Source organism: Thiospirillum jenense (genome assembly GCF_014145225.1).
GTDB lineage: Bacteria > Pseudomonadota > Gammaproteobacteria > Chromatiales > Chromatiaceae > Thiospirillum > Thiospirillum jenense.
This window is the reverse complement of the sequence record NZ_JABVCQ010000010.1, coordinates 57672-107836: the sequence shown is the minus strand read 5'-3', so window position 1 is coordinate 107836 and position 50165 is coordinate 57672. Positions and strand designations below refer to the sequence as shown.

Sequence of the window (50165 nt, the reverse complement as noted above, 5' to 3'; positions counted from 1 at the left end):
ATGACTTGGCATAATGGATTCTCAGATTAAATCTTGATCGTTCTCACGCTGGCGAATAGAAACGATTAATAAAGACTGCGTTGCGATCAAATCACACACCCGCGCTCTGCAATAATAATTCCAATTGCGTGGCAATATCTTCCCAGTGGTCATTGTCATTATCAACTGCCGCATAATCATACCGCCCAATTTGTAATGCACGGCGCGTCGCCATGACCCACGCAGTTAAATCATCAGGCGGCACGAGGCAATGCGGATGATGGCGCAACATCCATGCTGTTCCGCGCACTGCGGTAGCAATCACGGGAATATGACAACGCATTGCTTCGCACAATTTCACTGGATAAGCGTAATGACCAAATGCCGTTGGACGGTTAATCACAAACACCGCATCTAAACTATTTAATAGCAGTGGCACCTGTTCCGGCGGTAAATAGCCTAAATGAATAGTATTCGCGGGCAATTGAATTTGCGGCGCCAATCGTCCCGACATTACCAATTGCAAAGTTGGATAATGCGGTAATAACGCTTGATAAGTGGTAAATAACTGCGCCACATTGCGCCGCGCATCCAATGCACCGGTATAACCCAATAGCGGTGATGTGAGCGGCAACCCCAAATATTGCCGACAACGGCGGCGATCTTGCGGGTAAAATTCCGGATCTGCGACCATCGGCAACACAGCGGCCGTGCGTCCGCCGGCTGAATGACTCAATAAATCAGCTAATTGCGGCCCCGCAGCGGTCATTGCCGTTGCGTGTCGCAGCGCCCGTCGCCATCGCCATCGTATCCCTGGAATGGGTGGATAATACGACTCAAAATTATCATACGCATCAATTAAAACGCGGGTATTGAATTGACGAGCGAGATGCACTGCCAATATGCCGAACCATAAATCAGAACAGCCAATGATCCAATCCGGCCGCTGTTGATGACAATACGCGACAAGGGTGCGGTAATAACTATTCAATTGCCAGGGGAATGATAGCGCCGGGTGCGTAGTAATATGCAGATTTATTTCCACGTCACGCTGCGCTATCGGTGAACGGTCATACGATAGCAAATGAAGATGCACGTCATGACCGCGCCGCGCTAATTCCAAAGGCAAGTAATAAAACCGCCCGTAAGGTTGAATAAACAAATCACGGCCTTGCGGCCGGCGCTTGCTTAAAAAAATGAGTTTCATGCGTTTTTAATTATGAACACGCGGCTGTTATTGATTAATGCAGTGCCGGTGCAATTGACGGTATTGTTTTAACGTCGCGGCAGCGCAACAGTCCCAACTGAACTCAGCCACACGCGCAAATCCAGCCGTGCGTAACTGAGTACGCACCGCCTCAGACTGCGCCACCGTCTCCAGCGCCGCCGTCCACGCCTCGGTATCATGCGGCGAAATCAGCCACGCCGCCGCCCCCGCCACCTCGGGCAAAGCCGCCGCATTGCTGGCAATCACTGGACAACCGTGCTGCATCGCCTCCAGCAACGGCAGCCCAAAACCCTCGTACCACGACGGATATATCAGTGCGGTAGCGTGTGCGTATAACATATGCAAAAGCGCGTCATCACCATTGAATTGCTTCACAAATTTAGCAACGCCGAGTTGCTGCAACTGCCGCTGCTCGTCGGGCGAGAACGCCCCGCCGCCGCCGCAAATAATTTGCAAATCGTGTTTTAACGGATGAGATGCCGCAAAAGCGCGAATAAACTCGGCAAAGTTTTTATAACCGCCGCGCTCACCAACAAATAAAAAAAAGGGACGGCTAATGTGTTTTAATAATTGCGGTGGTAATTGAGAGAATGGAATAGATCGCGGTGGCGCTGGATCAACGCCAAGGTGAATAACGGTCACGTCATCTGGATTGCGCGGGTAATAAGTCAGCAAATCACGGCGCGTCACATCTGAAATACAAATGATGTGCGTGGCGCGAGCGATAGCATGACGTTTCGCAATTAACACGCGGTCATACCAGGGAAATAAATGCGGGTAGCGTTCGTGAATTAAATCAAATACAGTTAATACAATTGGCACACCCGGCGGGGCGCTTGATTGGTGTGAATAATAGGTTTCATGCACCACATCCGGCCGCCACTGGGCAATTGCACGGCGGGCAAGTTGACCGCTGATATGACGAATGAAAGGGCGCATGAGACGAGGATGTCGGCGGTACCAATGCGCCGTGATGCTTTTATTGACAGGCAAATCATCATCCATCGCAGCCAATAGCGCGTTGACATGTAGCGGCGCAAATAATTGGGCATGATCGTCGCCAGTCAATGGCAATTGTGCAAATAAACGGGTGTAATACCGTGAAATACCCGTGTATGGACGACGGCAAAATGCTTGATGATCGTAAGCAATACGCATAATTGAAAATTGAATTAACGCGAATACCGTTGCATCAATTGCGTGAATAATTGAGAGAATTGCGCGGCACTGGCCGAACGCGAATAGCGTGCCGTCACGCGGGCGCAGCCAGCAAGACTGAATCGCGCTGCCAAATCGGGATTAGCGTGTAATTGCACAATAGCGGCGGCGAGCGCAGTAGGATCGGATTCTGGAATTAACAATCCCGTCTGACCGTCAATCACGCTATCGATTAACCCGCCGTGCGCTGTTGCAATGACTGGCGTCCCCACCGCCATTGCTTCTAATACACTTAATCCCTGCGCTTCCATCCAACCATTCGCAGCAGTGCGTGATGGTGCAGTGACAATATCGGCAGCACGGAAATATGCGGGCAATTGATCGTGGTCAATCCAACCACTAAAAGTCACGCAATTATTTAATTGCAACTGCTCGGCCAAATGAATAAAAAACGCCTGCTCTTGACCCGTACCAAGTATGAGAGCGCGAATATCAGGTAATTCACGGCGCACCTCTGCTAGTGCATGAAGTAAATCACCAACGCCTTTTTCTGTGATTAATCGCCCGGCAAATACAATTAACGGACCCCGTCCAATGCGATGTTGATTACGCAATTCAGCCGCGTGTTGATTCATTGCCGCTGTAAATGGCGTGATATTAACCCCCATTGGAATGCGTAGAATTGACTGCTGACGCGGAGCTAATTGACGTACCGCCCGTTCAGTGATAGAACTATTCACTGTCACCGCATTAGCTGAATGCAGCGCAATGCGTTTAGTGGCAGTGAATAGCCCGCTCCGCAATCCAAACACATCGCCACCGTGCGCAGTGATAATATGCGGAATTGAATGAAGCGTCGCATAATGCGCCAACATTCCAATGAAACCTTGTGGTAATATCCAATGAGAATGCAAAATGTCGTAGCGATACATGAGCAATTGGCGCAGCACCGCCCACCATTCAGTGGCAATAAAAGTTGGCAGTGCTAACCAATTGAGTGGCTGCTGGCGTAGGTTAATGAGCGCTCCGCCTTGATAACACAATTGTTGCCATGTATCTGGCCAAGCGTAATGAAATCGTGTGACCGCTACCCCGTCGAGTAATTCAAAATCCGCCGCTGCCGGCGCATGAGGTGCAATCACCGTGATGTCCCAGCCAAGCATTTGTAAATCTTGTGCTAAATGCAATACAAAGGGCGTGGTATTATCACCTGTCCAACGTGGCAAATTTGATGTGACGCATAAAATGCGCCCTAACCTTATTTGAGATTGGCATTCAGTGGAATACATGACGTCTGTGCGAGTTAATTCGTTGTTATTCATCTGTTGTTTATTCAAAAATCACACTTTCGCCTAATACGCTAACACGATTGGCATTCTAGGAGAATGCTGTTATGACTACTCCCCCGCTATTTGCTGAAGATCAGTTCCAGCAATATTTTGAGATTTTTTATGCCAAAACACCCGAATTAAAAGAACGCATTTTCCGGCTACGGTATGATGTGTATTGTCGAGAATTTCATTATGAACAAGAAGAAAACTGTCCTGGCGGACTAGAACAAGATGATTATGATGTTGATGCACAACAAGTCTTAACGGTGCATCGTAGTAGTGAAACCGCCGCTGGCTGTTTGCGTATGATTACACCGCCGCCCGCTGATCTATCATTATTACTACCATTGGAGCGGCATTGTGGTCATACCTTGAATCATCCCGAGCGTCACCCGCAATTGGTGCCGCGTCATTTAATTGCCGAAATCTCACGCCTTGCAGTACATACTTCATTCCGCCGGCGTTTAGGTGAAGGTGAATCACCATTAGGTGTACTTGAACATGTTGAGGAACAAGAGCGCCGCACTTTTCCATTGATTAGTTTGGCACTTCTGGCCGGAACAACTGCATTATTAGCATTATCAGGACGTCAACACATGTTTGTCATGGTTGAACCACGCTTTGCGCGGCGAATGCACAGTTTAGGGTTTCCTTTTGTTCAAATTGGAACAGTCATGGACTATCACGGCAAGCGGGCAGCCTATCACATGACTGTTGAAGAATGCTTAAATTCATGGAATGACACTATGCTGCGCATGTATGATTTTATTCTCACTTCATTACAGAAAACACCGTGATTTTGGCACTGATTTACTGAATACAACCTAGCAACTAAATTAAAAGTTGATCAAGGGTATCTGTTAATAATTGCAAGCGCGTTTCGGTTGCTACTGCTCGTGCATCTGCATCATTCAGCGCATCCTCGGCAGCCAATCGTTGCGCCCGCAATGTCCGTCCTTCAGCATGTAATTGTTCTATTTGCGCCGCATCAATGGCTGCCGTTTTTTCTAATTCTTTTAATTCCCGCCGCGCCAATTTCACTGCGGCACTATCGGTAGTTTTATCGGAGCGTCCCCAAATACTGACTAACCCGGTGGTGGGTTCCGCTAATGAATCATTCGCAATTAATTGCCGCAAAGTTTCTATGCGCTGATAACGTGCATCTTGTTGGCTTTCTAATTTCTTGACCTGATCGGTCATTGCTGTAATATCTTGCACTAAACGGTGGAGTATTTCACGATTCATATCACGTTCTTTACGTTCTATTGCCACCTGTTCATATAACCGCGTGTGCTCCTGATGCAAGCGATCTAATCGCTGTTGTAAGCGTTTTTCAGTTAATTTTTCTTGCTGTTCAGCCAATTCATGTTCATGCCGCCGTTGATTCTCGATTTCAGCCTGCCGCAATTCTGCCAGGCGCAGATCCTTTTGTTGTTCTAATTCGTGCGTCCGCAACCGCTGTTTTTCTAAATCACGTTGAAAACGCTGTTCACGTTCACGCAATGACACATCTTCGCGCAATTTTTCTAATGCCCACGCCTCCCGCGCTCGCTGCAATTCATCCGCCAATGCTTGCTGCCGCCGTTCACGTTCTATTTCCAATTCATCATCTAATTTGGTGCGCAATTGTGCGGTGCGCAATTCCAATTCGCTTTTATACGCAGCTAATTCTAATTCACGTCTTTGATTAAGAACTTGGGCTTCACGCGCTAAATGTGCTTGACGTTGCGTTTGTAATGTCTGTTCAAAAGCCTGATCGGAACGCTTAGTTAACACCGGTTCACGCAGCCGTTGTAATGAACCATAATCAGCATAAAACATTTCAGGCGCCGCTTCATAACGCTGCCATAATTGCGCAAACTCAATTGGATTTAACCAACGTGCCGGTGCTTGTGGTGGTTCAAATCCAGGAATATCCGCTAATCCCCCCTGGCGATATTTGCGATATTGAAATTGTAATGCTTCACTGAAATACGCCCGCACCGCCGCCGGTTCAAATAGTTTTAATGCAATTAATGCAAAAAATAAAATCCCTAGTGCCGCCTGTGCAAACCCCTCCACTGTTTCAAAATGCGGCACCCCACTTTCATCAGGACTATTTCGCAATGCCTGTAATGCTTTAGAGCGAGCAGCAAAAGTTAATCGCGGCGGTAGTGCCTCCGGTTGCTGTGCAGTGATTTCAGCAATCACCGCATCAATGCGTTTTTGTTTATTATGTCGCAATTCAGATAATTCAGTTGTTAATTGCTGCAACTGCTGTTCTTGATTGGCAACTGCCGTGGTACCAACCGTATTTAATCGCCCATTTATTTCTTTTTGTTTTGCAGCTAATTGCGCTGTCAACGCATTCACCCGCGTCTCCCAACGCTGCGCCTCAGGTCCGTAGCCTTCAAGCCGTTCATTCCGCCCAAGTAATTCATCACCTAATCGCTGCTGTGCGGCAGCTAATTCAGAACGCAGTACTGATAATTCAGGTGCATATTCATTATTCAATGATGCCCGTTGAGTACGCACTGCCGTTAAATCAGCAGTTAATTGTGCAATCCGGCTTTCTAAAATTGCAGCACGTTCTTGAAAGAGCTGTTCAATTGATGCAGTGCGTTGGTGAATCTGTACTTGTAATTCAGCATCACGGCGAGTGTAATACTGCTCTACTTGGCGTTGATGATAACTAGCAATATCATCTGCACGAATGAGTTTCGCTAAAAACGGCGCCGTGACATATAATGAAATTGACACAATTGCCACACGCATGATTAAACCAAATCCCCAACGGAATTGTGCACCTGCGCTTTTACGGCTGTTAATATAACCATGATCAGCACGGGTCGTGGGGCGCTCTGACATAACTAATGAAGCATCCACAATCCAAATCACGGCAAACATCAGTGCAAACATGAATAAGCCAGCAAATGGGCGCAATAAAGCGGCGTTTTGCGGCACAATAGATGCGCCGACAAATCCCCATACAATCCCTTCAATTCCTGCCATTAAAGTAATAATCACCCATGCAAAGGCTAACCAAACAATCACCGCAGGCGTGGCTAAACTGCTGCCATAAGGGCGCAGGCGAATATAATCAGCAATAGGAATACGAAATAAAAGCGGGTCTAATGCAGTGAATGTTGCCGCTGACGTGGCGGATGCGCGTGTGGCAGCATTATGAAGAAAACGTTGCACCTGCCGTGGCCACTGCCGCCAAGTGCGCCACCAAGAATGATGATTTGGCGCGGGTGGCGGGGTGATCGAGACTGGTGCTGTGGGTGATTTTAATTCCGACATCGTGATTACAACTGATTAAACATGGATGAAAGTAAGTGACATACATCATCATAAAGATGTGTTGAAATGAAACGGCGTTTCTTATTGTACTTTTTAACGATCACAATGTTGTTTTGCTCGCGCTAACCCGTGGGTTAATTGTGATTTCTCCCGCCGGGGACGAATTGTACGCACCAACTGCTGCAATGCAATACGTTGACCTGAATCAGTAATGGGTTTACCAAAACGCAATGGCAAATAAAGCGCTTGGATTCTCATTAACGCTGGTGCGAGGTGTGGCTGTACCATTGCAATACGAGCCAAGTAATCTCGCGGTCCCTCATTAGGAAAACGCGGATAACCCGCTCGTGCTAATTTTTGACATAATTGGAGATAACACTGTGCAATTGGATCAGGGTTTAAGCGGCGGCGTGTTAATAACCCATGCACCAATAACATGATAATTGCACCACCTGTCATCATTATAATAACTAACCCTGCTTCACGCCACGCACTCAAGCCCAGCATACTAAGAAGATGCTGTTGTCGTTTAGTAGAAAAGCCGACAATCCAGTTTTTCCAACCCGCATCAATGGCATCTGTGAATAGGCGTAATTGATGAGCGAGTCGCAACATTCCAGTATGCGTGATATTAAACCGGGCGGGGGCATCTGCGCCTAATTGCGCCAAACTTGAATCAACGTTAATTCGCTCTGGAGCAATGGCGGCGGTGGGATCAATACGCACCCAACCGCGTGTGTCTATCCACACTTCCGCCCACGCATGGGCATCAGATTGACGAATCAAATAATGCCCACCAAGTGGATTGTATTCAGCGCCTAAATACCCTAAAACAATACGCGCTGGAATATCGGCGAGCCGCATCAATAAAACAAAACTGCTGGCATAGTGTTCACAAAAACCTGCCCGTGTAGAAAATAAAAACGTGTCAACGGGATTGTCGCCCAGCGGTGGGGGCTGCAAGGTATAATAAAAAGGTTCTTGATTAAAGTGGCGCAGGGCGCGTGTCACAACTGCATTATCAATCGTTGTTTTATTAGCAGTCGGATGTTCAACAAGTGATTCAGTACGCCATTGCATCGCTAATGCTTGCATTCGTGGAGTAATTGTAGGCGGCAATTGTAATGCGAGGGTGCGTTCCGCTAGGCTTAAACCATCAATGCGATAGTTTAATGCGGAACGTAATTGATAAACACGCACATCGTTAATTGGTTTATCGGCTAACAAACGAAAATCACCGGGTAATAAGCGTGTATGCGGCGGCGCCGTGAATGGCATGTCTAATGCAAATAACCATTGTTGCGCGGTGGGTTCTAAAATGACACTATAATTCAATAGGTTCGCAGTCTCCACTAATTTTGCTGTTGAACTGCGCAATTGTGATTCGGTTGCAGGTTGCCAGCGACGTCCATCTGTTTTCCATAATACTGGCCCACGCCAATATAATTGTGCTGGGGAAATTGATAGGGGTTGTTCAAATCGCGCATGAAATGCAATTTCGCCAGATAATACCAGCTCGCTAATGTGTCCCAATTCTAATGTATCGGACATACCAGTGCGAGCGCGGGTGTCGGATAAACCAAAGCTCCAGAGCGGTGTTTCTAATCGTGGAAATAGAAAAAACAATAAAATTGTAAGCGGAACGGCTTGGGCAATCAATGTAGTAGTTATACGTCCGGCATATTGCAAACGCGGTTTAATGAGCGCCAATCTTAATGAGTAATGGCTATTCATATCGGCTAATAAAACGATGTTTGCGATCAATATTATTACAAGATAGGCAGTGAATAGTGGTGTACTGTCAAATAAAAACGCAATTACCAGTAAAAAAGTCAATAATGCAGACAAGACATACAGGTCACGGTGAGTACGAATTTCTAAAGATTTAAGCGCCATCATAGTGAGTAAAAATGCAGTGCCGGCATCTTGCCCAGCTAATGCAAGATAACTTGCGCCGACGGTCAATACACCAGCAATTGCAAACAACCCTAATAACCATTTATTAGGTTGGAGTTGCGACCAACGCAGTGTCACGGTGCGTAATAATAATGCCGTTAAAATAAAGACAATAACTGCCATGTGCAAATATGGCAAGAGCGGTATAGTTGCCAATAGCAACAGACCACTCATAGCAGTGGTTTGCCACACATCAGGAATAGAAAAACGGGGTGTTTTCATTGGTACAGATGAGAATATCATTCTAATGATACTTGTCGCATGGCAGCTAAATGTCCAACTGATTAATGCGTGTGAGCGCGCTGTCAAAATCATATTTGTTGAGTGCAATCAACACTTCTTTCAACGAACTTTCTAAAGTTGTTCCCCGCACTAGAGACATGATTTTTTCTGACAGAATCATCGCATCGGCATCATTATCCGCTAATAACGTTTTGAGTTGGTCTATTTTTATTTTAGCCTGTTCAGATATAATCGAAGAGCCTGTTGATGATGGCAAACTAGACGCGATATTAGGTGATATTAAATGAGTTTGAATTGCACTGAGCACCGTCTTTAGTTCTTCAATCGTGGTTGCTAACAATACAGATGTATTCCCGCTTGAATACGTTTCAACACAGGCTTTTTCTAGCGCCGCCGCCGCCGCCTGTAATTGCTGGGCACCGATATTGCCGGCAGTTCCTTTTAATGTATGCGCATGACGAGTTGCAGTGATTAAATCATGATTATGATAGGCTTCATTAAACCTTTCAATAAAATCTGTTTGCCCATGATAGAATTTAATGAGCATTTTTTTAAATAAATTGACCTTACCCATGCAGGTTGCAAGCCCCATTTGATTATTAATTCCAGTCAACTCAGGTAAGTTTACTGTGGTTGATAATGGCGAATAATTTACTGCCGTTGTCAACGAAGTTTTTGGCTTTATCCAATGACTAATCGTGGTGAACATATGAGGAATATTGAGCGGTTTAGCAATATGATCGCACATGCCAGCGGCAATGGCTTTTTCACGATCACCGGCCATCGCATTCGCCGTGATCGCAATAATGGGTAGGAGACTTAATTCAGGGCGAGCGCGAATAGCCCGCGTTGCGGTATAGCCATCCATAACGGGCATTTGACAATCCATTAACACTCCATCAAAACGGCTATCCGTTGCTAATATGTCGAGTGCTTCCTGACCATTTTCTGCTAATACGACTTCAATACCAGCCTGCGTGAGTAATTCTTGTAATAATTCTTGATTCATATCGTTGTCCTCAACTAATAAAACTCGCGCACCGCGCAGTTGCATCACAGAATTATCATAGTATTCTTCGCGCACAAGGTTGCGTGTTTCAATCACCATCCCTTTGTGCATTGCTTCGGCAATTGCTTCAAGTAATGTGGATGGCGTGATGGGTTTAGTTAATACAACTTTAATATGGGCGCCAACCTGTTCAGCAGAGGTAATTGCATCTTCACGCCCATAAGCAGTAACCATCACAACTGCAGGCGTATGACTACCATAAATTGTTTGTAAATTTTTGACAGTTGTCACGCCATCTATGATTGGCATTTTCCAATCCACTAATACTAAATCATACGGTAATTCGTGTTGTTGAGCGGCGGCAACCATCTCTAATGCGTGTTGGCCATTAGTTGCCACATCAACTTCTAATCCAAAAGTGCGCGCCATTGTAGATAAAATTTCTCGGGCGGATGCATTATCATCTACAACTAAAACTCGTACGCCTAATAATTCATTTGCAGTGAACATGTGCCGAGGTGGGGCATTGATTTGTAAATCAAACGTTAAATTAAAATGAAAACAAGTGCCTTTATTTAATTCACTTTCAACCCAAATTCGGCCGCCCATCATTTTGACCAAACTTTGAGAAATTGATAATCCTAAACCACTGCCCCCATATTTGCGAGTGGTGGAGGTATCGGCTTGTGTAAAGGATTGGAATAATCGCTCGCATTGTTCGGGCGACATGCCAATACCTGTATCTTTAACCCAAAAGTGTAATTCGGCGGATGTGAGTGTGGAATTAATCAATTCGACACCAACAACAATTTCACCTTGCTCGGTGAATTTTAACGCATTACTGCCTAAGTTAATTAACACCTGCCCCAAACGTAATGGGTCACCAATTAACGCCGTTGGGATATTTGGCGCAATGTGGAACAATAATTCGAGCGCACGGTCTTCGGCTCTAATACCGAGTAGGTTAGCTAAGTTGTCAATGACATCTTCAAGATGAAAATCAATTCGTTCTACAGTCATTTTACCAGCTTCAATTTTAGAAAAATCAAGAATATCATTGATAATACCAAGTAAATTTTCACCGGCACGATGCACTTTTTCAATATAATTACGCTGTTTTCTATCTAGTTGTGTTTGTAATGCAAGATGTGACATACCAATAATGGCATTCATAGGAGTCCGAATTTCGTGACTCATATTTGCTAGAAAATCACTTTTAGCGCGTGTGGCGTCTTCTGCTAGTTCTTTTGCTTTGAAAATCTCTTGTTCTGCCAACTTACGATCTGTAATATCCAATAGCCATCCCATGACACCTGCTTCGCCCTCATGGATCATGGGTAAAAAGGTTGCTAAATAATCGCGTAATTCTTCATTGCCACTGCGCAGACGTAATTCTTGATTGCGAATAAACCCAGATGTTGTGAGCTTATCAATTAACTGGTTTCGTAATTCAACGGAAGGGTAAATTTGTTCGGCAAGATCACCGACTTTGACACCAAACATCTCGGCAAATAATGGATTAACTAAACGGAAGACGCCATTAATAGTAAATGCCGTGCCAATTGGGCTATGATCGAGAATATTTTGTAATGTTCCGCGTTGTTCTGCTAATGTTTTTTCAGCGTGTTTGCGTTCAGTAATATCACGCGCCGAGGCGCATATACATAAGCCGCGCCCATCAACAGTCGGTAATCGTGCTAATCCCAGTTCAATTGGAAATTCAGTCCCGTCTTGGCGAATACCGCGTTGTTCCCGCGCTTTTATTTCATGCTGATTTTGACTATATGAATGAATATAGTGATCGCGCAATGTTACATGGCGATCACGATATGCAGGTGGAATTAATTGTTCGATTGTGATGCCATACATTTCTTCATCAACATAGCCAAACATTTTCTTAACTTGATAATTCACTAAAATAATTTTGCCATTTTCATCGGTCACTAAAATACCATCTGGTGCTGATTCAATAATGCTGCGATACCAGGCTTCTGTTGCTTTTAAAGTGTCTTGTTGTGCTTCCAATTCGAGTGTTTGAGCTTCAAGTTTAGCGGCTTGAAGAGCCATTTCTGCTGATTGTTTTTGCGTTTCTTCTAATAGTAATTTAGTTTTAGTAGTGCGTTCGAGAATTTCTAAATTCATTGCCAGAACGGGAATAGCGCCGTCTAATAATGCTTGTTCGTTATCATTAAATTGATCGCAGGCCGCCAATTCAATCACACCAAGCAACCGTTCTTGCAAAAGAATTGGCCATAAAATAATACGCTTAGGAATGAATTCACCTAATCCAGAACTAATCTGGATATAATTTGAAGGTGGCACGGTAATAATAATAGGTATGCGTTCTAAAGCACATTGACCAACCAGCCCCTCACCGATCGAAAAATACTGGCTTAATTGCTGACGTTCACGGTAGGCATAGCCACTTAATAACCGTAGACGCCGATGTTCTTCTTCATAGATATAAAACACGCCTTGCCCGACTTGAAAAAGTGGGCAAGTGTAAGATAAAAACCGTCTTGCTAATTCAGAAAAACTATTGGATTGCTGTAATTCAGTTGATAATGCTGCTAGGTTGGTTTTAATCCAACGTTGTGCTTCCATTTGACGCGCTTCGGTTTTGAGAATGGCAATTGCACGCGCTAGACCACCAATGTCATTAGAATAATCTGTATAGGGAATAGTGAGATTGAGTTCTCCGGCGGCTAATTTTTCAACAACTCTTTGGATATTGCGGGTTGGTCGTTGAATAGAACAACTCACTAACAAAATGAGTAAAATAGTGAGTAGCGCACCTCCAACTAATAAAATAATCGTGTGTTTTGTATTACGTTTTGCTAATAAAGCGGATTGTTCAGCGGCGGCACGGGCTGTCGCTTCTTTGGAATGGGCGACTCGGTCAAGCGTATCGTGTGCGGCATCAAAGGTACGTTGTACTTGTGCCGATGCCAACATTTCTCTTGCCACAGGTACATACACTGGGTCTTTATGATAGAGCGCCAATATTCGGTCAATATCTTGTTGATGGGTATCTAATAAACCATGAAGCTGTTGTAATTGTTCAATGTCTTTTGCAAGATATAAACGTGGACGCACTGAGGCAATTTCTAAACGCAATTTTTGTTCAGCAGCAGTTAGTTGTTGTGCAGCAGTATTGCGTTCGTCTGTTTCAGAAGATAAGAGAATCTGTCTTAATGAGCGCGCCATTGTGGCAAGGTTAATTTGCGCCTCTTTAATGTGAAAAATACCCAACAGTTCTTGGTCGTATAGGTGTTGTAGTTCTTTATTTAAAATACTTTGGTGATGTAAACTTTGTACACCTAATACCAAAGCAAATAATAGTAAACTAGTAAAACCTAATGTTAACTTGTGACTTAACGGGCGGCGTTCTAATAATGTGATTGTCGCGTTGAAAATGGGCATATATTTCCAACTCAGTGATGATTAGGTTACAAATGGCATGTCATAGACGGTGATAATGACATGGTGTGATCTAGGGTGGTGGTTCGAGTAATGATAATGGTGCAGTCGTATCAGTTGCGGGAGTCTTATCTATTAAACCGTGTTAATGATAAGTAAATAAAGGTTGTTCCATTGATTGGTACAATACCAATCATACAACCCCCACACCGAGCGGCACGGTATTGATGTTACGATCAGATGAGGGGGCTGGTTTGTTTTAGAAATTAATCCTCAGTGCGATGGAAAGCGTCACTTAGTTGTTTTTGAACATTCGCAGGCACGGCTGCGTAATGACTTAATTCGATGCTATAGCTGCCTTCACCGCCGGTAATGGATTTGAGACGTGATTCATAGCCTTCTAATTCAGCTAACGGCACTTCGCCATCAATTGCCATTCGCCCCATACCTTGTGCTTCACTGCCATTGATACGGCCACGGCGGCTGGATAAATCACCGGCTAAATCACCCATTGCACTGTCTTGGGCGACAATACGAATTTTCACAATTGGTTCTAATATGACTGGCTTGGCTTTTTCAACTGCTTCAATAAAAGCCTTGCGGCCGGCAGTGGCAAAAGCAATATCTTTAGAATCCACTGGGTGAAATTTTCCGTCATACACTTCGACGCGAATATCGTGTAATGGATAGCCGGCGATAGCGCCTTCTTGTAATATTTGGCGGACACCTTTTTCAATTGAAGGAATGAATTGACCGGGAATAGAACCGCCGACAGTCATGTCCGCAAATTCAAATCCCGCATCCTGTTCTAGTGGCATGACACGCAAATAAACTTCACCGAATTGTCCGGCGCCGCCTGTTTGTTTTTTATGGCGATGATGACCGTCGGCTTTGGCAGTGATGGTTTCCCGATAAGGGATACTCGGCGGATGCGTTTCGACATCAACGTGGAATTGTTCTGCGAGCCGTTTTAATAGCACTTTTAAATGCAATTCACCGAGCCCCCGCATGACTGTTTCATTTGCAGCGGCATTGTGTTCGATATGAAAACAAGGGTCTTCTGCTTCTAGTTTATGCAGGGCGTCGGTGAGTTTTTGTTCATCACCACGTTTAGTTGGTGTAATTGCCAAGCCATAGAGTGGGACGGGGCATTCCATGCTGGATAGATGGAAATGATCTTCATCATGTGAATCATGTAAGACGGCGTCAAAATGAATGTCATCCACCCGCGCAACGGCTAAAATATCACCCGGGACGCCTTCGTTAATTTCGGTCATTTCATTGCCATGCAAGCGAAATAACCGATTGACTTTGAAGGGCTTACGCGCATCGCCAATGAATAACTGAGTATTCGTGGTTATTCTGCCCTGATGAATACGGAAGATGCCTAATTTGCCGCGATAGGGATCATTTAATACTTTAAAAACGTGGGCGATGACGTGTTGATTCGGGTCAGGATTGATTTTAACCGGTTTTTGTTCAGTACCTTCGCCTTGCATGAAAGGCGGTGGATTACCTTCAGCAGGATTGGGCATGAGCCGCGTTAAGATTTCAACTAATTCGCTAATACCAACACCGGTGTCAGCGGAGCAATAGCAAATTGGAATTAAATGCGCTTCACGCAGGGCGGTTTCAAACGGATCGTGTAATTGTTCAGGGCGTAAATCTTGTCCCTGTTCTAGATAAATCTCCATTAAGTTTTCATCTACTTCAACCACCTGATCAATAATGTGACCATGTGCTTCTTCTACCGAAGAAAAATCGGTGGTATCGGTGGCTGGTTCAAAAAAACAATCTAATACACGCTGACCACCGTTAGCGGGTAAATTGATTGGCAAACATTCAGCCCCGAAGGTATCGCGCAATTGTTGGGTGAGTTCGGCTAAATTGGCTTGCGGTGAATCAATTTTATTCACAATAATCATGCGACATAGGTGGCGGCGGTCGGCGGCTTGCCATAACCGTTGGGCGACAGATTCAATCCCCGCTTCGGCATTGATGACAATCGCAACGGTTTCAACGGCGCTTAATACGGAAATGCTGCGTCCGAGAAAGTCAGCAAAGCCCGGGGTGTCAATTAAATTGACATGTTTGCCGTGTGCATTAAAGCTGGTAATTCCAACGTCAACTGAATGTTTTAATTCGCGTGCTAAATCATCATAATCACATACGGTGGTGCCTTTAGCGACACTGCCGGGGGTGCTAATAACACCTGTGGTGGCGAGTAATGCTTCAATGAGCGTGGTTTTACCAGCGCCCGCATGACCAACAAGGGCGACATTACGGATATCCTCTGCATTATAATCAGACATGAATGAATCCTTAATTGATTAAGAGGGTGAAAACAGCAGTTGCTGCATGACCAACGGCGAATAACCAAACAGTTACGCGAGGGCTATAGTAACGGACAGGGCGCGGCTGGTGCAGTCTGAATTGCCGGTTTTGCCATCGTTGCCGGCGGCGTGGGCAAATAGTCGCCCTGACGGCGTAAGTTTGTCAGAATAGCCAGACGCCAGTTGGTCACGGAAGCGGGCGGTCGGGCGTGTATTCCCCGATCCCCACCCGTATTGACGCGACCCTGACGCGATGGATGGCGCGACGCTGTTATGCGGTCGACATCAAATGTCCGCGCAGCGCACCGCCGTCACACACAAGTTTAGCTATCAAGAGGTCATTCGCAACGTGCTTGACATTATTCCGCATATTTTGAGAGAGCTGGTGCGCGGTGTTACTACCACGCCGGCGTCAACTACCCCTGTATCACTTACACCACCTGTGGCAGCAGAACCACCGCCGGCAAGTGTGGCAGTATCACCTGCACCCTCTCCGGCTGCGGCACCACCGCCTGTTGCAGCAGCGACACCTGTTGCATCAACACCAACTCCGGCTGCGGCACCATCGCCTGTTGCAGCAGCAACACCTGTTGCATCAACACCAACTGCGCCTAAACCCGCAGTGACACCACCAGTAGCAGCAAATAAAACACCTCCCTCACCACCGTCAAAAAAGTCGGCGGCTAATAAAAAAGGGAAGGGGAAGTAGTGTATTTATTTTCTTTGTTATAGCGCAATGCTTGATTAAGCCATTAACAATTCCCTCGTACCATCAATGGTGCGAGGGAATTAACCTGCAAATTGTACGGCATGATTTTGATTAGATAACATTAGCGTTTTGCGGCAACCAAGCGGCAAATGTTTTATATTCATGCTATTACCCCCGCACCACTTGAATATACCGTTTTTGTGGGTTAGTTTAATTTAATTGAACTGGTACGCTCGGCAATTGTTGGCTGATTAAAACGGCGATCAAACATAATTAACCAGCCGCTGAACAAACCCAATCCCGCTAAATACTGATCCAATTAAATTGAGCCGTCGCGCAATGGATCACGCCAGACTTTTAATTTAATTGCTAGTGCGACATCATCATAAAGCAACCATAAATCCATGCGCCCTGAGCCAATGGTATATTCGCCTTTTAATGCGTCACACGATTAATACTATAGTCAATCTAACATAAAATCGCACTATTCCCGTGTCCAGCGACGGCGCATTCTAGGTGCCCGCTGTCGCGGGAATGACGATTTGGTTTGCGGACTAATTGCCGTGTTGAAATCAAATTATCTTGGATTGATTGTATGATTGAAATTCCAGCGTTTTAGTGGTGGCACGCTGTAATGAATGTCTGGACAACTTGACGCTTTTGTATTAAGAAAACGCATGATGTTTCCCCAAAACGGTAAGCGGATCGCTGGCTAATAAAAACTGACTGATGTATTTCATAAAAATACCCCAGTTAATGTCAATTGCCGTGCGACGTTTGATGATTGACTGCCTCACCGCTTACGGTTGACAGTTTGAAGAGCGGGGGTTGGTCAGTGATTACGGTTAGTTAAATTCCGCCGCATAGCTAATAAAACAGCAATGAACTATCAATTATGATGTCAGTGATTAAGCGCAAATTTTGATGGACAATTGAATAGGATCAATTGCGCTTTATGCTAATGTCTGTTCTCGCCCGGGGAATTCACCTGATTTGACAGCTGCGACATAGGCGGCAATGGCGGCGGGTAGGGTGCCGGTGCCAGTGAGAAAATTTTTACTAAAGCGCGGGGGGCGCTGTGCGGTTGCGCCAACAATGTCGTACAAAACCAACACTTGACCGTCACACCGATTACCCGCGCCAATGCCGATGACAGGAATGGTCAGGCGCTCGCTCAAGGTGGCGGCTAATACGGCAGGAACGCATTCTAAAACAAGTAGTTGCGCACCGGCAGCTTGCAATGCCAGCGCGTCTTGTTCGATGCGGATGGCGGTGGCACTGTCCTTGCCTTGATAACGAAAGCCGCCCAATCGATGTACCGATTGTGGTAATAATCCCAAATGTGCGCAAACGGGTACACCAAAGTTGGTTAAATGTTCCACTGTTGCTATGACGCGACCACCGCCTTCGAGTTTGACCATCCGTGCGCCGCCTTCGCCGAGGAGTCGTGCGGCGGCATCGAGGGCGCGCTCGGGCGTGGCAAAACTCAAAAATGGCAAATCAGCAATGACTAACGCCCGTTGTGCGGCGCGGCTGACGCAGGCGCTGTGATAGACCATGTGATCGAGGGTGACGGGTAAGGTCGTGTCGTGTCCTTGCAACACCATGCCAAGTGAGTCGCCAACTAGCAACACCTCGACTCCGGCCGCTTCAAGTAGTTGCGCAAAACTGGCGTCGTAGCAGGTCAACACTGCAATGCGTTGTTGCCGCTGTTTCATTGCCAGTAAGGCCGCGGCGGTGATGCGTTCATTGGTCATGTTATTTAGCCTGATTGATTAGTCGTGATTTAGCCCATTCAAAGGAAATAGTTTTTATTTCGAGAGATGCGCCTGTCATTTCAAATGAAGCGAGAAATTTTAGTTGGTTTTTGATATTGAACTTGTGCAGTTGAGCCTATTAAAATGCGGCGCTCTACCAATTAGGATTTAATGAAATACAATCATTATAAATCCAATTGCGCCCTGCTCGTTTATTCTTCGTCCAATTCACCAATGGGTTTTTCAGTAGTTGAGCGCCGCCGCCGCCGTGGTTTTTTACGCGGTGTCATCATTTTCGCCCGCTCGGCTTGACTGCTTTCATAAAACCGCGTCCACCACTCCGCTACCGCAATGGCTTCTATTTCACCGGCGGCGGCGCGGAGTAATAAAAAGTCATAGGCGGCACGAAAGCGCGGATGTCCGAGTAATAGCGTTGCTCGTTTGCCGTATTGGTGTTCAAAACGCGGTTGTAATGTCCAAATTTCCCGCATTGGTAGCCCAAAACGGCGCGGAATTGCCACGCGCTGCTGTTGTTGATTGGCAATATCCGCCGTCGCCTGCGCCATTGCATCCATTGGCGCATGATCGGCCGTGAGTAGGCGTTGATAGCGCTGCCGCACGGGTGGCCATAATAGCAATGCAAATAAAAAACACACCGCAACGGGTTTATTACTTTGCAAACGAGCGTCGGTATTGGCTAATCCACGATTAACAAAAGTAATTGGAAACCCTTCTTCTTCTTGCGCTAAACAGGCATCAGTGGCGGGGAATAATTCGGCAAATAATCCATAATGCCGCAATTTTTCAAAGGCGGGTAGCGCGTAACCGGCGTGAAATAACTTTAATACTTCTTCAAATAACCGTGCGGCCGATACGTCGCGTAATAAGGGCGCAAGTTGAAATAACGGCGCTTCACAAGCGGGATTGAAAATGAAGCCCAATTTGCAAATAAAACGCACGGCGCGCAGCATTCGCACGGGGTCTTCTCGATAGCGGGCGCTGGGATCATCACCAATTAAACGCAAATAACCGGCGTTTAGATCACGCAAGCCGTCGGTGTAATCAACTAATGAAAAATCATCAATGTTGTAATAAATGGCATTGATGGTGAAATCCCGCCGCAGCGCGTCTTCGGCAATGCTGCCGTAAATGTTATCGCGCACGATCATGCCGTTTTCAATTCGGCGGCCGTGGGTTGCGGCTTCATTGCGCGGCGATTCCAGCGATTGTTGACCGCCGCCGCCGCGAAAAGTGGCGACTTCGACAATTTCATCGCCAAAAACGACGTGCGCGAGGCGAAATCGCCGCCCAATGAGGCGACAATTGCGGAATACCGCTTGCACTTGCTCGGGCGTGGCGTCGGTGGCGATGTCGAAATCTTTGGGTTCATGCCCGAGCAGCAGGTCGCGCACGCCGCCGCCGACCAGATACGCCGCGTAGCCGCTTTGTTTCAGGCGATACAAGACGCGCAGCGCATTGGGGCTGATATTGGCACGCGAGAGCGAATGCGCCGGGCGTGGGATGATGTGTGGCGTGGGTGAAGTGATTGATTGCAAACGACTTTTAGAACTGGCAGCAGGAGGTGACAAATGTGGCTTGAGAGTAAAACTAAACCGCGTATAATACGCCATTGTCGCCAAGAAAACTGCTCCCTTCGTCTAGCGGTTAGGACGCTGGCCTCTCACGCCGGTAACAGGGGTTCGAATCCCCTAGGGAGCGCCAATTCAATTGCGCGCATTGCCGCCCGCCGCCGTTTTCATTCCCGTTTTTAATTGATTGCAATTCACCGCTGGCGCGTTAGGTTGACGCGGCATGAAAGAATAAATCATACAGCGTTAATGCAATTTCCACCACAATTAAAATCACGATATACCACTCAACCCGCAGGCTGCGTTTATTTTGTAATAAATCCAGCAAGGTCGCGGCCGTATCGCTAATCAATGCCAATTTACGTTCTAGCGCCAATTGCCGTTCGCGGATTTCATATTCGGCTTCTAAATTGAGATACAGCCGTTCTAAATCCGGCCGTTCCCAAATCACTTCCGGTTTATCACCCACTTCACCGCGCCCCACCATGTCCTGTTGAATGGCCAACGCCTCACCAATATGGCGAATTAACGTGCGCGCATCACTGCCGCCACGACCAACCTGTTGTAAATGATTCGCTAAGGGTTCAATGCGATCAAATGCCGCCGCCACCCGCGCCTCCTGTTCGGCTAATAAGACACTTTTACCCAAAATATCGGCAATGACTTGCAACCGTGCAATGTCGGTATTGATTAAAATTAACCGCTCGCGTTCAATCCCCTCAACCCGCTCGGCATCAATCATCAAAATCAATTCTTCATGCTCAGTACGGTCGAGCGGTTCTTTAACCAACGTGCGCAGTTTTTGAATGAACTGCGCTTCATCATCTGAATGAACGCCAAATAACACGACCGCACCTGAGCGCAATAGCACCGCGTAGCCGTGCTTTGACACCGCCACCACCACTGGATTAGTCGCCAGCGGCTCGAATTGATCCAGACGGCGGAGGTCTAAATAATGCCCAAGTAAAAACGCTCGCGCTTTTAATTCGGAACAGTCAGATTGGAATGGTAAAATAGACATGCGATCACGCTCGCTACCAATACGATTTTTATACAACGCACACCGTCACCATTTAACCCCGCCGCCATTGCGTCCCGCTCGCACCATCTTCTAAAATAATGCCTTTTAATTGCAATTCATCCCGCAGGCGATCGGCTTCATGCCAATCTTTGTTGCGCCGGGCGGCATCGCGCTGGGCAACGAGGTTAATAATTTCGGCATCACTTAAGCCATCGGTCATAGTGCCGCGCAAATAGTCTTCGGCACGTTCTTGTAATAAACCTAATTGCCCAGCCAACGCTCGTAATTCAGCACCGAGGCTAATTGCCAATTCACGATCCGTTTGATTGGCGCGATTAATCTCCCGCGCTAATTCAAATAACACCGCGAGCGCGTCTGGCGTATTAAAATCATCATCCATCGCCATTTTGAATTGCGCTCGAAATGATTCGCCGCCCAGCGGTTCAATATCATCCGGCAAGCCGCGCAATGCCGTGTATAAACGGGTTAATGCCGCCCGCGCCGCATTTAATTGCTCATCGCTATAATTCAGCGGGCTGCGGTAATGACTAGACAGAATGAAATAGCGCACTTCTTCCGCCCGATAGCGGGTTAAAATCTCGCGCACGGTAAAGAAATTGCCAAGTGATTTCGACATCTTTTCTTCATTCACGCGCACAAATCCATTGTGCATCCACACATTAACAAAGGGTTCACCGGTGGCGCCTTCCGCTTGGGCAATTTCATTCTCATGGTGCGGGAATTGCAAATCAGCACCGCCGCCATGTAAATCAAAATGATTGCCTAAACAATGCGTTGACATTGCCGAGCATTCAATATGCCAGCCCGGCCGCCCTATGCCCCAGGGTGAATCCCAATAAGGTTCATCCGGTTTTGCCGCTTTCCATAACACAAAATCGAGTGGATCACGCTTGCCTTCATCAATTTCCACCCGCGCCCCGGCGCGCAAATCAGATAGGGCTTTACCCGATAATTTCCCGTAATTCGCAAAGCTATTCACCGCGTAATACACATCGCCATTTTCTGCGCAATAAGCGTGACCTTTTTCTATTAACTTGGCAATCATCGCAATAATTTGGTCAAGATGCGCGGTCGCTCGCGGTTCTAATGACGGCGGTAAAATCCCTAATGCACTAGCGTCTTCGTGCATGGCATGAATAAAGCGCGTGGTTAAATCATCAATCGTTAAACCACTGGCATTGGCGCGCTGAATAATCTTGTCATCAATGTCGGTAATATTACGCACATAAATCACTTCATATCCCAATTGCCGCAAATAACGATACACGGTGTCGAATACCACCAGCACCCGCGCATGACCTAAATGACAATAATCATAAACGGTCATGCCGCAGACATACATGCGGACTTCACCGGGAATAATGGGAACAAAGACATCTTTACGACGTGTTAAGCTATTATAAATTTTAAGCATGATGTTTTAATGACAATTCAAATAAAAGAGTCGTTGAGGCGCAGATTAATAAAACCCGCGGCCGGTTTGAGTGTGAACCAAGTACATTTAGGTGGCATGGTAACACCGCATTTTGCCAGCGCGCACACGTCCGCCACGCTCGGCGGGTGAAGCGTCACCGCCACGCGCATCGCCCCGCTGTCCACCGCCGCCATCAGGTCAGCCGCCGCGCCCGCTTGATAGGTGAGACGCGAGTCGTGACTTGGGTCGTTGATGCCAAAAACTGGCGTTAAAACAGTATCTTGCAACCACTGCGCCGCCAGCGGCTCGCGTGAATCAGCAACTGCCGGGCGTTCCAACCGATACCACTGTTGCGCTAAATACACACCCAATTCGTTGGTGTTGCGCGGTTGCAACGGCTGCGCACTCGCTGTCAATTGCCCCAATTCGCGTAATTGCGCTAATAAAAACCTATTACTCATATCATTAAACCCATTTAATAACCGATGCACGGCGTGAATACGCAACTGCGCGGCGGGAAAACTCACGGCTAAAAAACGCCGCTCGCCTGCTGCATCATTTGCTATTAACTCCGCCATTGCTGCGGTGCGATGATGGCCGTCTGCAATCATTAAATACGGTAAATGATTAAAGGCGGCTGTCAATTGCGCAATGTGCATTGGATCAGCCACGTTCCATAATTGATGACGCACCCGATCAGCGGTCATGACATCGAGCGACGGCGCGGTGGTATCGGCAATGGTGGACAATAATAAATCAATTGACGCGGTGGGAGGATGTAATAAGAGCGTTGGATTAGATTGCGTCTGCGCTGCCATTAAATGCGCACGGTGCGCGGCGACGCCAGCGGCGAGTGTTAATTCGTGACGGCGAATACGACCGGTGTGATACGCCGTTAATGACGCGGCAAATACCAGCCCGGTTTGTTGCTGCTGACCATGATTCAAACGGTAAATGCTGTAACTCAAGTAATCATCACAGCGCAATTGATCTTGACTGCGCCAGTGGTGTAATAACTGCGGGAGTTGATCTGAATGAACTGACGCGGCCGTATTCAGATTTAACGCAGTTAAAATCGCGGCGGCAGATGCAGGTGATGGGCGCTCGGCATGAAAGGGTGCAATGAGCGACGGCAATGATGACATGCGGTAATGTGTCTAATGATCGCGGAATAGTGAATTGCCCGGCGGGGCGGGCGTTTATTGCAGATTTGTTCGGCGCGGCGCCCTGTGTGATTGATCTAATCAATTCGGTGCAATTGTCCGCAATGCCGCCCGCAATAGCGCCTCAGTGGTCATGCCGTCGCTATGCACTTGTTGAATCATGCGCTGTGCATCGGCGGGTTTATAGCCCAATGCAATGAGCGCGCTGGTGGCATCGGTTAATGGATCAGATGCAATGGCTGCGGCACTGTGCGGGGTTGGTGAATCAATGGCCGCGAAGACGGCCGGCTCTAATGCCGCCAAGCGTTCTTTTAATTCAATCACCAAGCGCTGCGCGGTTTTACGCCCAATCCCGGGCAGGCGACATAAGCTATTAACATCTTCCAACGCAATGCAGCGAGCGAATTGCTGCGCCGTCATGCCCGATAAAATCACTAATGCCAAGCGCGCCCCAACCCCGGTGACTTTTAACAATAAACGAAATAAACTGCGCTCGGAATCGTGCAAAAAACCGTATAATAACTGCGCATCTTCACGCACTAATAAATGCGTCAATAAGGTCACGCGCTCGCCCACCGCTGGTAAATGATAAAACACCGATAACGGCGCTTCAACTTCATAGCCAACGCCATTAACATCAATTAATAACCAGGGCGGTTGTTTAATCAGTAATTGTCCGTGCAAGCGCCCGATCATGGTTTTTTAATGGCGGTAGGCATTGAATTGGATTGATTAACAATTGAATTGGTCGGCGGGCGAAAATCACGCCATGATGCCGTTGCCCGTTGCCCCGTCGTCAATTGACGCGAGTGGGCGTGGCACAGCGCGATGGCGAGCGCGTCGGCTTCATCCGCGCCGGGCGTGGTCGGCAGCGCCAGCAACGCCCGCATCATGTGTTGCACCTGCGTTTTTTCAGCATTTCCCGTGCCAACCACCGCGAGCTTGACCGACTTGGGGCTATATTCTTGCACGGTCAAGCCCGCTTTGAGCGCCGCGCACAGGATCGCGCCGCGTGCCTGCCCGAGTTTGAGGGCGGCGGACGGATCACGCGCAAAAATCAGTTGCTCAACGGCCAATTCTTGCGGTTGATAGTCGGTAATGAGGGCGGCGATGTGGTCAAATAACGACAGGAGGCGTTGTGGCCACGGTTGGTCATCAACGCGGATGCAGCCGCTGGTGATGTAACGACTGCGCTGTTTATCGCTGTCGAGAATGCCAAAACCGGTGAAGCGTGACCCGGGGTCAACGCCGAGAATGCGGCAGAGTTGCAACTGCGGCAGTTTAACGACAGTGTCGCGTTCATCCGACATCAGGCGTCCAATTCCGCCATGAGATCGTCGCTGATGTCGGCATTATGATACACATCTTGCACGTCGTCTAAATCGTCAAGTAAATCAATCATTTTGAGCAATTTTTCCGCGTGGTCACGGTCGAGCGCCACTTGCACGGCGGCGTTATAACTGACTTCGGAGACGCTGGTATCTAATCCGGCCGCGCTCAGGGCGGTGCAGACGGTGGCAAACACGTCCGGCGCGGTAATCACGTCGAGCGAGTTGTCCTCGTTGACCACCACGTCATCCGCGCCGGCGTCGAGGGCGGCTTCGATCACGGCATCTTCGCTGGTGCCGGGTTGGAAGCTGATAACCCCTTGTTTGGTAAACAAATATCCGACTGAGCCGTCGGTGCCGAGGTTGCCGCCATATTTGGTGAAAGCGTGGCGCACTTCGGAGGCGGTGCGATTGCGGTTGTCGGTCATGCAGTCCACCATCACCGCGACGCCGCCGGGGCCGTAGCCTTCATAGCGGATGTCTTCATAATTTTCGGCATCATCGCTGCCGGCGCCGCGTTTGATGGCGCGATCAATGGTGTCGCGGGGCATGTTGGCGGCGAGTGCCTTGTCCATCGCCAAACGCAAGCGTGGATTGGCGGACGGATCACCACCGCTGGCGCGGGCGGATAAGGTAACTTCCCGAATCAATTTTGTCCAAACTTTGCCGCGTTTTTTATCCTGCGCGGCTTTGCGATGCTTGATATTCGCCCATTTACTGTGACCTGCCATGTTAATTCCTAAACCGTGAGAGTGGTTAAAAATACTGTTGGAACGTGCTAATGATAACCGATTGTTACTATTATACAACGGTGAAAAACGCCAGCGCGGCGCCAGCGGTTTTTATGTTATTCCGCCAGTGATTTTACCCCGCACCGCTGTTTGATGCGTATTCAGTAAAATAATTTGCGTGGCTTTCTTGATAATGCGCGCTTTGCAACTTAATTAGTCGTTACAAAATCATCGCATCATCACCCACGTCGGTCAGGCTACACTTATGAGACTTTCCACCAAAGGCAGATACGCCGTCACGGCAATGTTAGAATTAGCATTACACGCCGAACAAGGACCAATAACATTAGCCGATATTTCGCATAATCAAGGCATTTCATTATCGTATTTAGAACAATTATTTGCCGCGCTGCGTGCTAAAAATCTGGTGTATGGTATTCGTGGTCCGGGTGGTGGTTATCATTTAGGCAAACCCGCAGACGAGATTTCAATTGCCGATGTGATTTGCGCAGTAGATGAATGGGTGGAATTCACCCGCTGTCATGGCGGCTGTGATTGTCATAATGGCCGCCGGTGTTTAACCCATGCGCTGTGGGAACAATTGAGCGATCAAATCTTTTCATTTTTGAGTGATATTTCGCTGGATGATCTGGTGAAACGTAAGGGTCATAATGGCTACCGGTGCCACCACGCGCTCATCAGCGAATTACAAGCCGAGTGAGCAAGCATCAATACTTGCGAATGTTGGCGCTATCGTGGCAATATTAAAAGGCTTTTTTAACCGACCTGACCTAACTGAGTTGAGAATCGTGCATTTATGAATAAACAGATAAACAATTACCGCTGGTTGCAATACGGCATTCCATTGATAGTGGCATTCGCATCACCTAATATTGCGCTCGCTTATGATACTGGTGATGCCGAACGCGATTGTGAAAATCATGTCCGCAGTGAATACGGTTTAACAGACATCCGCGAGACCGATGCGGTGCAATTGATGGATAGTGAAAAGCATTATCAAGTGCAAGGCAAAACGAAAATTGCCGGTGAAAAACACCGCTGGACGTGTGAAATAAAACGGCGGCGGGTTGTTAATGCGCATTATCGCGGGCCGCGGCCAATGGCTCATCCATGGCGCGATGAACGACCGAATGATGAACGGCGCGGTGAACCAACTATTATTCCCCGGCGGCGCGGTGAAGTGGATATTCAAATGTCCGGTAATTGTCGTTTATCTTATGATCGGCGCGGTAATTTAATTGGCACTGAAGGGCGCTGTAGCCCACAGGATCGGCGGCGCGCAGATCAAGCCGCAGCGGCGCATTTCCGCGAGCGGCGTTCTGAGAATGAAGACCGCGATTGGCGTGATAATCGTGGTTGGCGCGACCACACCCGCAATGAATCACCGCAAATCGTGACTAATCGGCGCGGCGAAACCGAAGTGACTTTTAATAATGGCTGCGTGGTTTATTATGATCGCGCTGGGCGGCGCCAAGAGAGTTCACCCCAATGCCGTGATTATCAAGTGATTAGCGCGGATCAAGCATCGCGGCGCTATTAAACCGATTAACACGGCAGTCATAAACGGGTTGCAACATGCAAAGATGCGCGCCTTGGGTTGAATACAATCATCATCAATCCGCATCAAACAAGTTGTAACCCGCCGCCTGTAAGAAACTCACCAGACGAATTAACGGCAAGCCAATTAACGCCGTCGGGTCATCGCTTTCTAACCGCTCAAATAACGCAATGCCTAACCCTTCCGATTGAATACTGCCGGCACAATTAAACGGTTGCTCACGATCAACGTAAGCAATGATATCAGCGGTGCTGGACGCACGAAAATAGACGCGGGATGATTCACAGTAGTATTGAGATTCACCCATTGCCGCGTTCATTAAACACAATCCCGTTAAAAACTCCACCATGCGCCCGGACGCTTGGGTTAATTGCGCAATCGCCGCCTCGCGCTCACCAGGTTTACCAATGATTTGCCCGTCTAAACACGCCACCTGATCCGATCCAATAATTAACGCGGTCGGATATTGGGCAGCAACTGCGCGGGCTTTGGCAATTGAAAGCCGTTGCACCAATGCGTGAGGTAATTCATTTGGCAATGGTTGTTCATCTACTTGCGGCGCAATGGTGGTGAATGGTAGCCGCAATCGTGTTAATAAATCACGCCGATAGGGTGAGGTCGAAGCGAGAATAAGCGGGGGAGATTTAGTCATAACAGCTGATTAAAATTGTATTTGATCCGTTCTCAGGCGGGCGCGTGGTAACGATCAACTGGTTGATTTTAACGGTTAAAACAACTATAAAAAAACGAGAGTGTGCGAACACTCCCGTTTTTAATCGCCGCTAATGGTTAATTTCAATCAGCGGCACATGACAGCATCAAGTGGTGCTTAATTGATTTTCGGGTCTAACTCGCCTTTGGTATAACGCGCTGTCATCACTTCTAATGACAGCACTTTAATTTTAGACCCATTGCCCGCCGTGCCGAATGCTTCATAGCGCGCTTTGCAAATCTCTTTCATTGCTTTAGTGGCGGCAATGAAGTATTTGCGTGGATCAAAGTTTTTAGGATTTTGCGCTAAATCGCGGCGAATTGCACCAGTGGAGGCCATGCGCAAATCGGTATCAATATTGACTTTGCGTACGCCGTTTTTAATGCCTTCCACGATTTCTTCAACTGGCACACCATAGGTTTCGCCCATATTGCCGCCGAATTGGTCAATGATCTTTAACCATTCTTGTGGCACGGAGGATGAGCCGTGCATGACTAAATGAGTGGTGGGAATACGCGCATGGATTTGTTTGACACGTTCAATGGCTAAAATGTCGCCAGTCGGTGGGCGGGTGAATTTATAAGCGCCGTGTGACGTACCAATGGCAATTGCCAGCGCATCAACGCCGGTCTTTTTCACGAAATCGGCCGCTTCTTCGGGGTCAGTTAATAATTGACTATGATCGAGCGTGCCTTCGGCGCCAATACCATCTTCTTCACCGGCTTGCCCCGTTTCTAATGAACCCAAGCAGCCTAATTCACCTTCAACGGAGACGCCGCAGGCATGAGACATTTCCACCACGCGGCGGGTGACATCCACGTTGTATTCATAAGTGGTGGGGGTTTTGCCATCTTCGCCTAATGAACCGTCCATCATTACTGAGCTAAAGCCCAATTGAATGGACCGCTGGCAGACGGCGGCGGAGGTGCCATGATCCTGGTGCATACACACGGGAATATGCGGCCATTCTTCAATTGCCGCGAGAATTAAATGGCGTAAAAACGGGGCGCCCGCATATTTACGCGCACCAGCGGAGGCTTGCACGATGACGGGGGAATCCGTTTCATCCGCCGCTTCCATAATAGCGCGCATTTGTTCTAAGTTATTGACATTGAATGCCGGGACACCATAGCCGTATTCAGCCGCATGATCCAGCATTTGACGCATTGAGATTAAAGCCATTGGGATACAGTCCTATCTAATCAATAAAAGCGCATGATGCGCGGGTGAAAAACACGCCGTTGATGAGTGCGTGAATCGGTTAAATCAGTCGGTTAAACCAATTCAGTTGGTCATGTGCCGGCGCGAATACGAATGAAACCAGTCTAATGAACCGTTGTGAATAACGGCGGGTGAGTGATTATTTGATCCATCACGCGCCGCCAATTGTACGGCAAATCAGCGTAAATCGGCCAAACACAGCGCCAGCGAGTGCCGCCAGTCGGGCAGGGTTAGCCCAAATGTGGTGCGGAAGCGACTGGTATCAAGTACAGAATACGCCGGCCGCCGCGCTGGTGCTTGGTAATCGGCGCTGGCGATGGGCAGCAGCCGACAGTCAGCGTCGCTCAAATCGCGGATCGCTTCGGCAAAACTCAACCACGAGGTGGCGCCGGCGCTGGTGACATGATACAGCCCCTGCACCCGCGCCATGTCTAGCTCGCCCTGCACCACGCGGTAGAGAATCTGCGCCGTGACCTCCGCCAACAGCCGACTCCAGGTCGGGGTGCCGAATTGATCGTTGACCACGCGCAACTCGCTCTGTTCACGAAACAACCGCCGCATGGTTAGCAGAAAATTGTTACCGCGCACACCATAGACCCACGCGGTGCGGAAAATTAGCGCCGGCGCGTCCGAATCTAGCAGCGCCCGCTCACCCGCCAACTTGGTCTGCCCGTACACGTTCAACGGCTGCGGCTCGTCATCCTCGCGGTAGGGATGATCGGTGTCGCCCGAAAACACGAAATCGGTCGAGTAATGCACGACCGGAATGCCGCGAGCGGCCGCCCGTTCCGCCATGATCGCCACCGCCGTGCCGTTGATTGCCAGCGCCAGCTCAGGCTCGGTTTCGGCGCGATCAACCGCCGTGTACGCCGCCGCGTTGACCACGACATCCGGCGCGGTGGCGTCAAATAACTGGTGTACCGAGTCCGGCTGGGATAAATCCACCGCCGGCCCCTCTTGTCCGGTGAGTGAGGCGGCGATCACTTGCCCGACGGTGGCCAGACTGCGGCGCAATTCCCAGCCGACCTGCCCGTCCGAACCAATTAACAAAATGCGTGGAACATTTGAATTTGTCATGTCAAAACTGCTCAGTCATCGCGTTAAAACGGAATATCGTCATCAAACGGCGCCGCCTCACTGGTCATGGGCTGACGAGTGGGTAGCGGTGGGACGGGCGTGGCATCAGTGAAGTTGGGATCGAGATGGCGACCGTAAGCAGACTGTGGTGCTGGCGCAGGCGCAGGTTGCACTGGCGCAGGCGCTGATTGCACCGGCGGTGGCGCAGGTTGCACCGGCGGTGGCGCAGGTTGCACGGGCGCAGCATACGGCGGCGGTGGCGTGGTGAACTGATCCGACGCCTCAAACTCACTGCTGCCGCTTGAGCGCGAGTCCAGCAACTGCATCGTGCCGCCGATGTCCACCACCACCTCGGTGGTGTAGCGATCCTGCCCATCAGCCGTCTGCCATTTGCGGGTGCGCAGCTTGCCTTCGATATACACCTTTGAACCCTTGCGCAAATACTGTTTAGCCACCTCAGCAGCTTTGCCGAAAATGGCGACACGATGCCATTCAGTTCGCTCCTGTAGCTCGCCGGTATTACGATCTCTCCACGCTTCACTGGTGGCGAGATTGAAATTCGCCACCGCATCGCCGCTGGGAAAATAGCGCACGTCGGGATCCTTGCCCAAATGTCCAATGAGAATTACTTTATTGATACCGCGTGTTGCCATACAACGCCTCCCTCTCATTTAATTAATCGTGATTTATCATTATACAACACCTTGACACATCACGCACTGAAATCATTCACAGTGCCGAGTGAAAACAGCGGATTAGATGATTGCGCAAGCCAATCAGTTTAATCTGCTAACGAGTCAACGCCATGCGTACGGTAATAATCAAGCAGCGCCGCCCGCGTAGCAGCATCAGCAAAATGCGCCGCGCTCGGCTCGCGTAATAACTGAATTAAATCCCGAATATGAGCAATGCTCACGACTGGAATACCGAATTGCGTTTGCACCTCATTAACTGCGGATGAATGCCGATAACCCCGTTCACCGCGATCTAATGCAATAATCACCCCCGCCGGTTTTGCACCCGCCGCTTCAATTAAATTGACCGCCTCACGCACCGCCGTCCCCGCCGTCATTACATCATCAATAATTAACACGCGGCGACTTAATGGCGCACCAATCATTTGCCCGCCTTCGCCGTGATCTTTAGTTTCTTTACGATTAAACGCATACGGCACATCATAACCATGCTGTTCGGCTAATGCGATAGCCGTCGCCACTGCTAATGGAATGCCTTTATACGCTGGACCAAAGAGCATGTCATAATTCAATGTTGAGCTGACCAGCGTCGCCGCATAATAGCGCCCGAGTTGTGCAATCTGAGCGCCGGTGTGAAATAAACCGGCATTGAAAAAGTAGGGACTTTGTCGCCCAGATTTTAAAGTAAAATTGCCAAAGCGTAATACACCTGCATCAATGGCAAAGCGGAGAAAAGCATGGGATTGTTTGTTTAAATTATTCAAAAGAAAGCGCCCTTTATGGATTAAATTGCGGGACTAATCAAAGTTGTCCTGCTGTTTTTATAAATGGTGGTAAAGTCGGCAACGCCTGATTAAACAACTCGACACTGCGCCGTCAACAGATGCTGCGTCGCCTGAATCACCTGTTCACCCGTCATTAATAAAATGCGCTGCTGTCGTTGCATGTCCGCAATTAACATAGCGATCCGGCGTTGTTCAGCAACCGGCGGAATTGGTACCAATACGGTTGCCAAATCATCCAGTGCAATGGCGGGAATTGCATGGCCGGTGACCAAGCGTTTTATTTGACGTAAACAGGTCGCAGTCCGCATATACGCTAATAAAAACAGCGGTTCAATATCGTGAATGGCGCGCAATACGGCGAAGCCATTAGAACAGATAGCACCCGCCGCGTCAGCACCAATCCACGCGGTGGCTTGACGCGGGCTACCGGTATTTGCACCAGCAATTGCAACGATAATATCATTTTCACATAAGCGATACGTTGCGCGAGACGGCACATCAGACACATTTAATAGTTGCTGGCGAATGACTTGCATGGTGCGATAATCCACATCGGCAATTGCAATATAACGAATTGTGCCGGCGGCGGTGAAACGAAATGAATCTGCTTTGGTGACAAATTGCACGAATTCACTTAATGGTTGGGCGCCTGCGTTGATTAACTGATGCAATAAGTGTTGACCGCTAGGCAAATAGAATTCCACGTCTAATCGTGAAGTTATGGCAGTTTGCGTGACAACAAAATGGCGGTCATCGTCGGCAATGGACTGATCGTTGGTGAATGCAGTGAACGCATGAACAATCGTATTAATATCGCTGTCAATGAGCGGTGAACCGGCCGCGGTTTGAATGATCTGTCCGTGCGCATCGCGTTGATAACACGGCTGTCCTTTCACCGTGTAACCAATGTGTTTAATCCGTGCCATGAAACAATACGCACGATGAGTCGGCCGTTTTTGGGCAATTATTAACGAAGTTTTAATACTGGTACCGTAGGGAACGAAGGTCTCTTGTGGTAATGAAATGATCGCGCAAATATCCATGTGTGACCGCCACCACACCCGCATTGGCGCATGAGAATTGTTTTGCAATAAACCATCCGGCAGTATAATTGCCAAGCGCCCGCCGGGACGTAATAGATTGACGCATTGTTCGAGCAATAAGACATCCGGCGTTTGCCCGCTTAATTCATATTGAGTTGGTTGCCAGGTGTCATTTACTTTCTGCCATTTTTTAGCTAATTGATAAGGGCGTAGAATTGTGCGATCTGTCACCTTGCCTTTATTGCCGAAGGGCGGGTTGGTCAATACTAAATCAAATTGGTTGTATTGATTTTCAAGTCCAATGAGGCTGTTGGCGCAGATGAGTTCTGAGCCGCTGCCGCCTTCAAATAATAAGCGTAGGAGTGCGGCTTGGGCGACATCGGGATTAAACTCGATGCCCATTAAACAGTGTTGAATATACTTGGTGCGATTAAAGGTCGGCAATGACTGTTGGGTGAGATGGTTGAGTGCTGCAATTAAAAAGCCCCCGCTGCCGCAGGCTGGATCAATGATGCGTTCGTGCGGTTGCGGATCAATTAACGCAATTGCCAATTGCACGACCGGCGGCGGTGTAAAAAAGGCGCCGCGCTCGCTGCGTTGGTGGCGGTGAATTAAGGTTTGAAATGCACTGCCTTTAATATCGCCCGGGGTTTGCGTGAGATTGAGCCATTGTAATTGATTGACCACATACGCCAATGTCAGTGGTGTGAAACGACTGGCGGTATGTGCCGGAATGAATTGCGCATAGCACCGTTGTACCTGATTAAATAATGCGGTTAAGCGCGGTAAAAAAGTATTCGGTTGTTGTGTTGAAACTGCTTGATATTCGTTAGCGGTGATGCCAAAGCTAAGTGCGTTTGAGTGGTGCTGTTCATCGTATAATTTTAATAATAAGAGCTTGACTAATTCGTGAAAAATGCTGGTTTTGAGTAAACCTTCGTTGGCATAAATGTATTGGTGGCAGTGATCGAAAATGGTGGTTAATTGATTGCTGGGGTGCAATTGATGGAATTGCGGCAACGTAGGCGGCAATAGAGATGCGGGCGTCAGGTGTGATGATTGCGCGTGATGTTGAGACGGATTCATAGCATAAATCAATCATAATATGTCCGACTAATGTGCCGGATGCGGTGAGATGATAAACCACATCATTCGCGTCACGCCTGACAACAAAACAACGACCGCACTCATCTGTGCTAGGCTATCATGCTGTTGTACTCAACATCGTCGGCGTTGGGAGGAAGGAGATGTGAGTCAGCTTATTGACGATATTGACCAGCGTACTCGTCTGGTCGGTCAGAATCGGATGGAGTTGCTGCTGTTTCATCTGGGTAGCAAGCAGACATTCGGCATCAATGTGTTTAAGGTACGCGAGGTCATTGCCCGCCCGATCTTGCGGCAATTACCCGGCGCAGCATCCATTGTTTGCGGCGTGGCAACCATCCGTAAACAAACGGTGGCGATTATTGACCTAGCACGCGCAATCGGCTTTCCGTCACAAACCGAACTGGCAACCGCTCAGGACGCCAAAGTGATTGTGACCGAGTTCAACCGCTCGGTGCAGGGTTTTTGGGTGTCGGGCGTAGAGCGGATTGTCAACGTCACCTGGGAAAAAGTGAAGCCGCCGCCGCGTGGCACTGGCCATGAAAGTTACCTAGTCGCCGTCACCGACGTGGACGGCCACTGGGTCGAAATCATCGATGTCGAGCGCGTATTTGCCCAGATTAATCCCGCTAAAGCCGGCATTTCAAAAGAAATACAACGTCGCGCTCAGGGGAAATATGGCGCCAAACGGGTATTGGTGGTGGATGACTCGGTGGTGGCGCGCAAACAAATTGAACGCAGTTTGACCGACATGGGATTTGAGGTCGAAACTCGTCCGGACGGTCGAGCGGCGTTTGAGTACCTCAAGGAACTGGTTGATTCTGGCGATGAGACCGCGGCGGCATTTTCGTTGATTATTTCCGACATCGAAATGCCGCGCATGGATGGTTATACTCTAACGCGCAGCATCCGCGAGCATGAGAAATTACGCACCCTCAAGATCGTGCTGCACTCGTCGCTGAGTGGTCAATTTAATGCAGACTTGGTACGCAGCGCCGGGGCGAATGCGTTTTTGGCCAAATTTGACCCCGACGAACTTGCTAACACTGTTCTCAAACATGTCAGTGACGACTGATTTATTGACACTGAGGGGCTGTAACGCCGTGATAGATGCGACTGATTATGCTGAATTTTCCCGCTTTCTGACCGAGTGTTGTGGATTGGTCTTAGGCGCCAATCGTCAATATCTAGTCTCTAGTCGCCTGTCGCGCTTGCTGACAGATTTTTCCTTCAAAAGCGTCGAAGACCTGCTCCACGCGCTGCGCAGTTCCAACAATCCCACGCTCAAAGCCCGCGTGATTGACGCCATGACCACGAATGAGACGTCGTGGTTTCGTGACATCTACCCGTTTGAAATTCTGCGCCACACGCTGTTACCCGAGTTACACACCAACGGCCGGGCGATCCGCATCTGGTCCGCCGCCTGCTCCAGCGGTCAAGAGCCATACAGTATCTCGATGGCGGTGAGCGAGTGGGAAGCCAGTTTTCCGCCTAAAAATGCCAATGTCAGCATCATCGCCACCGATTTGTCGGAGAGTATTTTGACGGATGCGCGCACCGGGCTGTATGACGGGTTAAGCATCGTGCGCGGGTTAACTCAAGACCGGCGCGACAAATTTTTCACCCGCACCGCCCATGGTCATCAAATCAAACCGGATATCCAGCGGCGGGTGCGCTTTCAAAAACTCAACCTGTTGGAGTCTTACGCCAGCTTGGGCAAGTTTGACATCGTGTTTTGCCGCAACGTGCTGATCTATTTTTCCGCCGACACCAAACGACGAGTTTTTGACAGTATCGCCAAGCAACTAGAGCCGGGCAGTTACTTGTTTATCGGCGCCTCAGAATCGGCCGCCTCCTACACCAAACAGTTTGAAACCCGCCGTCTGCCGCAAGGAACGGTGCTACGTCGCCTGTAACATCCCAACGTTAGCCCGCCATGTCCGGTGTAGTGGCGGGAATCCGTCACCGCGTCCCCTCCCCCGCGTTTAACTTGACCTGCGCAGTTTTGCGCCACTCGGTCAGGCGCGCAAATTAAAAATCCTGTGATTTTCTCAACAGTTACCCACTGTTAACCGCCCGCTGTCCTCAATTTGGCATATCGGTTGCTTCACACCCGATAACGATTTCAATTTGAGGAGTACTGTGATGAGCCTCTCCCTTGACCGCGCACTCAGCATCCACCCGTCGGCCGTCAAAATCCGCGCCCGCCGCCTGGATTTTCTCGCCTCCAATTTAGCCAACGCCGACACGCCCAATTACAAGGCGCGTGACATTGACTTCCGCCGTGAACTCGCCGCCGCCGAGGGCGAAATCAGTGGCATCCCACCGCTACCGTTGATCCGCACCCAAGCCCGTCACCTCCACGACGCCGGCGTGGGCGAAGGGTATGAAAACGAGAAGCTCTACCGCGTTCCCGCGCAACCGTCACTGGATGGCAACACGGTTGATCCGCAGCTGGAACACGCGGCCTTTGCTGAAAACGCCATGCAAATGCAAAGCAGTTTGGAATTTTTAACCCGCAAAGTGGCGGGGCTGCGCGCTGCAATGCGCTCGGAATAACCGTCAAGGAATGAACCCATGAGCGATATTTTCAGCATTTTTAATACATCCGCCTCGGCGTTATTAGCGCAATCCGTGCGTCTTAATACCGTCGCATCTAATTTGGCGAATGCCAATGTTGCCACCCGCACTGCCGACGATGCCTATAAACCAAAGGAGGTGTTATTTCAAACCGTATTAGATGAAGCTGATCCCGACCGAGCGGCAATGCCGGTGCGCGTTGCACAGGTTGTTGATTCACCGGCCAAAGCCATTCCCTATTATGAACCAAATCATCCATTAGCCAATGAAGAGGGCTATATCTTTCGACCAGCGATTACCGTCGTTGAAGAAATGGCCAATATGATGTCCGCCTCGCGCAGCTATGAAGCCAACGTCGAGGTGATGAATACCACGCGGCAATTATTGCAGCGTACTTTACAAATTGGTGCGGCCAGTTAAACGCACCGGCACTGATAATTTAATTGAATGACCACTCACCATGCACCCCGCCCGATACATCGGCGGGGTGATGAAATACTCCCCCACCGCTTGTCAAGTTATTAAAACAAACCGCCTGTCTCCGCTAACTTAATAAACCGCATTTTGAGGATTTATCACCATGTCACAATTCTCTGCCAGTACATTAGAAGGATTGGGTTTATATCGCCCAGAAGTGAATCAAGTCAATAATAGTCAAAACTTGGGGCAATCGGATTTTTTGAAATTAATGACAGTGCAATTGTCTAATCAAGACCCGTTCGCACCAATGGAAAACACCGATTTTATTGCCCAAATGGCGCAGTTTTCAAGTTTAACTGGGATTGAAAGTTTAAGTAAATCATTTGATTCACTCGCGCAAACCTTGAGCCAAAATCAAACATTGCAAGCGGCGAGTTTAGTCGGCAGTCAAGTCTTGGTGCCAATGGATAGTCAACCGCTGGTCGAAGGTCAAACCATTAGTGGGGCGGTCGAATTACCCGCCACGGCCACCGGTGTCAACGTTGATGTCACCGATAGCACTGGGCAATTGATTGATCGAATTGAATTGGGCAATTTACCCGCCGGGTTGAATGATTTTAGCTGGGATGGATTGCGCAGTGATAATACCCCCGCCCCGCCGGGTGATTATCAATTCACCGTTACCGCACAAGATAGTGGCAGCACCGCGCCAATTAAATTATGTCTGAATGCGCGGGTGGATAGCGTCGCAGTGAGTACGGATGGCAATTTACAATTAAGTATTGCCGGCGCCGGCGTCATTAATCTAGCTGATGTGCGGCGCGTCAGTTAATTCACTTTTATTCGCTGTTCATGCAGCGACCACGCAACAGGAGAAAAGACAATGCCTTTAAATATCGGATTGAGTGGATTAAATGCCGCCGCCGCAGATTTGCGCATCACTGGCAATAACATCGCCAATGTTGGCACCACAGGCTTTAAAGAATCGCGGGCCGAATTCGGTGATTTATTTGCGCAATCATACAATGCCAATCCGCAAACCGCGATTGGTAGTGGCGTGCGCTTGTTGACCAGTGCGCAGCAATTCAATCAAGGGTCAATTGAAATGACCCAGAATAGTTTGGATTTAGCCGTCAGCGGCAATGGGTTTTTCATTGTGAATAATCCCGATGATACGATTGCCTATACCCGCGCCGGGGAATTTCAATTAGATTTAGACGGCTATATGGTCAATTCTAGTGGTCAACGTATTCAAGGTTTTCAACCGGCGGATCGCACCAATCCCGAAACGACCTTTGACAGTTTATTAGATGATGTTCGGGTTGCAGAAAGCACTTCACCTGCAAATGCCACGACTGAAATTGAAGCCATTGTTAATTTGCAATCAATTGCCGAAGCACCAACGGTCGCATGGGAAGGGTTTGCTTATGCTGATCCGGCAGTACAAACCCAACCGGACCCTGATTCATACAACTTTTCTACTTCAGTCAATTTATATGATTCACAGGGAATTGCGCGCCCCGCCACCATGTATTTTGTGAAAGACCCCGCCGCGCCATTAAATTGGAATGTGTATGTTGGAATGAGTCAACTTGATCCAGCAACTGGTTTAAGTCCGGTCACAGATGCAACCGGAACTGGTGGACCAGCGGTATTAACCTTTGATGTCAATGGCAATCTTGAATCAGTCGATGGCACACTAATTACGGATGCGGCTTATCAAGGTATTCCAGTTAATTACCCCGGCGCTGTTTTCACCGATAACGGCGCGGCACAGTTCAATGCGTTTCTTGATTTCACCAGTTCAACCCAAGTTGGTACTTCTTATGCCGTTGGTCAAATGAATCAAGACGGTTACACCTCGGGTTATTTAACTGGCGTCAATGTTGACCAAAGCGGTGTTGTCACGGCGCGCTTTAGCAATAGTCAAATGCTGGTACTCGGTCAGGTTGCATTAGCGCAATTCAGAAATCCACAAGGATTACAAGAACTTGGCGACAATTGCTGGGCGGAAACCTATTCATCAGGTGATCCTGCGTATGGTGCGGCAATGACCGGCGGTTTAGGCGTCATTGAATCAAGTGCATTAGAAAGTTCCAATGTTGATTTATCAACGCAATTGGTCAATTTAATTACCGCGCAACGCAACTTCCAAGCGAATGCGAAAACCATTTCCACCGCCGACACCATTGCTCAAACCATTATTAACCTCAGATAGTTAACTGGCACAGTCACCCCACCGTATTGATTGCATAATGCGGTGGTGGTGGCAGCTAAATTGCTTATTTATTGTTAGTTTTAATATTCGTTTTTTCACAGGACAGCCGTCATGGATCGTGCGCTTTATATTGCAATGTCAGGTGCGAGAGAAAGCCTCTATGCCCAAGCTGTTAATAATCATAATTTAGCCAATGCCAATACGACGGGATTCCGTCAGGTATTAACCTTTGCTTATACGCGGGAATTGCGTGGCCCAGTTTATCCCACCCGCGATTTTGTACAAAACGGTGATGAGCCAATTAACTTTGCAAAAGGGACATTGCAGGCAACAGGACGTGATTTAGATGTTGCTATTCAAGGCGACGGTTTTTTTGCAATACAAGCATTAAATGGCGGGGAAGTTTATACCCGCGCTGGTGAATTACAAATTGACCCCAACGGTGCATTAAGAACGACTGATGGACAAGCGGTATTAGGTGATGGCGGTCCAATTACAATTCCGCCGGCGGAAAAGATTGTGATTGGACGGGATGGCACGATTTCTATTCGCCCATTGGGTGCGGCACCGAATGCACTTGCCACGCTAGATCGGCTGCGGTTAGTCAATCCACCGACCGCCAATTTAGAACGCGGTGAAGATGGTTTATTTCGCACTCGTGATGGCGCCGCTGTGGCCGCAGATGCCAATGTGCGTATTGTCACCGGCATGTTAGAAACCAGTAATGTGAATACCGTTGAAGCCTTAACGCGCATGATTGAATTATCTCGTCATTATGAAACGCAAGTCAAAATGATGAGTGCTGCTGACAATTTAGCGAAAACCGATAACCGTTTGCTGGGCATCAGCTAATCCGGCTATCACCTGAATAAATCTGAATAGAAAATGAATAGAAACCGCCGGAGGAACAGATGAATCAGGCGCTGTGGATTGCAAAAACTGGCTTAGATGCGCAACAAACCCGCATGGCCGTGGTGTCAAATAACCTCGCCAATGTCAATACGACTGGCTATAAAAAAGGGCGGGCGGTTTTTGAAGATTTAATTTATCAAACAGTACGTCAACCCGGTGCGCAAGCGACACAAGATGCGCAATTACCATCGGGATTGATGCTCGGCGTTGGTGTACGCACTGTTTCAACCGAAAAACTCTTTGGTCAGGGCAATTTAGTTCAAACCGAAAACTCTTTAGATGTTGCGATTGAAGGGCGCGGTTTTTTCCAAATCTTATTACCGAGTGGCGATATTGGCTATACCCGCGACGGCAGTTTTCAAATCAATTCTGATGGTGAAGTGGTGATGTCGAATGGCTATCCATTACAACCAGGTTTAACGATTCCCGAAGGCACCTTGTCTATTGCAATTGGTAAAGATGGCACGGTGACTGCGCAATTACCGAATCAAGCCGCACCGCAGGAATTGGGCAATATTCAATTAGCCGATTTTATTAACCCCGCCGGCTTGCAACCAATGGGCGAGAATCTGTTTTTAGAAACCGCTGCCTCGGGTGCCGCGCAAGAATCAACGCCTGGTATTAATGGAACTGGTACGGTCATGCAAGGCATGTTGGAAACCAGTAACGTCAATATTGCTGAAGAGTTGGTGAATATGATTGAAACACAGCGGTCGTATGAAGCCAATTCAAAAGTGCTGGCCGCTGCCGATCAAATGTTGCAATTTGCGAATAATAACTTAGCACGTTAAGTGTAATAAGTGACTTGGTTAACGACCTGTTTATCAATGATTTTTCCAACCAAATCGTGAGTAATGCTAATGAACGCATCCCGCTTTGCTTTAATGCTGTTGACAACTACGTTACTCGCGGGTTGCCAAACACTGCTAACTAAACCTGGTGATTCTGCTGAACATTTACCCGTGCCACCCCAGCCACCAGTGCCACAAGCATTTAATAATGGCGCGATTTTTCAACCGGCGCAAAGTACGGCGTTATTTGAAGATTATAAAGCGCGGCGGGTGGGCGATCTATTAACCGTGTTATTAGTAGAACGCACCGATGCGCGCAAATCAGCGGCGACCTCAGTGGCAAAGGATAGCAGCTTAAATATGGATGTTTCGCGGATTGACATCTTTGGCCGGCCGGTGAGTACCAGCGGCACTTCATTATTAGGTGCGACGGCCGAATCACAGAATGCGTTTGATGGCGCTGGTGATTCAACCCAAAGCAATCAATTAGATGGACAAATCACCGTGACCGTTGCCGAAGTATTATCCAACGGCAATTTAATGGTGCAGGGTGAGAAATGGTTAGGGATTAATCAGGGTAAAGAGTTTGTGCGCTTGCGCGGGATTGTGCGGCAAGTTGATATTGGCGCAGATAATAGTGTGCGCTCGACGCAAATTGCCAATGCACAAGTCAGTTATGGTGGTACTGGCACCATTGCTGAGAGTAATACGATGGGTTGGTTGACGCGCTTTTTTGCCAGTCCTTTAATGCCACTGTAAATCGGTTATCACAGAATTGGTTATCAATGAACAATGTGGATTAAGAACCCCCGGTTGCGGTGGTGGTTGCAATTAGCCAGCGCATTCAATAGTCGGTTTTCTGTTTGGAGTTTTCCCATGAACAAGCTGCCATGTTTGACACCGTTGCGCATTCACGCTGGCGTTGCCACACTCACCACTTTATTACTGATGTTAGTCACGCCACCAATGAATGCGGGCAATAACATCGTGCCCGGGGCGCCGGGTCAAGAACGTATTAAAGATTTAGCCACCTTTGCCGGGGTGCGTGATAATCAGTTAATTGGTTATGGTTTAGTCGTGGGATTAGTTGAAACAGGTGATCGCACCACGCAAACGCCTTTTACCATTCAAAGTTTGAAAAACATGTTAGGTCAATTAGGCGTGACCTTACCGCCGGGGGTGAATCCGCAATTAAAAAATGTGGCGGCGGTGATGGTGACGGCCGATTTAGCGCCCTTTGCTAAAACTGGGCAGCGGTTTGATGTGACGGTTTCATCATTAGGCAATGCAAAAAGTCTGCGCGGCGGCACGTTATTAATGACGCCATTAAAGGGTGCGGATGGTCAAGTCTATGCGTTAGCGCAGGGCAATTTAATTGTCGGTGGCTTTGGTGCGCAGGGTAAAGACGGCAGCAGTATTACAGTGAATATCCCGAGTGTCGGGCGGATTCCTGATGGCGCAACCGTTGAACGTGAAGTGCCAAGTCCATTCGCCGATACGAATGGATTGGTATTAAATCTGAATCGCCCGGACTTCAGCACAGTTAATCGTTTAACTGAAGTGATTAATAATAATTTCGGTGCCGATGTCGCCCGCGCTATTGATGGTGGATCGGTGCGTATTCGGGCGCCATTAGATTCAAGTGATCGCGTGGCCTTTGTCGCGGCATTAGAAAACTTGCCAGTGCAACCGGGAATGCCGGCAGCGCGAGTGGTGGTGAATGCGCGCACGGGAACGATTGTGATTGGCGGCAATGTGCGCGTGTTGCCAGCCGCGGTGACGCACGGCAGTTTGACCGTGACAATTTCGGAAAATCCCGCCGTGTCGCAGCCGAATGCGTTCGCCGGTGGGCAGACCGCCGTGACGCCACAATCTGATGTTGCCATCGCGCAAGACAAAAACCGCATGTTTTTGTTTGATCCGGGCACGTCGCTCGACGAAATCGTGCAAGCAGTCAACAAGGTCGGCGCCGCCCCCGGTGATTTGATTGCCATTCTCGAAGCCCTGCGCGAAGCCGGGGCTTTGCGCGCCGAACTGGTTGTGATCTAGCGGCTATCGTCGCTCATCTCACCGCAATTTACCGCCATGTTACCGCCCAAATTACCCAGCACCAATCACGCCCTCGCCGCCGATCCGTCGGGTTTGCACCAACTGCGCCAGACCGCTCGCGCCGGCGATCAGGCGGGATTGGAAGCTGCCGCCCGCGCTTTTGAAGCCTTGCTGGTCGGGCAAATGCTCAAACAAATGCGCGCTGCGTCGAGTTCAATCAGTTCCGGCATGTTCGATTCGCCGCAAACCGAGCTGTATCAGGATTTGCAAGATCAGGAAATGGCGCGGGTGACGAGTGAACAGGGCGAGGGGTTGGGAATTCGGCAGGCGTTGATGCGGCAGTTGGGCGGCAGTGTCGGGAGTGAGACAGCGGCATCGGCGCGACAGTTGAAAATGCCAGAGCGGAATTCGTCGCTGCGCCCGATGCGGCGGCTTGAGTTGTCGCCAGATGCCAACAGTGGTGCAAATCAAACAAGTGCAACCCGCCGCGTGTCAACTGGTCAGCCGCCGCCGCCGATACAAGCGGGCGATTGGCCGCCGCGCACCAATGCGGATTTTGTCCGCGTGTTGCTGCCGCAAGCCGAAGCCGCCGGCGAAAAATTGGGCATGGATCCGATGATTTTGCTGGCGCAGAGCGCACTGGAAACGGGTTGGGGACGGCATGTGCCACGGCGCGGTGACGGGCGCAGCAGTTATAACTTATTTGGTATCAAAGCCGACCGCCGCTGGGAAGGCGATTACGTTTCGGTCGGGACGCTCGAATTTCGCGGCGGCGCCGCTCGACGTGAACAAGCGCGTTTTCGAGCGTATGACAGCCCCGCCGATTCATTTATTGATTACGTCAATTTTTTACAAGTCAATCCGCGCTACCGCACCGCATTAACTAGCAATAACAGTCAAGAATTCGTGCGGGGATTACAACGCGCTGGTTATGCCACGGATCCGAGTTACGCCGCTAAAATTTTAGGCATTTATGACCAAATGCACAGTTTATTAGCCAAGTCATCACAAGCGCCCGGCCCAGTTGCCATGACACCGAATAAACAACCGACTGGATAATACACTGTTGTCATTCGTACTGAATGATTTATTGAATTAAAAACAGAACAAAATTACGCCACCTTCTTATTTCACTGGGTGGCACTACTTGACACGCGACCGAGGATAGGATCATGAGCATTACGGGCACCGGTTTATCAGGTTTAATCGCATTTCAACGCGCTCTCAATACCACTGGGCATAATATCGCTAATGCCGCCACCGAAGGCTATAGCCGCCAGCGTGTTGAATTAGAAAACCGCAACCCGCAATACCTCGGCAATCAATATTTTGGTCAAGGGGTAGATGTTGCCACCGTTCGGCGCTTACAAAGTGAGTTCATTGATAATGAATTGCGCAATACCACTGCGACTAAAGTCAGCAATACCGTGCGCGCTGATTACGCCCAACGGGTTGATAATATGCTGGCGGATGAAGAGACCAGTTTAGCAACAGTATTAGAACGCTTCTTTGGTGCAGTGAATGATTTTGCCGATGATCCGACCTCAGAGGCGACCGCAAATATCACGCTCCATGAGGCTGATTCATTAGTCCAGCGCTTCAATATGCTCAATAGCACGATTGAAGAACAGCGCGATCAAATCAATGGTTCAATTGGCGTAGCGGTGCAAGAAATCAGTGATATGGCGGCGGCATTAGCGGGATTAAATCAACGCATTGTTGCCGCCTATGGTGCAAGTGGTGGTAGCGCCGCACCGAATGATTTACTCGATCAACGCGGTGCATTATTAACCCGCCTCGCCGAAAAAATTGATGTGCGCATCAATGAACAAGAGGATCATTCCGTCAACGTCTTTATTGGCACCGGTCAATCATTAGTGTTAGGCATCACGTCTAATCAATTAGTTGCCCGTCCATTAGGCAATGATCCGCGCAATGTTGATATTGGTATTCTCACCTCCAATGGCGAAATGGCCGTCAACATTAGTCGTTTTATGACCGGTGGAGAAATTAGCGGGTTATTAGAAGCGCGGTCAAATATTGTTGATTCAGCACAGAATGGTCTCGGATTAGTCGCCGTCACTTTGTCCACCTTTGTCAATCGCCAAAATCAATTAGGGTTAACCAGCGGCGGTGAATTAGGGCAGGCGGTATTTAGCTTGCCAACGCCGGCGGTTTATCCCCATGCGAATAATGGTGATGATAGCATCCCAACTGTGACGTTAATGGACGAAGCCGTTGGTAGTTTAACCGCCAGTGATTATCAACTGCGCTTTGACGACACTACTGCGGAATATCAGTTAATTCGTTTAAATGACAACACGGTATTAACCACTGGTGTCGCAGGTGATGTTTTAGAAGCCGATGGCCTGCGCGTGGATTTGGGTAGCATTACCAGCGTTGGATTAAATGACCGCTGGTTAATTCAACCAACACGCAATGCGGCAGGTCAAATGGCAATGCAAATGACCGACGCAAATCATCTCGCACCGATTTCGGGTGCACTCACTAATGCAGAGAATGATGGGAGTGCAGCATTAGTTAATTTGCGCGTCACCACACCCGATGATCCGAATACGCAAGCGCCGGCCGCGGTTGTTTATGATGGAACGCAATTTCAAGTGGTCAATGCTGAATACGGCGGCACCGCATCGGGTAGCGCGACAATTGAAAGTTTGCGGGTTGTTGATGCAACCAGTGTCACGCCCGCTACGATTTTATTTAATGCCGCCAGCAATAGTTTTTCGGTCAATGGCGCGACCATTGTGCCGCGTGATTCGTCGGGTGTGACCACGATTCGCGTGGACGGCGTGGAATTAAAAATACGCGGCGTTCCAGCAGATGGTGATACCTTTAATATTGGATTAACTCCGACGGCCATTACCGCGCCGCAACCAGCATTAACGACCGTAGCGGGCAATGGTTGGGAATTAGATATTTATGGTGAACCGCAAGCCGGTGATTATTTCAGTTTGCAATTAAGCCGTAATCGCGTTGGGGATAATCGCAATCTATTGTCAATGGCCGATTTGGCCGAACAGCGATTGATTACTGGCACCCAAACCTTTTCAGATAGCTATAATACTGTTGTCGCCGAAATTGGAACGCGCACTCGACAAGCGCAGATTTCACGCGATGCCACGACCAGTTTATTTGAAGATGCACAAGCGCGGCGTGAATCAGAATCTGGCGTGAATTTGGATGAAGAAGCCGCATCACTATTGCGTTATCAACAAGCATATCAAGCGTCGGCAAAAGTCATTAGCGTCAGTAATTCCGTATTTGACATCTTGTTTTCTGCCATTGGGCGTTAGCAATTAACCACACGATTTTAATCATTAAAATAACGCCAATACGGGAGACAATTTATGCGAATTTCCAGTGCGCACATCTATCGTTCGACATTAGAAACGATGCAAACTAAGCAAGCGCAATTCGATCATACTGGATTACAGCTTGCGACGGGTAAACGGATTCTCACCGCCGCAGATGATCCTGCTGGTGCGACGCAAAGTGCTAAATTAACTACGATGATTAAAACCACGGAACAACACCAACGGAATAATAATATCGCTACACCCTGGTTAGAACAGGAGGAATGGGCCATTGGCGGTACTACCGATCAATTGCAGCGCGTCCGTGAATTGGTCGTGCAAGGCAATAATGACAGTCAAAATGAAGAAACTCGTCAATATATTGCGAATGAAATTCGCGGTATTCGGGATGCACTATTTGATTTAGCCAATACTAAAGGGCCAAATGGCGAATATCTATTTGCCGGAACCCGCTCCAATGCCGCACCATTTGAAATCAATGCCGCTGGCGAGGTGTCATACATTGGTGCAACGGGTGATGGTGCCGTGCGCAAACTGGCCATTGCTTCGACAACAACTGTGGCAATTGGTAATAGTGGCGATGATGTGTTTATGAACATTTTAGAGAATGACGGACGCATTGGTGCCGCATTAACTCGCGGTACAACTGACCCATTAAGTGATTTAGCTATCGAATTAACTGATGTGAGTGATCTGAATGAATTTCTCACCGGTACGAATGCAACAGATGAGTTTGAAATTCAATTTCAACAGACCGGTACTGATCCATTAACTAATGAACGCATCATGCAATATCGCGTGATGAATACGTCACAGGGTGGAATTGAAACAGTCGGTTGGACGGATTATAGTTCAGAGGCGACCATTAGCTTTGCAGGGCGGCGCATGATATTAAGTGGGACGCCACAAACGGATGATACGGTCACGTCACGTCCAGCGCAGCATGTCACCATTTTTCAAACATTAGACAACATTGCGACGGCATTTGAAGCGGGTGCGAGTAATGATAATCAGCGGTCTGATTTAACGACTGCGGCCAATCGCAGTTTAGATGATTTAGATGCCACACTGGCGCATCTTGGCATGATTCGTACTACGATTGGTACGCGCTTGCAATTATTAGAAACGCAAACTAGCAGCAATGAAGAACGCTTGCTTGATTTGCAAAGTACCCGTTCTGACATTCAAGATTTGGATTATAGCGAAGCAATTAGTCGTTTTACGTTGGAGCAGACGGCATTAGAAGCTGCGCAAAAATCTTATGTGCAGGTTAATAAATTGTCGCTATTCAACTTTTTATGAGTTGTCGCTCCGCTTCTAAATTTGATCGTTCCAGCGCTTCAGTTTTGGAACGATCATTCATAGAATAATTCTAATCAAAAACAACGGTATTTTTGTGCTTCACAACACACGTCGCCATTCACAACTAATTTCATTACCTCAACGTTTTCTAATCCATCGTTATCAATCACTTTGACAGCGATGTAATGCGTCCCAATAGCGAACAGTTCAGTTTGTTGACCGACCGTATCCCGAATAATTCTCGGTTTAAACACCTGTTCAATTTGATTGTACGCAAAATCCCACGCATAAAACTCAATGCCAACTGCGCTATTACCCCTCGCTTGGAATTCAATTTGGTGCAATTGTTTTGTGTTTATACTCAGATCACAACACTCAATTAGCAATATTGGTTTTTTGCAATGGGTGTGATCTGATTAACTGTGATTAATTCAATTATTATGCCCTCGACATTCTTTAACCGCGCCACCTCTTGAATCGCGCCTTTATTAAAGCTAAACGCGATAATGACGCCAATAGCGCGGTTATTTTGTTTATTGTGATCGAAGGCCGTTTTATCATAGCGTTCACAGGCTGATTTGAAGTTATCAATCACATTCCGCCCGATATTATCCGAGCGTTTTATTTGAATGGGTTGATTATCTGTCGTGCGCCCATCAATTCCCAAATCATTACGTTGTTTTGTATTTGCGCTGCCGCCGTATTGCGTGATAATCCAAGTTTCAAAGGCAACTGTATCTTGATAGCGCAACGTGTCATAATCGTATTTGTGCAATTGCACAGTAAAGGGTTTTGATAGCAAATCTTTTTTTGCATGTAAGCGCAATTCAGTCACTTTAATTGCCGCCACCGATTGGTCTATCCCAATCCATTGCCGTTTTAATCGCTCGGCCGCCACAACCGTTGTGCCGCCACCGACAAATGGGTCTAATACTACATCACCCTCATTAGATGCGCACTGAATAATACGTTCTAATAATGCCTCGGGTTTTTGCGTAGGATAGCCAATAGATTCTTTATTAGAGACTTGTTGAATATCAACCCAATTGTCTGTCACTGTTTTACCTTTAGAATCATCGAAATAAAGTTTATATCGTGGGACAGCATTTGGTTTAAGCTGAACGACCAACCCATCTTTGTAGGCTTGTTGCATTCTTTCTTCTGTCCATCTCCAAACACGAGTGATGCCAAGAAAGGGATAGGTTAAATTAGGTCTATTGTCACTTGGATTGACCAGCGGCAAAAGCGTATATCTTCTGCCGCTAGAATCCATGTATTTATATGATTTTTTCACATAAGATTCATCATGTTTAGCAAATATTTTATTAAATATAAATTGATTAGATTTAACATACCGAAAAATAGTGTCTTTACAGTTTGGAAAATTTTTTGATCCGTGATTTTTGGGATTAGAACGAATCCAAGTTATTTCATTTCCAAAATTTTCTTCTCCAAAAATCTTGTCTAAAACATACACGCGAATATAGGCGTTTGCGTGCCAATCGCAATGCAAAAACAATGAACCCGTCGATTTTAATACCCGATACAGTGCCTGCACTCGCTCTTTTAACCACGCAATATACTGGTCAATTCCACCTGACCAGCGATCTTCAAAACTGCGGATTTCGCCCTGATCACCCCAAATTAATTCATAATTGCGATTGGAAAAAAATGGCGGGTCAAGATAAATCAAATCAACGCTTTCGCTGTCAATTGCCGCTAAACTATCCAAACAATCACCTAAAATGAGTGTGTTCATTAAAGTCGTTTTAACCAGTCAAATGAGTCAATTGATCGTTCCCATGCTTCAGCTTAAGAACGATCAAATAGAAATTAGTCACACACCGGTTCAGCAGTTAAATCATATTCACTGCTATCGGTGACAATCACTTCAATAAAATCGCCCGGTTCTAATTCCCACGCCCCCGGAATAATCACTGTTCCATCAATCTCCGGCGCATCAGCGGTGCTACGAGCAATACACTGTTCATCATTCACTTCATCAACTAACACCGTGATTTTTTGCCCAATTTTTTGCGTCAATTTAATACGACTAATCTCCGCCTGTGTTGTCATTAAATGCGCCAAGCGTGCCTGTTTAATATCATCTGGCACGGGATTTGGTAATTGATTTGCGGCGGCGCCTTCCACAGCAGAATAAGTGAACGCACCAACGCGATCTAATTGTGCCACACTTAAAAACTCAATTAACTGATTAAAGTCTTCATCCGTCTCACCCGGAAAACCGACAATAAATGTACTGCGCACCGTTAAATCAGGACACAATTGTCGCCAATGATCTAAGCGCGTTAATAATTGTTCAGTCGCCGCCGGTCGCCGCATCGCCCGCAATACGGTTGGGCTGGCGTGTTGCAACGGCAAATCCAAATACGGCACAATCACGCCCTCGCCCATTAACGTAACTAATTGATCTAACTGAGGATATGGGTAAAGGTAGTGCAACCGTACCCACGCCGGCAGCATCCCGAGTTGCTGTGCTAATGTGGCCAAATCGGTGCGCAGTGGACGACTGTGCCAAAAATCTAATTGGTGTTTAAGATCGCGCCCATAAGCGGTCGTATCCTGCGCAATAATGAGTAATTCGTGCACCCCAGCGGCAATGAGATTTTCTGCTTCAGTCATAATGTCTGGCAATGAACGACTGACTTG

Annotated in this window: 41 protein-coding genes and 1 tRNA gene (1 of these 42 only partly in view); 17 read left to right on the top strand and 25 right to left on the bottom strand. The window is 48.1% G+C overall.

Annotated elements, in window-relative coordinates; all coding sequences use genetic code 11:
• Nucleotides 1-91: 91 nt before the first annotated feature.
• Genes HUK38_RS06360 through HUK38_RS06350 form a run of 3 tightly spaced genes read right to left on the bottom strand, consistent with a single transcriptional unit; the run spans nt 92 to nt 3687 of the window.
• A complete protein-coding gene (locus HUK38_RS06360; protein ID WP_182583487.1) occupies nt 92-1186 on the bottom strand; it encodes a glycosyltransferase in 1095 nt (364 codons plus the stop codon).
• A gap of 27 nt (nt 1187-1213) precedes the next feature.
• A complete protein-coding gene (locus HUK38_RS06355) occupies nt 1214-2365 on the bottom strand; it encodes a glycosyltransferase family 4 protein (protein ID WP_182583486.1) in 1152 nt (383 codons plus the stop codon).
• Between the two features lie 14 nt (nt 2366-2379).
• On the bottom strand, nt 2380-3687 hold the full coding sequence (locus HUK38_RS06350) for a glycosyltransferase family 4 protein (protein ID WP_238787498.1): 1308 nt from the start codon (nt 3685-3687) through the stop codon (nt 2380-2382).
• Between the two features lie 71 nt (nt 3688-3758).
• Between HUK38_RS06350 and HUK38_RS06345 the strand changes: the two genes are divergently transcribed.
• A complete protein-coding gene (locus tag HUK38_RS06345) occupies nt 3759-4493 on the top strand; it encodes a PEP-CTERM/exosortase system-associated acyltransferase (RefSeq protein WP_182583485.1) in 735 nt (244 codons plus the stop codon).
• A gap of 34 nt (nt 4494-4527) precedes the next feature.
• Here the strand turns inward: HUK38_RS06345 and HUK38_RS06340 are convergent, their stop codons facing one another.
• The 7 genes from HUK38_RS06340 to pcnB all read right to left on the bottom strand — a co-directional run bounded on the left by HUK38_RS06340 (nt 4528) and on the right by pcnB (nt 20036).
• Nucleotides 4528-6978, bottom strand: coding sequence for a DUF4407 domain-containing protein (locus tag HUK38_RS06340; protein ID WP_182583484.1), 2451 nt, complete (start codon nt 6976-6978; stop codon nt 4528-4530).
• 93 nt (nt 6979-7071) lie between these two features.
• Nucleotides 7072-9156: a transglutaminase TgpA family protein gene (locus tag HUK38_RS06335; protein ID WP_182583483.1), complete on the bottom strand. Its 2085-nt coding sequence runs from the start codon at nt 9154-9156 to the stop codon at nt 7072-7074.
• A 46-nt stretch (nt 9157-9202) separates the two neighbouring features.
• Nucleotides 9203-13609: a response regulator gene (locus HUK38_RS06330; RefSeq protein WP_182583482.1), complete on the bottom strand. Its 4407-nt coding sequence runs from the start codon at nt 13607-13609 to the stop codon at nt 9203-9205.
• 263 nt (nt 13610-13872) lie between these two features.
• Nucleotides 13873-15918 carry an elongation factor G gene (fusA, locus tag HUK38_RS06325; protein WP_182583481.1) on the bottom strand — a complete coding sequence of 682 codons (2046 nt, stop codon included), beginning with the start codon at nt 15916-15918 and terminating at the stop codon, nt 13873-13875.
• 452 nt (nt 15919-16370) lie between these two features.
• On the bottom strand, nt 16371-16535 hold the full coding sequence (locus HUK38_RS06320; RefSeq protein ID WP_182583480.1) for a hypothetical protein: 165 nt from the start codon (nt 16533-16535) through the stop codon (nt 16371-16373).
• A 1066-nt stretch (nt 16536-17601) separates the two neighbouring features.
• Nucleotides 17602-18405 (bottom strand): 3-methyl-2-oxobutanoate hydroxymethyltransferase, encoded by an 804-nt coding sequence (panB, locus tag HUK38_RS06315; protein WP_182583479.1) that lies wholly within the window; start codon nt 18403-18405, stop codon nt 17602-17604.
• 212 nt (nt 18406-18617) lie between these two features.
• Entirely contained in the window at nt 18618-20036 is a 1419-nt protein-coding gene (gene pcnB / locus HUK38_RS06310; protein ID WP_182583492.1) for a polynucleotide adenylyltransferase PcnB, read from the bottom strand.
• A gap of 16 nt (nt 20037-20052) precedes the next feature.
• On the opposite strand from pcnB, the gene HUK38_RS06305 reads away from it, so the two are divergent.
• Nucleotides 20053-20127 (top strand) — tRNA-Glu (locus HUK38_RS06305).
• Nucleotides 20128-20202: 75 nt separating this feature from the next.
• Here the strand turns inward: HUK38_RS06305 and HUK38_RS06300 are convergent.
• The 6 genes from HUK38_RS06300 to HUK38_RS06275 all read right to left on the bottom strand — a co-directional run bounded on the left by HUK38_RS06300 (nt 20203) and on the right by HUK38_RS06275 (nt 25672).
• Nucleotides 20203-21051, bottom strand: coding sequence for an RMD1 family protein (locus tag HUK38_RS06300; protein ID WP_238787496.1), 849 nt, complete (start codon nt 21049-21051; stop codon nt 20203-20205).
• Between the two features lie 16 nt (nt 21052-21067).
• Nucleotides 21068-22450, bottom strand: a complete 1383-nt coding sequence (gene cysS, locus HUK38_RS06295; protein ID WP_182583477.1) for a cysteine--tRNA ligase — start codon at nt 22448-22450, stop codon at nt 21068-21070.
• 17 nt (nt 22451-22467) lie between these two features.
• A complete protein-coding gene (locus HUK38_RS06290) occupies nt 22468-23595 on the bottom strand; it encodes a DUF1015 family protein (protein WP_182583476.1) in 1128 nt (375 codons plus the stop codon).
• A 99-nt stretch (nt 23596-23694) separates the two neighbouring features.
• Nucleotides 23695-24309, bottom strand: coding sequence for a Holliday junction branch migration protein RuvA (gene ruvA, locus HUK38_RS06285; RefSeq protein WP_182583475.1), 615 nt, complete (start codon nt 24307-24309; stop codon nt 23695-23697).
• Complete coding sequence (gene ruvC, locus HUK38_RS06280) at nt 24306-24923, bottom strand: crossover junction endodeoxyribonuclease RuvC (protein WP_182583474.1); 618 nt, start codon at nt 24921-24923, stop codon at nt 24306-24308. The genes ruvA and ruvC overlap by 4 nt, the downstream gene beginning before the upstream one ends.
• Complete coding sequence (locus HUK38_RS06275; protein ID WP_182583473.1) at nt 24923-25672, bottom strand: YebC/PmpR family DNA-binding transcriptional regulator; 750 nt, start codon at nt 25670-25672, stop codon at nt 24923-24925. The genes ruvC and HUK38_RS06275 overlap by 1 nt, the downstream gene beginning before the upstream one ends.
• 265 nt (nt 25673-25937) lie before the next feature.
• Between HUK38_RS06275 and HUK38_RS06270 the strand changes: the two genes are divergently transcribed.
• On the top strand, nt 25938-26393 hold the full coding sequence (locus HUK38_RS06270) for an Rrf2 family transcriptional regulator (protein WP_182583472.1): 456 nt from the start codon (nt 25938-25940) through the stop codon (nt 26391-26393).
• Nucleotides 26394-26489: 96 nt separating this feature from the next.
• The gene (locus tag HUK38_RS06265) at nt 26490-27233 is read left to right on the top strand and encodes a hypothetical protein (protein WP_182583471.1); all 744 of its coding nucleotides are present in this window, start codon (nt 26490-26492) and stop codon (nt 27231-27233) included.
• Between the two features lie 73 nt (nt 27234-27306).
• On the opposite strand, the gene HUK38_RS06260 is transcribed toward HUK38_RS06265, so the two are convergent.
• The 6 genes from HUK38_RS06260 to HUK38_RS06235 form a co-directional block, all read right to left on the bottom strand.
• Complete coding sequence (locus tag HUK38_RS06260) at nt 27307-27903, bottom strand: Maf family protein (RefSeq protein WP_182583470.1); 597 nt, start codon at nt 27901-27903, stop codon at nt 27307-27309.
• Between the two features lie 177 nt (nt 27904-28080).
• On the bottom strand, nt 28081-29145 hold the full coding sequence (fba, locus tag HUK38_RS06255; RefSeq protein ID WP_182583469.1) for a class II fructose-bisphosphate aldolase: 1065 nt from the start codon (nt 29143-29145) through the stop codon (nt 28081-28083).
• 216 nt (nt 29146-29361) lie between these two features.
• Entirely contained in the window at nt 29362-30261 is a 900-nt protein-coding gene (rfbD, locus tag HUK38_RS06250; protein ID WP_182583468.1) for a dTDP-4-dehydrorhamnose reductase, read from the bottom strand.
• A 23-nt stretch (nt 30262-30284) separates the two neighbouring features.
• Nucleotides 30285-30914 carry a single-stranded DNA-binding protein gene (gene ssb, locus HUK38_RS06245; protein WP_182583467.1) on the bottom strand — a complete coding sequence of 210 codons (630 nt, stop codon included), beginning with the start codon at nt 30912-30914 and terminating at the stop codon, nt 30285-30287.
• Nucleotides 30915-31042: 128 nt separating this feature from the next.
• On the bottom strand, nt 31043-31720 hold the full coding sequence (gene pyrE, locus HUK38_RS06240) for an orotate phosphoribosyltransferase (protein WP_182583466.1): 678 nt from the start codon (nt 31718-31720) through the stop codon (nt 31043-31045).
• 89 nt (nt 31721-31809) lie between these two features.
• Nucleotides 31810-33870: an N-6 DNA methylase gene (locus HUK38_RS06235; RefSeq protein ID WP_182583465.1), complete on the bottom strand. Its 2061-nt coding sequence runs from the start codon at nt 33868-33870 to the stop codon at nt 31810-31812.
• Between the two features lie 163 nt (nt 33871-34033).
• Between HUK38_RS06235 and HUK38_RS06230 the strand changes: the two genes are divergently transcribed.
• From HUK38_RS06230 to flgL, 13 genes are all read left to right on the top strand, one after another.
• Nucleotides 34034-34963, top strand: a complete 930-nt coding sequence (locus HUK38_RS06230; RefSeq protein ID WP_182583464.1) for a chemotaxis protein CheW — start codon at nt 34034-34036, stop codon at nt 34961-34963.
• Between the two features lie 28 nt (nt 34964-34991).
• On the top strand, nt 34992-35804 hold the full coding sequence (locus tag HUK38_RS06225; protein WP_182583463.1) for a protein-glutamate O-methyltransferase CheR: 813 nt from the start codon (nt 34992-34994) through the stop codon (nt 35802-35804).
• A 229-nt stretch (nt 35805-36033) separates the two neighbouring features.
• A complete protein-coding gene (gene flgB / locus HUK38_RS06220) occupies nt 36034-36447 on the top strand; it encodes a flagellar basal body rod protein FlgB (RefSeq protein ID WP_182583462.1) in 414 nt (137 codons plus the stop codon).
• An 18-nt stretch (nt 36448-36465) separates the two neighbouring features.
• A complete protein-coding gene (gene flgC, locus HUK38_RS06215) occupies nt 36466-36888 on the top strand; it encodes a flagellar basal body rod protein FlgC (protein WP_182583461.1) in 423 nt (140 codons plus the stop codon).
• Between the two features lie 160 nt (nt 36889-37048).
• Entirely contained in the window at nt 37049-37720 is a 672-nt protein-coding gene (locus HUK38_RS06210) for a flagellar hook assembly protein FlgD (RefSeq protein WP_182583460.1), read from the top strand.
• A 51-nt stretch (nt 37721-37771) separates the two neighbouring features.
• Nucleotides 37772-39106 (top strand): flagellar hook protein FlgE, encoded by a 1335-nt coding sequence (gene flgE / locus HUK38_RS06205; RefSeq protein WP_182583459.1) that lies wholly within the window; start codon nt 37772-37774, stop codon nt 39104-39106.
• Nucleotides 39107-39217: 111 nt separating this feature from the next.
• Nucleotides 39218-39958, top strand: coding sequence for a flagellar basal-body rod protein FlgF (flgF, locus tag HUK38_RS06200; RefSeq protein ID WP_182583458.1), 741 nt, complete (start codon nt 39218-39220; stop codon nt 39956-39958).
• 59 nt (nt 39959-40017) lie between these two features.
• Entirely contained in the window at nt 40018-40809 is a 792-nt protein-coding gene (flgG, locus tag HUK38_RS06195; protein ID WP_182583457.1) for a flagellar basal-body rod protein FlgG, read from the top strand.
• 69 nt (nt 40810-40878) lie between these two features.
• The gene (gene flgH / locus HUK38_RS06190) at nt 40879-41568 is read left to right on the top strand and encodes a flagellar basal body L-ring protein FlgH (protein ID WP_238787495.1); all 690 of its coding nucleotides are present in this window, start codon (nt 40879-40881) and stop codon (nt 41566-41568) included.
• Between the two features lie 189 nt (nt 41569-41757).
• The gene (locus HUK38_RS06185; RefSeq protein ID WP_202985516.1) at nt 41758-42858 is read left to right on the top strand and encodes a flagellar basal body P-ring protein FlgI; all 1101 of its coding nucleotides are present in this window, start codon (nt 41758-41760) and stop codon (nt 42856-42858) included.
• 36 nt (nt 42859-42894) lie between these two features.
• Entirely contained in the window at nt 42895-43917 is a 1023-nt protein-coding gene (flgJ, locus tag HUK38_RS06180; RefSeq protein WP_182583454.1) for a flagellar assembly peptidoglycan hydrolase FlgJ, read from the top strand.
• A 113-nt stretch (nt 43918-44030) separates the two neighbouring features.
• Nucleotides 44031-46172: a flagellar hook-associated protein FlgK gene (flgK, locus tag HUK38_RS06175; RefSeq protein WP_182583453.1), complete on the top strand. Its 2142-nt coding sequence runs from the start codon at nt 44031-44033 to the stop codon at nt 46170-46172.
• A gap of 54 nt (nt 46173-46226) precedes the next feature.
• Entirely contained in the window at nt 46227-47495 is a 1269-nt protein-coding gene (gene flgL / locus HUK38_RS06170) for a flagellar hook-associated protein FlgL (protein WP_182583452.1), read from the top strand.
• A gap of 74 nt (nt 47496-47569) precedes the next feature.
• Here the strand turns inward: flgL and HUK38_RS06165 are convergent, their stop codons facing one another.
• The 3 genes from HUK38_RS06165 to rimO form a co-directional block, all read right to left on the bottom strand.
• A complete protein-coding gene (locus HUK38_RS06165; protein ID WP_182583451.1) occupies nt 47570-47839 on the bottom strand; it encodes a hypothetical protein in 270 nt (89 codons plus the stop codon).
• 35 nt (nt 47840-47874) lie between these two features.
• On the bottom strand, nt 47875-49254 hold the full coding sequence (locus HUK38_RS06160; protein WP_182583450.1) for a DNA methyltransferase: 1380 nt from the start codon (nt 49252-49254) through the stop codon (nt 47875-47877).
• Nucleotides 49255-49328: 74 nt separating this feature from the next.
• A protein-coding gene (rimO, locus tag HUK38_RS06155; protein WP_182583449.1) for a 30S ribosomal protein S12 methylthiotransferase RimO crosses the window boundary here: on the bottom strand, nt 49329-50165 show its 3' portion. It continues 501 nt past the right edge of the window; only the last 837 of its 1338 coding nucleotides appear in the window; its start codon lies beyond the right edge, outside the window — the gene reads right to left on this strand; the stop codon is at nt 49329-49331.

Excerpts from the sequence above, each read along its gene's own strand:
- HUK38_RS06360 (WP_182583487.1), bottom strand. The coding sequence starts at position 1,186 with ATGAAACTCATTTTTTTAAGCAAGCGCCGGCCGCAAGGCCGTGATTTG.
- HUK38_RS06355 (WP_182583486.1), bottom strand. The coding sequence starts at position 2,365 with ATGCGTATTGCTTACGATCATCAAGCATTTTGCCGTCGTCCATACACG.
- HUK38_RS06350 (WP_238787498.1), bottom strand. The coding sequence starts at position 3,687 with ATGAATAACAACGAATTAACTCGCACAGACGTCATGTATTCCACTGAA.
- HUK38_RS06345 (WP_182583485.1), top strand. The coding sequence starts at position 3,759 with ATGACTACTCCCCCGCTATTTGCTGAAGATCAGTTCCAGCAATATTTT.
- HUK38_RS06340 (WP_182583484.1), bottom strand. The coding sequence starts at position 6,978 with ATGTCGGAATTAAAATCACCCACAGCACCAGTCTCGATCACCCCGCCA.
- HUK38_RS06335 (WP_182583483.1), bottom strand. The coding sequence starts at position 9,156 with ATGAAAACACCCCGTTTTTCTATTCCTGATGTGTGGCAAACCACTGCT.
- HUK38_RS06330 (WP_182583482.1), bottom strand. The coding sequence starts at position 13,609 with ATGCCCATTTTCAACGCGACAATCACATTATTAGAACGCCGCCCGTTA.
- fusA (WP_182583481.1), bottom strand. The coding sequence starts at position 15,918 with ATGTCTGATTATAATGCAGAGGATATCCGTAATGTCGCCCTTGTTGGT.
- HUK38_RS06320 (WP_182583480.1), bottom strand. The coding sequence starts at position 16,535 with ATGCAACAGGTGTTGCTGCTGCAACAGGCGATGGTGCCGCAGCCGGAG.
- panB (WP_182583479.1), bottom strand. The coding sequence starts at position 18,405 with ATGACCAATGAACGCATCACCGCCGCGGCCTTACTGGCAATGAAACAG.
- pcnB (WP_182583492.1), bottom strand. The coding sequence starts at position 20,036 with ATGGCGTATTATACGCGGTTTAGTTTTACTCTCAAGCCACATTTGTCA.
- cysS (WP_182583477.1), bottom strand. The coding sequence starts at position 22,450 with ATGCTTAAAATTTATAATAGCTTAACACGTCGTAAAGATGTCTTTGTT.
- HUK38_RS06290 (WP_182583476.1), bottom strand. The coding sequence starts at position 23,595 with ATGTCATCATTGCCGTCGCTCATTGCACCCTTTCATGCCGAGCGCCCA.
- ruvA (WP_182583475.1), bottom strand. The coding sequence starts at position 24,309 with ATGATCGGGCGCTTGCACGGACAATTACTGATTAAACAACCGCCCTGG.
- ruvC (WP_182583474.1), bottom strand. The coding sequence starts at position 24,923 with ATGTCGGATGAACGCGACACTGTCGTTAAACTGCCGCAGTTGCAACTC.
- HUK38_RS06275 (WP_182583473.1), bottom strand. The coding sequence starts at position 25,672 with ATGGCAGGTCACAGTAAATGGGCGAATATCAAGCATCGCAAAGCCGCG.
- HUK38_RS06270 (WP_182583472.1), top strand. The coding sequence starts at position 25,938 with ATGAGACTTTCCACCAAAGGCAGATACGCCGTCACGGCAATGTTAGAA.
- HUK38_RS06265 (WP_182583471.1), top strand. The coding sequence starts at position 26,490 with ATGAATAAACAGATAAACAATTACCGCTGGTTGCAATACGGCATTCCA.
- HUK38_RS06260 (WP_182583470.1), bottom strand. The coding sequence starts at position 27,903 with ATGACTAAATCTCCCCCGCTTATTCTCGCTTCGACCTCACCCTATCGG.
- fba (WP_182583469.1), bottom strand. The coding sequence starts at position 29,145 with ATGGCTTTAATCTCAATGCGTCAAATGCTGGATCATGCGGCTGAATAC.
- rfbD (WP_182583468.1), bottom strand. The coding sequence starts at position 30,261 with ATGACAAATTCAAATGTTCCACGCATTTTGTTAATTGGTTCGGACGGG.
- ssb (WP_182583467.1), bottom strand. The coding sequence starts at position 30,914 with ATGGCAACACGCGGTATCAATAAAGTAATTCTCATTGGACATTTGGGC.
- HUK38_RS06235 (WP_182583465.1), bottom strand. The coding sequence starts at position 33,870 with ATGAATCCGTCTCAACATCACGCGCAATCATCACACCTGACGCCCGCA.
- flgB (WP_182583462.1), top strand. The coding sequence starts at position 36,034 with ATGAGCCTCTCCCTTGACCGCGCACTCAGCATCCACCCGTCGGCCGTC.
- flgC (WP_182583461.1), top strand. The coding sequence starts at position 36,466 with ATGAGCGATATTTTCAGCATTTTTAATACATCCGCCTCGGCGTTATTA.
- HUK38_RS06210 (WP_182583460.1), top strand. The coding sequence starts at position 37,049 with ATGTCACAATTCTCTGCCAGTACATTAGAAGGATTGGGTTTATATCGC.
- flgE (WP_182583459.1), top strand. The coding sequence starts at position 37,772 with ATGCCTTTAAATATCGGATTGAGTGGATTAAATGCCGCCGCCGCAGAT.
- flgF (WP_182583458.1), top strand. The coding sequence starts at position 39,218 with ATGGATCGTGCGCTTTATATTGCAATGTCAGGTGCGAGAGAAAGCCTC.
- flgG (WP_182583457.1), top strand. The coding sequence starts at position 40,018 with ATGAATCAGGCGCTGTGGATTGCAAAAACTGGCTTAGATGCGCAACAA.
- flgH (WP_238787495.1), top strand. The coding sequence starts at position 40,879 with ATGAACGCATCCCGCTTTGCTTTAATGCTGTTGACAACTACGTTACTC.
- HUK38_RS06185 (WP_202985516.1), top strand. The coding sequence starts at position 41,758 with ATGTTAGTCACGCCACCAATGAATGCGGGCAATAACATCGTGCCCGGG.
- flgJ (WP_182583454.1), top strand. The coding sequence starts at position 42,895 with ATGTTACCGCCCAAATTACCCAGCACCAATCACGCCCTCGCCGCCGAT.
- flgK (WP_182583453.1), top strand. The coding sequence starts at position 44,031 with ATGAGCATTACGGGCACCGGTTTATCAGGTTTAATCGCATTTCAACGC.
- flgL (WP_182583452.1), top strand. The coding sequence starts at position 46,227 with ATGCGAATTTCCAGTGCGCACATCTATCGTTCGACATTAGAAACGATG.
- HUK38_RS06160 (WP_182583450.1), bottom strand. The coding sequence starts at position 49,254 with ATGAACACACTCATTTTAGGTGATTGTTTGGATAGTTTAGCGGCAATT.